Origin of the sequence: Streptosporangium sp. NPDC049046, from assembly GCF_040649155.1 — a bacterium.
In the GTDB taxonomy this organism is placed as follows: domain Bacteria; phylum Actinomycetota; class Actinomycetes; order Streptosporangiales; family Streptosporangiaceae; genus Streptosporangium.
Window position 1 is genome coordinate 1 of sequence record NZ_JBEZEZ010000026.1, and the last position, 54,440, is coordinate 54,440.

The window sequence follows — 54,440 nt, forward strand, 5'->3', positions numbered from 1 at the left end:
GTCATCAAGCCCGCGCCCGATGGTTCCACCGCCGTGCCCGACTGGCCACCGAATACACCCAGCTCAACTAACGAATGGCGGCTGCCGTACTAGGACGGCAATTCGGTACGCGACTGAGTCGCGGCGGTCGCGGTTTTCAACCAGTGCACTCGTTCCACTGGATCAGAGCCAGACCTACGAAGCCATTGAGCAAAGCTTTTTACATCCGGCGACCAGCCAAAACGCCTGCGGCGACGGCCTGATCACGCAGTGCCCTGAGCGAGAGCATCTCGCCGTCCTCGCGTGTGACGCACCACATTCCCATGCCGTCGCAGGTCCGTGTCTCGCGCACGAACGCTCCCGCCTCATCGATCTTGCTGTAAATGCCGCCTGTGCCCTCCAACGTGATCCGTCCCTCGTCATTGATCTGTGCCCAGTGGTTGAAGCCCAGATAGGTGAGGACGATGCGCGTACCCGGCTGGATGACACCTGCCGCGACCATACGGGCGACATCCGTTCGCAGACGTATCTTCCGTGGAGGGGGCGCGACCTCGTCGGCTTCGGGCTTGAGGAAGGGATCGGAGAGCTTCGCCTGGTCATCGGCGCTGAGTCCCATGTGATCGAAAGACCAGATCTTGGAACACAACCGGAGGTACAACTCCTGCCGCGTCTGAACGATGGTGGCCATGGGCGTCTTGGTCCCGAAAGAGCGCATGCAACTTTCCACCTTGTGCGCCTTGACGAACTCACGCAGCCCCGGAAACCGACGGTGGTATCTCTGGTCGAGCACTCCGACAAGGACGTTGTGACGTCCGTAGAGCTCGATCTTTTCGTCATACGGCATCGCACCTAGACTCGCGTTGTCCTTGTCAGGCAGCAGGACCAGCCCTCCGAGCTGGTTGCGCAGGGAGCGGAAGCGAAGAGCGTCCGGGATCTCGTCTCGATGCCGCTCCGGCTTGTTCGCGAACAGATGCTCTATCTGGTACGGGCGTGTGTCGCTGAGGTAGTCGGGAACCTCACCATGCTGCCCGCACCCTTGCTGTACGAAAGCGGTCAACCTCGCCAGCAGGTATTTCACCTGGCCACGGTTGGTGCCGCGGAGGCCGAACCCCTCCAAGACGGCATACTCGCGTTCTTCCCCTTGAAGCTGGGCGGCGAGCACAGCACTGACGTCATCGGTGGTTCGACACCGGCGAAGTCCCGGCAGGAGAGCGCTTATCGCCTCCATGAGATCTCGTTGCTGGACAGGGAGGTCACTCAGGATTCTCAGTACGTACCAGCGATCGATGTAGGCCGCGATGCGGCGAGCCTTGTCTTTTGCCTCTACCAAGATGTCATCCGCCCTGACCGCGGCGAAGATGGCGATCATCTGCGAGTCGAGACTGTTCTTAGCGTTGAAGTAGAGCGCCTCTAACCCGTCCTGGAGGGTTCGGCTGGCATGCAGGAAGGTGCGGTAGAAGGTCGCCAGGCGCAGGAGCTCCTCAACGAAGGCGTGGAAACGATCTGGACGTCCTCTCAGGCCAAGATGGTCCTCGTTCCTGCGCACCCACAGATTGAGGGCGCTTTCGATTCCCGCCATGTCGTCGTGCTCGTCGTCAAGGCGTGCGTATCGGGCCTGGAGCGCGGCCTTGAGGAAATGCCCCGGCGCGCTTCGGTCGTCGCGCACGGTGGTGAGCTCCGCGAGCATGTGCCGCCACTGGTGATTGAGCTTGTCCTCGTCCTCACCCACGTTGGCCAGCAGGTAGCTCTTCAGGAGGTCGACAGCGGTGAGTCGCGCGCCGCGATCGTTCATCGACTCGAAAATGCGGAAGGCGTTGTTGCTGTCGCTGGCGCGAATACCGACCATCACGACACGGTTGAGGAGCCACTCGATGAACCGCGTGTAGGACTCGGCCGGGACCTCGCGAAGCATCGGCTCGATGTCCTGGCTCCGGCGCCAGAGGTTTCGTACGGACAGGGAGTCGGCCTGTGTCCCCTCGTACTGCCGATCTTCATAGATGGCGTTCAGGACTTTGGTACGTTCCTCGTCGCCGATTCGGTAGCGGGGCTTGGATCGTTCGTCGAAGTTGCGGATCACCGAGGTGAGCATCTCGGTGTGCCCCTGGGCGTTGAGGCGGATGCTGATGGATCGCAAGGTCATGAAGATCAGGTGGAGTGTGGTGAAGCGTTGCTGTCCGTCGACGAGCGAGCGGACGTTGTCCCCGCGCTCGTAGTACACGAACGGCCCTAAAAAGTACTGCGGCATCGGCTCGGGCTTCCTACGGGTCCCGGCAGCATCGACTCCTTCGAGAAAGGCGTCACGAAGATCTGTGACGAGGGTCCGTACCTCCTCCTCGCCCCATGCGTACTCACGCTGGTAGAAGTCGATGGTGTAGAAGGACTCCTCGAACAGCTTCTTGAGCGACACGTTGCTGACCGAAATATCCTCTATCGTCACCTTCGACTGCTCCATTCCATGGTTACGGGGTCGTTCTTCATTCAACAATCGTTCATCGGGGTTGGTGACGTTTCATCCGATGCAAGCCTTGCTGGAACGAGATCCTTTCAAATCCAGGAACGCGATATGCGCATCGTGTCGTTGCAGCTCGCTGTCATCGACATCACGGCGGAGCTCAGTATGGACGGTGACCTGCCAAGGCGGACTCGTGAGCGCCGATTTGCCGCCTGAGGTGGTGGAGCTGCCACCTGCGACCAGGCGATCAAAGTGAACTTAAGCGACGGGCTCGCGGCCGGGTAGAGCACGGTCGCGAATCGGCCGCGCCGCGAGTGACCGCGAGGCCTGCACCTGACTGGCTGCCGATTACCTGCTTCCATGCCACCTCGAAGCGCAGCGGGTGCCGATGGACACCCTCGTACGAGCCTGGGTTTCGTGACCAGCGATCCTCGCGAAGGCTCGTCCCTTGCTCAATGCGATGGCATGGCGCGACCGTACCCGCACATAGGCAACATGCCTTCATTTGTTGGGTGAGGCGCTACGCGCGGCGAACAGTTCCTTGATCGAGATGTCGAGGGCGTCGGCGATCTGGAAGATGTTGTCCAGTCGAGGGCTGTACATGCCGTTCTCGATGCGGTTGATGGTCTTGCGGTCGACCTCTGCGAGTTCTCCGAGTCGTTCCTGGCTGAGTCCTTGACTTTCCCGCACGTCGCGCAGTCGCAGGCCGAACTGTCTGCGCAGCTCAGCGAGGCGTGGCGTGATCGGGGCGGGCACTTACCCAAGGTGGCGTGCATGATCCTCAAAGGTCTGTACCAAGTTTGGTACATATAACGGAGGGTGATCAGTCTCCACCCCCGCCCAGCCGGGAAGCTGACGGCGACCCCTTTGCTCACCTCGGCAAACCTGAAGAGGCAACAATGATCACAACGGAGTCGCGTCGCCCCGCCCGCACGGTCGCCGTACCGCGCCGCAACCACCACGGCGGCCATTCCCCCGCCTGGCTGCTGGTCCAAGCCGCCCAGCTGTCGTGGGAGATCAACTCCATCCTGTCCCTCATCCACGGCGCACGCCTCAACCTCACCGAAGAGTTGTCCATCCAGCACGAGGCGACCCAAGCGTTGATCAATGCCGCGCACGCCGGCGTCATCGTCGAAGCCCGCCTGCCTTTGGCCCCCTCCTGGAGCAGTGGGGTGCCGCGCCCGCGCTCGGTGTTCGCCCAAGCCCGCGAAGCCGGCAGCGACCCGCAGGCGGTCATCCCGGAGCTGTACGCCCCCGCCAAACCCGACATCCCCGCCGAACACCTGCAGGCGCTGAGCGAGGCCTCTCGCCCTGACCTCTTCCCGCACGCCCAGTGCTCCGGCGTCAACCTCAAAGGGGTGCGCTGCGCCAAGCGCATCTTCACCGGCATCGGCGCCGAGCATTGCCACGTGCATCTGACCACCGCCGAACAGCAGCGGCGCGAGCAGCTGCGCGCCGCCCGCGACAAGGTCCGCCAAGCCGAAGAAGACGCCCTCGAGTGCCAGCGGGTGACCCTGGCCCACGACTGGACCGACCGCTACGGCCGCCGCCCCCACCGGGTGGAACTGCCCACCCTGCCCTCGCGGCCGCACCAGATCACCCTCACCCACCCCGACCTCCCACGGCCGGCGGATACGCCTCATGCGGTCATCGGGGTGTACGAGACCGGCTGGCTGACGATCTGCCCCCGCGCCGGTGAGATCATCAGGGCCTTCCTCGACGCCCCGTGCGCCTCGGCGCAGGAAATCGCCGCACACGCCGCGGCCCAGACCCCTGGACGATGGGACGACGGTGAACAGTGGCTCACCTCCTGCGTCTGGGACGGCATCCAGCCGCCCCTGGACTGCATACCGGCTGCCGGTGAGATGCCCGAACTGGATGAATACCCCGGCATCCACACGTTGCGGCTGCAGATGATCGGTGATGAGCACAGCTGGGCCCGCTGGGACAGCGGATTCTCCGCACTGGTTCAAGCCTGCGGCCACCCGCAGGTGGAGACCATGGCGGATCTGCTGGCGTTCTGGCAGCACGTGGGCATCCTGACCCAAACCCAAAGCGCCGACACCAGCTCGTGCGCCGCACCTGAGCTGATGATCGGGACAACGGTGCGCTCGCCCTGGCGGGTCCTGCACGCGGCGGGGCGCCCCGAGTCTCCGTACGCGCTGATGGGTGCGGTGCGCTTCCTGACCGAGGTGGCCACCCCGTGGGATCGTGAAATCTCTCCGGGGGAGGTTTTGGAGTTGGCTCGCGTCGCCATTTAGAGGTGCACCGCGGGTACCGCCCTGGGCTCTGCGACTTCTGACGGGACGTAGTGGGAACTGGGACAGGTGGTAAGCCCATCGGCGCCGAGCGAAAACCGTCGCGGCTTCGTGATCATGGCTGGGGATGATTGGTCGTGAATGGTAGCCGCTTCAGACGCTCAGCAACGAAGCAGGCCAAAGGGCCGACGAACAGGTGGGACACCAGTGCGGAGAACTCCTCACGGACCGTGCTGTGCAGTGGCAATACCACGTGGGCGGTCTCGGCCAGGTCGCGGTCGCTATCGTCAGCCACGGCGATGACGGTGCGCCCGTAATTGCGGGCGCGGGTGGCCACCCGCAGGGCACGGTTGCGGCTGCGGCCCGGCGCGGCAATCACGATGGTCGGCATGTTGCGGGGGTGCGCCAGGACTTCGACGTGCTCCCACTCCTCCAGGTCCTGTCCGGCGGCGAACACACCGGCGGCTTCGATGAGTTTCGCGGCGGCGAACAGGGCACTGCCATACCCTGGGCCGCTGCCGAGCACCATCGTCACCGGCGCGTCAGCGATCTGGTCGGCGAGGTGCTCACACCGCGGCCGCAGCGCTGCGGTGGTGGCCTCGATGGCGTCGGCTGCGGCCAGCACCTCCCGATTGAGCACGTCGGCGTGCGCTGATTGGTGGCCGCGTTGTCGGCCCAACTCGATGGCGGTCAGCAGCAGGCCGAGCAGACTGGCCTGGTAGGTGCGGATCCCGGGACAAGGTCGCAGTCCTTCCAGGGGAAGGGTCACGGTGTGGTCGCTCACCCGGGTGAGCGGGCTGTGCGCGGTGGCGGTGATGGCCAGGGTACGGGCGCCGTGCTCACCAGCTCGCTCCAGCGCGCCGATGAGGCGCCGGTTACCGCCGGAAGCAGAGATCCCGATCACCAAGGTTCCCGCGGGCAGCGCGTCGTCGTGCTCCCAGGCGGCGCCGTACTCCAACATGCGCAGCGCACTCAACGGCTCACACGACACGCCCGCCAGTTGGTGGAAGGCCATCTGCGTGGCCAAGGCGGCGTGGTGGGAATCGCCGCTGCCCACCAGGTAGACCCGGGAAATCACCGACTGGTCCCCAACGAGGGGAAGGCCGCGAACCTGCTGTAGGGCCGGGCCGTACCCGGCGCGCAGGTCCTCAGCCAAAGCGTCAGCCTGGCGCAGCATCTCAGCCAGGGTGTAGGCGGGGGGACCAGGCGGCGATGGGGAGGTCATTGTGTTCCTCCTAGCTGTGTATCGCTCGCAACGCCAGGCACCGGGCTCACCGCGCTGCCCCGCGCACGATGTCCACGTACGCCTTGACCTTGTCGGCGACGATGGCGCTGCCCCAGCCCTCACCTTCCAGGCAGGTGCCGACGAACGCGCCGTCGGCGCCCTCGGCCGAGGCCAGCAGTCGGGCGGCGTTGCTGTGATTGGTGTGACCGGCCAGGATGATCGGCATACCCGGTACGGCGGCGCGCACCGAGGCGATCATCTCCAGCACGCGTCCCTCATCGGGATGGCACAGCGACACCGCGTCCGCGCCGACCTGCCGGGCCGCCCGGGCGACGTCGGCGACCGTCTTGCCGCCCCCGAACCACGTGTAATGCATCGACTCCACCTCAGCGATGATCTTCACGTTTTGGGCGTCGATCTTCTTGCGGTACTCCATCACCGCCAGCGGATCGGCTTCAACCATGCCGTGCGTGGTGAGCGTCGCCACAATCGCGCCCACGCGCACAAAAGCCCCACCGGCGACCTTGGCGATAGCCAGCGACACCTGCACACCGTTCCTCATCACCTGCACCCCCACCCGGAAGTCGGGGCCGACGGCGTCGGCGACAGCGCGGGTAATGAGACTGAGCGCGGCGATCCGCGCCGGATCACACTCCTCGCCGGGGGGATACACCCGATCCACCGTCTGAATGAGACCGCCGTCCGCGCCACCTTCATACAAAGCGCGCGCCGAGTCAACCGCCGTGCGCAGGATCTGCGGGAAGCTGCCCTCCTGATGAAACGGGGTGCCAGGTAGCGGCTGCAGATGGATCATCCCGAGTATCACCGGGCCGCGGCCCAGCCACGGCGCATCGTCTTTATCCAGCACACTGGCCTCCCCGATGCTGCACGCGACCGCCCTATTCAGCATCACCTGCGTCAAGATCAATACAGCGCTTTCCGTGCTCTCACCTTCTTACCGATCACAACAGAGCGCGGCTATGACGATGTCCGCAATCGGTCACCCGGAGCGGGCATTCTTGGCGGGGTGGTCAGGCTGTGAGGGCAGCCTCATGATCCAGGGAATGGCCTGATGCTCACCTGGAATAGTCTGTCTATGAATTACGCCACTCAATGCTGAAGTCGACGCGGTTAGGGCTACCTTCTATGGACCCGTCTTTGAAGAGAGTGACTCCACAGAGTCATAGCCGGCCCGACACCGAGGCAGGCTATGCTTTGCAGCAACGAGGCACTGTTGATGCGATCGCACCAACATGATGTACTGCGATGACGCAGATGTTGATCATGACTCCCTCTGATAATCATTGTTCTGTATGGTATAGATTTTGTGTTTCGGTAGGGCCTGCTTGGTGTGTAGCGCGGGTTTTTCCGGTCGGGTGCTCCCCGCCGCGCCGGAGGGCGAAGAATCGAAGCGGCTTCCCTTCCGGGTACGTCACGGCGCCTGGAGTCTCTTTCCGTGCATGATCACCCCGCTCTTGATCGTTTCGTCGGGCAAGATCCACAACCTGCTGGATCGCCCAGAACGATCAAGAGGTGGCAGGGCTCCGTCGATGCGCGCCGCCGGGATCACCCCGTCGGGAGTGTCCTGCTCGGTGGTCGCCCGGCGGATGCGACGGGGGCCGCGTCTCGGCCGGCTCGCTTTGTGGTCATGGTCATCTCGGGCGATCCGCCTGATGGGTGATTTGTCGCATTTGCCCTGTTTTGTTAGGCGTTCTGTTGGACGTTTTTCTTCGGCCGTTCGATGGCGGTGACCGGCGTCCACGAAATCGGTGTCCAGGCCGGCTCTCCCCTGTGTCGTCAGCGAAGACATTCGCTTCGGTGGATGGATGCGGACAGGTTGGCCCTGCGGATCGTTCTGGATCCCGCCACTCCCCCGGGTTCGGGGGTGCGGGCAGGGCCGCGGTGGGTGCCGGAGGCGGCTCGGCTCAGCCGATTTTCGGTGGTGTCCGCGGGGTTCGCTCTGAGAGCCACGCTTGTACGGCGATGCCGGTCAGGTCGGTGGAATAGGTCACCAGTTGTGCGGCGACGGTGGCGGTCCGGCCGTCGGAGAGGGCTATGTCCGCTGTGGTTTCCCTGCCTTGCGCCACCAGTCTCACAGCGACGTCTTCCAGGGCGATCCGGTCGCGATGGCACAGGTCTGAGGGTATGGATCCCGACGCGGTGTGTGTGGTGCCGCTTTCCTGTGCCGCGCTGAGGAATCTTTTCAGCAGGGCACGTTCGCGTTCGGCGCTGAATTCGAGCAGTCGTTGCTCGATGTCGTGGGCTGATCGCTGGGCCACGGCCGTCATCTGCGCGTTCGCCCGCTCGTCGAGGGCGGCGATGCACATGACTCCTTCCACGCGTCCGCTGAGGGGGTTGAGTATCGGTGTTCCGACGGCGGCGAATTTGTGGAATTTTTCCCACAGGTGCTCGTTGCCTGAGACCTGGTAGGTTCGCCGTTCCAGCAGTGTGGAGCCGATGGCGTTGGTGCCTATGTCGGACTCGGCGTAGCTGAAGCCCGGGATGACGCCGTTGGCGTCGGCTGCCGCTCGCATTGAGGTGTCGCCCAGGGCGCGGAGGAACAGTACTCCGGAGGAGTCGCTCAGGAAGACGCCTGATGAGGTGCCGGCGATGGTTGTTCGCAGTCGGTCGAGTACGGGGCGGGCCGCGCGTATCAGGGGGCTGTCGTAGTCCAGGTTGTCGAGCAGGCGTGTTTGGAAGCCGCCGGGGGGTAGTCCGGTGGCTTGACAGCGTCGCCATGAATTCAAGATCGGAGCGCGTATCTCGTTCTCTGTGAGTGTTCCGTCCAGGAGGCGCTCCATGATCTTGTCGGCGGGTTGTCGCTCGGTGTTCGAGACGCTCGCCGTTCGGCTCACGCCCACGATGTCCTCACGATGAACAAATCCTCTGTGTTCGGGTTTTCCTGTTGGGCCGGTGGATTGTTGCCGTTTTTTGTGGCCGGCTGTTTTGTGTACTTTTCGGGCGGGTCGGGGAGCCGGTCGTTTCACGAGGTGGTGGCTGGGAGGCGGAAGGTGAAGCGCGCTCCGTTCGGGCGGGCGTCCTCGACGTGGAGGGTGCCGTGGTGATCGTGGGCGATGGCGCGGGCGATGGCCAGGCCGAGTCCGGTGCCGCCGCGGTCGCGGCTGCGGGCGCTGTCCAGTCGTGTGAAGGGCTGGAAGATGTGTTCGTGTTCGGCCGGGGGCACTCCGGGGCCGTCGTCGGTGATGCTGAGTTCGGCGATGTGGTCGGCGTCGTCGACGCGGCGTACCTCTACTGTGACGTGGTGGGTGGCGTGCCGTTGGGCGTTGTCGAGCAGGTTGTTCAGCATCCGGCGGATTTGGATGGGGACGGCGTTGGCCAGCACGTCGGGGGTGAGGTCGAGCCGGGTCGGGTGATGGTCGCCGATCCGGTGTGTGACTTCGGTTTCGACGAGTTCGGCCAGGTCGACGGGCTCCGGGGCGGTGAGGGGGGTCGTTCCGGTCCGGGCCAGCGAGAGCAGGTCGGTGATGATGGCCTGCAGTCGGTCCACGTCGCTCAGTGTGTGGTTGAGGAGGTCGGTGAGGTCGGTCTGGCCGGGGTGGAGCCGGGCTTCTTCCAGTTGGGCCCGTAGTCCTGCGAGGGGGGTGCGTAGTTCGTGGGAGGCATCGGCGGTGAAGCGTCGTTGGTGGTCGAGTGTGTCTCGCAGTGACTCGGTGGTCTGCTTCAGCTCTGTGGAGATCATGCGCTCGCGGGTGTAGAGGCGGGCGTTGTCCACGCACAGCGCTGTGCGGTTGACCAGGTCTTCGGCCAGTGTGAGGTCGTCTTCCTCGAAGGTTTCCCTGGTCGTGCAGCGGTAGAAGCTGACCACTCCCAGGGTGATGTCGCGGGCTCGTATCGGCACCGCGACGAGGGAGTGGATGCCGTGTTCGCAGGCTTTCCGGCAGCGTTCTGGGTCTTGTGCCATCCAGCCGAGGTTGGTGGGCAGGTCCGGTTCGAGTACCGGTTGTCCGGCGGCCACGCCGCGGGCCTGGGGTGTGGATGCGAGCAGTTGGATGAGTGCGTTGACCGGGTGCAGGCAGGAGTTTTCGCCGATACCCATGAGGGCGACCCGGCGTAGTCCCTCGTCGAGGCCGGTGGGGTCGTGTCCGCGTAGCACGCAGTCGTACAGATCGACGCCGGCGTAGTCGGCGAACCGGGGGACGGCGATTTCGGTGAGTTCTTCGGCGGTCCGGGTCACGCTCAGTGAGGTGCCGATGTGGGAGCCGGCGTCGCACAGCAGGTTGAGTCGTTCGCGTGCCTGCAGGGCGAGTCGGCCGATGCCTGGTTCGCTCACGGCGAGCAGCCATCTGTCGGTCGCGGCGGCTGTGGTGTCCGGGGCGGGAGGTTTCGTGCCGGGGAGGGGTTGGGGGAACGCCTGGTGTGAGTGCTGTTGCAGCAGGTGTTGTCCGATGCCGCCGACGGCGGCCGTGAAGCACTCACCGGCGGTGGCGGCGTTGTCTTCGGCGGCCACCATTGACCATCTCTTCCTTACTTCGCTTTTTTCGGCCCGCCTTGATGTTGGCATACATCTTCTTAATATCGGCACATAGATCTTCCCGATTTATCCAAATTTATATTGATCTATAATAAATTAGGTCGTTTATTGGTGTTATTTGGTGGTATGTGAAAGGCGGTCGTCGACGGCGAGGCTGCGTTCGGGGCTCGGCGGACGGCCTTGTGTCCTGGTGTCGTCGGGTACGGGCCCTGTCTGCGGCACCCTGGCGGTACTCCCCGTCGAGGGTGGCGGGGCGAGAGTCCTGCCCCGGTGGTCTTGCGTGCGAACCGGTCTGTCAGTTCGTCAGGGTGAGCGGGTTGACCAGGTCGGCGTAGACGAGCAGGCATGTCATGATCATCATTGCCAGTGCGGCCGTGTACGTCAGTGGCAGCACCTTGGCCATGTCGACGGGGGCGGGGTTCGGCCGCCGCATGACCTTGGCGTAGCCCCGCTTGATCCCCTCCCAGAGGCCGCCCGCGATGTGTCCGCCGTCCAGTGGCAGCAGCGGGATCAGGTTGAACATGCCGATCGCCAGGTTGAAGCCCGCCAGCAGGCTGACGAAGGTGGCGATCTTCTGCTCTTCGGACAGGTCGGAGGTCAGGATCTCGCCGCCCAGGCGGCCCGCGCCGACCATGCCCACCGGGCCCTGGGGGTCGCGCTCTTTGTCGGAGAAGGCCGCGTGCCAGACGCCGACCATCTTTTCCGGCAGGTTGAGGATCGAGTTCGCCGCCCTGGCCGTCAGCCCGCCCATGTAGCCGATCACCTGGCCGAAGCTCTGCCGCTCCATCACCTCGGTGGGCCGTACGCCGAGGAAGCCGACGTTCTTGTCGATCTTCTCGGGGTCGTCGAGATTCGGCCGGTCTTGGGCGATGAGCGTGACGTCGACCGTCATCGGCCTGCCGTCACGTATGATGCCGAGCTTGACCGGGCCGGGGCCGTGGGAGCGGACCAGGTGGATGGCGTCGTCCCAGGAGCCGATCTTCTGGCCGTTCAGGAAGGCCATGCGGTCACCCGGTTTGAGGCCCGCCTGTGCGGCCGGGGTGAGCCGGTCACCGGGCCGGCAGGTGGCGCGCTGTTCGGAACCGGGGATTACGCACGTTTCGGTGGCGGGCGAGACGATCGGGGCCTGGGTGGGCAGGCCGATGCCGACCAGCAGGACGGTGAGGAAGACGAACGCCAGCACGAAGTTCATCAACGGCCCGCCGGACATGATGACGACCTTCTGCCACCACTTCTTGCGGTAGAAGACGCGGTTCTCCTCGCCTGGACGCACCTCTTCCAGCGCGGCCTGGCGGGTGGACTCGATCAGTCCTTGGAAGGGTCCTGTCGCCGTGCTCCTGACCTTGGTGGGGTCTTCTCCGGGGCGCGGCGGCAGCATTCCGATCATGCGGATGTAACCGCCGAACGGTATCCACTTGATGCCGTATTCGGTCTCGCCCTTGTGCCGGGACCAGGCTGTGGAGCCGAAGCCGACCATGTACTGGGTCACCTTGACGCCGAAAAGCTTGGCCGGCACCAGGTGGCCGAGCTCGTGCAGCGCGATGGAGATCATCAGTCCGAGGAGGAAGAGGATGATCCCCGCGACGTAGAGCCAGTTCATCTCAGGGTGCTCCTCGGCAGGCGGCAAGGAAAAATGTAAAGGATGGGATGAAAGGTGCGAGGCTCTAATGTAAATGCAGTCGAACTCGCCACACCACAGGGCCGGCTGCATTTCCCGGGCATTGACCGCTCGTGTGTTCGGCCCGCGACCTGCTCATCCGGCCGGAGAACATCTTCTCCCCCACCGCCCGGGTCCTCGGTGTCGGCTGTTCGGCGTTCGGTTCCCGAACTCGAAGTCGGGAGTCGCCGGGGCGCCCGCACTACAGTGGGCGGGAAGTCTGATCTGGGGGTGTCATGCGTTCGCTGACCCGTAAGGGGGCCGCGACGCGGCAGCGCATTCTCGAGGGCGCGGCCGCCTGCATTCGCGAGTACGGCGTGGTGGGTACCACCCTTGACGACATCCTGGCCAGGACGGCGACGAGCAAAAGCCAGCTGTTTCACTACTTTCCGGGCGGGCGGGAGGAGTTGCTGCTGGCCGTGGCCCGTTTCGAGGCCGATCGTGTGCTGGAGGACCAGCGGCCCCAGCTCGGTGACCTCACCTCTTGGCCGGCCTGGGGGCGCTGGCGTGACACGGTCGTCGCCCGCTATCGCAGGCAGGGACGCCTGTGCCCGCTCAACTCCGTCGTGTCGCAGCTGGGCGGGAGCACCCCCGGCGCTCAGGCCGTGGTCGGGGAGTTGATGAGCCGCTGGCAGGCCGAGATCGCCACCGGTGTGCGGTACATGCAGGGTGCCGGTGAGATCGATCCGGGCCTGGATCCCGACCGGGCGGCGGCCGCCCTGCTCGCCGGCATCCAGGGCGGGGTGGTGATCCAGATGTCCACCGGTCAGACCACGCATCTGGAGGCGGCCCTGGACATGGGGATCGCCTATCTTCGGGCCGGCGCGATCCCGCCGGTGTAGAGGGTTCGCGGCCCGGCGCCGCCGGGGGTGGCAACCGGTTCCGCGCTCCGGCGGATCCGTCTTTCGCCGCGCGACGGCGATCCGACGGCCGCCTGGCTGTGGCGTCGTGGTCGGGCGGGGGGCATGCCCTCGTTTTTTGGACTTGGAAGTCCATTTTTTTGCGTGCATGCTGAGCGGGCCGCGCGGTTCGGAACACGTGTGGCCTGTCGTCCCCGCCGGGCAGGCGCGTGGGCCCCTGCCGCTTCGAGGAGCCGTCAAGGGCCGGCTCTGCCCGGATTCTCTTTCGAACGGAGTGTCGTCCTGATGTCGCTGGATCACTACTATCTGCTCGGGCGCTCGGGGTTGCGCGTCAGCCGGCTGGCTCTGGGCACGATGAACTTCGGCACCGGCGGTTTCCACGCCGCGTACGGCAAGAGCGAGGATGAGGCCCGTCTCATCTTCCGCCGCTACCTTGAGGCGGGCGGCAACTTCGTCGACACCGCGGACTTCTACACCGCCGGTGAGAGCGAGACCATCCTCGGCGCTCTCGTCGCCGAGGCCAAGGTGCGCGACAAGATGGTGCTCACCACCAAGTTCACCAACAGTGTCGATCCTGGGGACCCGAACGCGGGGGGCAACGGCCGCAAGCACATGATCAGGGCGGTCGAGGCGTCGCTGCGCCGCCTGCGCACCGACTACATCGATCTGTTCATGCTGCACACCTGGGATCGGATCACTCCCGTCGAGGAGGTCATGCGGACCTTCGACGACCTCACCAGGGCCGGGAAGATCCGCTACGCAGGTCTGTCCGATGTGCCGAGCTGGTACGCGGCGCGGGCCCAGACCTACGCCGAGGCCCACTCCCTCGTGCCGGTGGTGGGCCTGCAGCTGCCCTACTCCCTCCTGGACCGGACGATTGAGACGGAGCACGTCCCGATGGGGGGTGCTCTGGGGCTCGGCATCACCGCGTGGAGCCCGCTCGGCGGGGGTTTCCTGACCGGCAAGTACCGCCACGGCGACCGGGGGCTGAGCGGGCAGGGGCGGTTGGGTGGCGCGGGCTCGCAGGGCCGCTCGTGGACGGAGCGGGATTGGCGGCTTGTGGCGGTGCTGGAGGAGGTCGCCGCCACGCTCGGGGTGACGATGGCGCAGGTCGCGGTCAACTGGGTCGCCACCCAGCCCGGGGTCGCCTCGGCGATCGTCGGGGCGAGCGGCGCCGACCAGCTCGACGCCACCATGACCGCTCTGGATTTCGAGCTGCCGGCCGAACTGCGCGCCCGGCTGGAGGAGGCGAGTGCCGTGCCGCCCTCGTCGGTCTACCGGATGTTCACGCCCGGTTATCAGGGCTGGCTGGTCAGTCCCGGTGTCAAGGTCGGGGACAAGCCGGCCGGGTACGTCCCGGCCGTACGGAACTGGGTGGCCGAAAGCGTCGGGTGACGGTCCTCGCGGGGCGCGCCGCCGGCACTGGTGGGTCGGTTCCTGTGCCGGGCGGGTGGTGGGGGTCAGGGCGGGGGTGCGGGTTTGAGTCTCCTGACGAAGCGGGCGGCGGTGCGGTGGCTCATGCCGGTTTCGCCGCGTACCAGGAAGACGGCCTGGTCGAACTGGCCGGCCGCCTTGAGTTCCAGGAGCCGTTCGATGAGCTCGGGGCCTACTCCCCCGCCGACCAGGGCGTTTCTGGGGCGCTGTGCGGCTCGTACCGCGAAGACGATCAGGGCGATGAGCGCCGCCACGATGACCGCCGTCAGGAGGAGGATGACGATCAGGTTCGACATGGGGTGAGCGTACCGCCGCGAGGTCCGCGTGTGTGAGGTGAGATCACCGGATTTGACGGTGATGGCGGCCTTGAGGGCGCCGAAGGTGCGGGAGTGCCCTGTCAGGTGTCGGGTCAGGTCTGTCGGGCCAGGCCGCGCAGCAGGAGCATGGCGTAGGCGGCGATCGAGTTGCTGTCGGTGATGGCGCCGTTCACGATCATCTGTTCCAGTTCGGTGCGGGGAACCCAGGCCTGGCGCATGTCCTGTTCGGTGTGCTCGCGCTCGTGGGCGCCGGCGGTCAGGCCCGTGGCGAGGAAGATGTCGTAGTTTTGGCCTGAGGTGCCGTGGGCGTTGTCCAGGCGTCCCAGATGGGTCATCGAGGTGGCTCGCAGGCCGGTTTCCTGGGTGAGTTCGGTGTGGGCGGTGACCAGGGGCGAGGGGCTGTCCTTGACTCCGCCCTGGGGGAAGTTCCAGGTGCGTCGTCTGACCGGGTAGCGGTATTCCTCCACGAGGTGGAAGCCGTCGTTCTCCATGGGGACGATGAGGGCGAAGTCGGGGATGTCCACGACGCCGTAGATGCCGTGGGAGCCGTCGGGGCGTTCGATACGGTCCTCGCGCACGCTGATCCACGGGTTGGTGTAGACGACCATGGAGTCGAGGGTGCGGATCGTCGGTCCGGATACGTCGGTCATGCAGGGACCCTACTGGCCGGGGCCGGGGCCGGGCGGGGTGTAGGGCAGGACGGAGGTCACCGCGCTGAGCGGGAGGGGGCCGTAGATGTGCGGGAAGGCCTCGGGGGTGTCGTCGGGGACCTCCATGCGGACGTCGAGTCCGGTGGGGTCGACGCTGAGCAGCACGAGGGGGTCGGTGACGTCGCGGTAGAAGCGTTCCGCGACGCCGAGTAGCTGTTCGTGACCGGCGCAGGCGTGGATGAAGCCGACGTCGTCGAGGGTGCGGCCGAGGGTGGAGACGCGGTACTCCCCCGCCTGGCGGGCGGCCTCCCAGTCGGAGGCCAGGGCGAGATGCAGGATGGTCACCGCAGACATGGTGCCGTGTGCGTCGCCGTCGTTCAACCGGTCGTTCGACCGGGGGCGGGCGGTGTCAGCGCTGGGGGTGCCACTCGCGGCGCAGGATGGCGTAGACGATCTCGCTGGTCCATTCGCCTTTGACGATCTCGTTGTCGAGGAAGTGGGCCTCGCGGCGCATGCCGATTTTCTCCAGCACTCGGGCCGAGGCCTCGTTGCGGGCGTCGAGGCGTCCGACGATGCGGTGCAGGTTCAGGTGCTCGAAGCCGAGTTCGAGCATGACCCGGGCGGCCTCGGTGGCGTAGCCCTTGCCGTGGTGGTCGGGGTGCAGGACGTAGCCGATCTCGCCGGCGCGTTGTGAGCGGCTGTGCCAGATGAGCAGGGCGTCGCCGAGGAGTTCGCCGGTGGCGGTCAGTTCCACCGCCAGGGTGAGGGATTGTCCTTCTTCCAGCAGCGCCGTCTCGCTGATCTTCTTTTCCAGTGCCTGGCGGGTCTGGTCGCGGTCGCGTGGTTCCCAGTACAGGTAGCGGGTGACCTGCGGCAGGCGGTGGATGGCGTGCAGGGCGTCGAGGTCGGCGGGGGTGTAGGCGCGCAGGGTGAGGCGGTCGGTCCGGATGGGCAGGGCGGGCTTCAGCATCCGGTCAGGGTAGGACAGCCGCCGAGGCGGGGGCGAGTCAATATTCGCGGGAGGGTGGGGGTGGTTCGCGGGAGGGTGGGGGTGGTGTGCGGGGGTCAGTGGGGGCTTCCGGCCAGGTTGAGGACCACGACGCCGCCGATGATCAGGGCGATTCCGGCGACCTTGGCGAGGTTGATCGTCTCGCCGAGGAAGAGGACGCCGATGGCGGCGATGGCGGCGGTGCCGGCTCCGGCCCAGACGGCGTAGGCGGTGCCGACCTCCATCTGGAGCTTGAGCGCCTGGGCCAGCAGGAGGAAGGCGGCGGCGTAGCCGGCGACGACGAGGACCGACCAGCCTTTGTGGGTGAATCCGTCGCTCAGTTTGAGGGCGGTGGTCGCCACGATCTCGGCGATGATCGCCCCGGCCAGGATTAGCCACGCCATTGTCACCACTCCCCCGTAAATCGGGCTAAACATACCATTTTTCGCTGATCGCAGAGGGTGTGCCCCCTGTGGGCAGAACCGTCCGGCGCCACGACCTGCCCGGCTTGCGAGCGGCGTCGAAAGCGTGTTCCACTGAGCCGTATGCGATGGGACGCGCCTCCCCTGCTCGCCGCGCCGCCCGACGCCAGGCCGCGGATCGAGCGTTCCGCGCTGACCAGGGTTCACGGGGCCCTGACCTGTTACGAGGTGCAGGCGCGCACCGCGCTGGACACCACGCCCGAGGGCTGGGCGGTCAGTCCGTATCGGGGGTGCGCGCAGGCGTGCCGTTACTGCTCGGCGCGCCGGGGGCACCGCTACCTGGGGCTGGACGCCGAAGGCGACTTCGACGCGCGGATCGTGGTGCGCACCAACATCGTGCGCCGGTTGCGTGCGGAGCTGAGGTCACGCTGGGACGGCGAGCACATCACCGTGGGGATGGCAGGCGACTGCTACCAGCAGGTGGAGGAGGTCTACCGGCTGATGCCGGGCCTGGTCACCGCGTTGCGTGAGGCCGGGGCGCCGTTCACCGTGCACACCAAGAGCCGGTTGATCCTGCGCGACGCCGACCTGCTAGCCGCCACACCGGGGGCCGGGGTGGTGGTCTCGATCGCGTTCGTCGACGACCGGATCCGCCGCACGGTGGAGCCCGGTGCTGTCGGCGCGCAAAAACGCCTGGAGTTGGTGGCGGAGCTGAACGAGCGCGGGGTGGCGTGCGGGGTGGCGATGGCGCCGATCCTGCCGCTGCTGACCGACTCCCCCGACCAGCTTTCGGCCACCGTGCGCCGTATCGCCGACGCCGGGGCCGTCAGCTGCGTCCCGCAGGTGCTGCGCCTGCCCCCCGGGGCGCGTGAGTGGTATCTGGCCTGGCTTCGAGAGCACCATCCTGCGCTTGAGCCCCGCTATGCCGAGCTGTACGGCCGCGGCGCCGACGCCGAACCCGGCTATGTGCGCCGCCTGACCGGCCAGATCCTGCAGCTGGCCGCCCGCTACGGGATGGGGCCGACCCGGCCTGAGCAGCCGCTGCCGCTGGCGTTGCCCCGGCAGGCCCAGCTCACCCTGCTGTAGGCCGGCCGACCGTCCCGGCAGGCCCCGGCGGGTCTCAGAAGTGCTCCAGCAGTTCGGAGAACCGCTCCAGCCGCAGCACCCGCTCGTCGCCGGGGTCCAGCTCGTCGTGCTCCAGCGCCCAGGTGTGGTCGTTGGGGATGAAGACGGCGTTCAGGCCCGCCTGCCGGGCGGGAAGGATGTCCGACTTCGGGGAGTTGCCGATCATCCAGGTCGTCGCGGGCGCCAGGGCGTGCTCGCGGGCCAGCCACCGATAGACGGCGACGTCTTTTTCGGCCACGATGTGCACGTCGCGAAAGTGGTGGGCCAGCTGTGAGGCCTCCAGTTTGCGCCGCTGCTCCTCCAGGTCGCCCTTGGTGAGCAGGAGCAGCTCGTGGCGCTCGCCGAGCGCGGTGAGCGTCTCGGTGACGCCCGCGACCAGCTCCACCCGGCGCTGCAGGAGGGCCAGGGCCAGCTCGTCGATGTGGCGGCGCTCGGCCGCGGTCGCCGGGCGCTCGCGCAGCCGCTCGAAGCACTCGCCGAGACTGCGCAGGAACATCGTGCTGCCATAGCCGTGGGTGACGGCGTTGGCCGCCTGGATGTCGTCGAGGACGGCGCGGATCTGGGCGCGCTCCAGGGTCGGGTGCGCCAGCCAGTCGAGGAAGTCCTCCACGACGCGCTCGAACAGCACGTTGTTCTCCCACAGCGTGTCGTCGGCGTCGAAGATGAGCACCTGCCCCTGGAGTCTCACCCGGTCCTCCCCCGAGAACGTCGTCATCGGCGGTCCTGGCCGCCTTCGGTGTGTCCGCCACCGTGCCTGGACGGTGCCCGGCGCACACGCTACCGCGCCCGCCGGGCCCGGCGCGTCCTGTTTTCGGCCCGCGAGGAGCAAGTCCGCGAGATCCGGCGGTAAGGGCCCTCGTCGTGGGCTGTTCAGGCGGCTCTGCGGTCATGTCGCCGTGATCGGCCAGGGGCTGCAGGGCTACGGCCGGTTCGGGTCGGCATCGAGGGTGTGCCCGACCCGAACACCTCCCCTGGATCGACCCCGGCCCATCCGGCCCGACCGGCGGTGCGGTGTCAGCGGCTTCACCGATCAGAAATCCTCCGCCGCATCGTCAGTTCTGGTAATCCCTTGTCACCCGCGGAAGGATTGACGACCATGACCGACGCCAGGCTGCTGGGCGACGACGAGGCCACGTTCATCGCGGCCATCCGCGCGGAGGATACCGCGCGGTTCGCGCTCGTGACCGAGCGCCACCGGCGTGAGCTGCAGGTGCACTGCTACCGGATGCTCGCGAACTACGAGGATGCCCAGGACATGACGCAGGAGACGTTCCTGCGAGCGTGGAACAAGCGGGAGTCGTTCAGGGGCCACGCGGCCCTGCGGACCTGGCTGTACCGGATCGCGACGAACGCCTGCCTCGACTTCCTGGACAAGCGCAACGACCGCACACCCGTGCCGTCCGAGCTGCCGGACCCCGGCTCCGAGGTGCGGTACCTGCAGCCGTACCCCGACCGGATGCTCCCCGAGGACCCGCAGGAGTCGGTGGTGGCCCGGGAGACGATCGAGCTGGCGTTCATCGTCGCCGTCCAGCACCTGCCGCCGCGGCAGCGGGCGGTGTTCATTCTGCGCGACGTCCTCGGCTGGCCGGCGTCGAAGGCCGCCGACGTCCTCGAGTTGACCGTCGCATCGGTGACCAGCGCACTGCAGCGGGCCCGTGTGACGATGCGCGAACAGCTGCCCGGCCGCCGCCTCGACTGGCGGAGCCCCGCCACCCACGAGTTGTCGGATGACGAGCGCGGCGTGGTGAAGTCGTACATCGACGCCCATGAGCGCAACGACCTCGACGCGCTGGTGTCCCTGCTGCGTGAGGACCTGCGCTTCGCGATGCTGCCCGAGCCGGTCACCTTGATCATGACGGCCGAGGACGCGGTGGACGGCTGGGTCTCCAATGGGCTCTTCCAGCGCGGCTACGACGACTGGCGCGGTATCACCACGACGGTCAACCGCATGCCTGCCGCTGCGCTGTACCTGCGCGCCCCCGGCGACCCGGGGTACCGGCCATTTGCCATCGCGGTCCTGCGCATCGTCGACGGGAAGATCGCCGAGCTCACCGGATTCGACGCCGCCGACAAGCCATGGCTGAGCCTGCCCCCGGCACTGTGATCAGACGAGTCCCCATCGTCGACGAGTCCGGCGCACGGGCCGCCGTCACCGAAGTCACCGCGAAACCAGCTGGACACCAACGCGAGCACCACCGCCCCGCCGGTGTTGCCGGCGGGGCATCTTCATGCCCGAAGATCATCGTCACGATCGAGGAGAACACCACCTTCGGCATGTCCCGCCAGCGGCGGGCGTACTCGATCTGCGCCGGTGTGGCGCCGGGCTGCTGGCCGGCGGTCGGCCAGTGGGAGCTCATCGTCTCCCACGGTCTGCGCCCGTACAGCGCCAGGCCGGTCGCCCCCACCCGGTCGGACCACCACTGGAACAGCTCGTCGCTCGGTACGCTCCAGCCGAGGTCGTCGCCGGGCGCGGCGATGTAGCCGTCCAGGCTCAGGTTCATGCCGAAGATCAGTTTCCGCATCGTGCAGCCTCCCGTGAGTCGATCTCACACCTACAGACGGGCGCGGGGCGGAAACCTAATCGGTGCGCGATGTGCGTCCGCGGGTGGTCCTCGCGTTCCGGACTCGGCCGGGCTCGGGCACCACCGGCCGGATCCGTGGCGAACGCCTGGTCACACGGGCACCTTCACCGCCGAACGCGCCGGGCAGCCGGTGAACTCATGCGGTCATCAGCCCTCCCGAGCCCTGAAGGGCTCGGGATGGCTCGGGATGGCTTCGAAGAGCGAGGGCTCTAGGCCAGGGCGCTGCCGCTGCGCCATTCCTTGAACGACAGTTGCCAAAAGCCCCAGCCGTTGTTCCACTCCATCTCGCGGTTGGTGCCCTTGATGGTGATCACGTCGCCGCGCTGGACCTGGTCGTAGAACCACTTGGCCTGGTCGGGGCGGGCGTTGATGCATCCGTGGCTGACGTTCTGGCGCCCCTGGGCCCAGACGTTGTTCAGCGCGTGCACGTACTCGCCGCTGTTGGAGAACCGCACCGCGTGGTTGATCATCAGGTCGTAGTAGCCGGGGTCGCCCTTCTTGCGGCCCGGGGAGATCATGCGTTCGGGGTTGGCCTTGCCCATCGTCAGGTGGACGCCGCTGGTGGTGGTGTACTCGCGGGTGCTGGCGTTGCCGGCGCTGATCAGCATGGTCTGCACGACCTTGCCGTCGCGTTTGACGATCATCTTGTGCTTGCGGGTGTCGATGGTGGAGATCTGGGCGGCGCCGATCTGGATGACCTTGGTCATGTCCTTGACGCCGTACATGTCCTTGCCGCCCTGTACGCCTTTGAGGCGGGCGGTGAAGGTCACCTTCTGGTGGGGTTGCCAGAACTTCGCGGTCCGGTAGATCACGGTGGTGTCGTTGATCCACCGCCATGCGCCCTGGGCCGGTTTTTGTGAGGTGACTTTCAGGGCTTTTTCCACCCCGGCCTTGTTGGCGATCTGCTGGTTGAAGGTGACGATGATCGGCGCCCCCACGCCGACCTTCTCCCCCTTGATCGCCGGGGTCACGTCCGCCACCTCGAGCTCATGCTTGGGCTTGAGCGTTCTGAAGGAGCCGGTGGCGGTGGTGCCGTCGACCGCCCGCGCCGACACGGTGTAGTCGCTGGCCGGTTCCATGGGTGTGGTGGAGACCCATCTGGTGCGTTCGGCGTTGAAGTCGCCTTCCAGCACCCGGTCGCCGCTTTGCACGGTGACCTCCTCCAGCGCGCCGCTGGAGGCGGCGACGACGACCTTCTTGTCGGGGCGTACGGTCTTGCTGCCCTGGGCGGGGCTGATCTTTATCTCGGTCGCGGCCGGAGCGGTGGCGGCCACGGCGCCCGATCCGGCGCCGGGACCGGCGGGATCCTTCGGGCCCGTCCCCGTGGAACAGGCGGTGACCAGCACCGTCGTGGTCGCCAGGGCCACGGTGGCCAGTGGCGTCCTGAGGCGTCGGTGTTGCATGGTCAGCACAATGTCTCTCCCCCACTACAGCAAACTGCTCTTAAAACACTAATAGGAGATGCATGGTGACTCGGCATGGTTGCGGTGGGTTTGGTAACGTTTCGGACTCTTCGTAAAGTCGGAAAAATGCCAACCGAGAGTCAGGGGACGGCGAAGTGCCCACGTCACCGGCCCCGACGTGAAAGCCCTGCTCCGGCGGGGTGGGCGGCCGCAGGCGCGGTTTCCCGCCGTAAACCGTCGCGCGCCGGCCGCATCAACGGCCCTGTGAGGGGCATGGGCAGCAAAGGACCCTCCGGCCTCACGCGCCGGTTCCCCGCCCCGTCCCGACGGCGCGGCGGGAAGATAGTCTGATCGATCCCTCTCAACACGGAAGCCCAGGGTGATGACAGGACCTCCCCCGCTGCGCGACCCCGGCCACGCGCTCACCGCCGCGGCCGGCCTCGACACCGGCACCGGTGAGCGCGATCTTTCGCGTCCACCGGGTGAAGAGGTGCTGCGCGCCATCGTGGAGGCCAGCGGCGAGGGGGTCGTGTTGTGCGGCATCGACGGTGTCGTGGTGATGCTGAACGCCGCCGCGGCCGAGATGGCGCCGGAGATCGTCGTGGGCCGCCCGCTGTGCCAGGGGTCGGCCGCGTCCCTGTTCGAAGGTGAGCACCCCGACGGCGAGAGCCGCGAGAGCGATCACGGGCGGCGCCGGATCCGGGTACGTCGCGAGGTCTTCGGCCTCAGCCACCGGGCCTGGTACCTGCGTGACGTCACCACCGATGCCGCCAGGACCGACGCGTTGCTGGCCGAGCGCCGGCGCGCCGACTTCCTCATCGAGGCGGGCCGCAGGCTGTCGGCCTCGCTCAACATGCGCCGCTGCGCCCGCACCGCGATCGAGCTGGCCACCCCGTTCCTGGCCGATGCCGCCATGGTCGTGCTGCCGCCCTCGGGGCGCCGCCACGCCGGCTGGCTCCGCCTGACCAGCACCGACCGGTCCCTGCAGGAGGGCAACGTCGCCGTCGCCGACACCGCGCAGGTGCCCGGCCTGGCCGAGGCGCTGGCGGGTTTCCCGCCCGTGCCCAGCCGCTGGCTGGATCCGGGGCAGGTGCCCGGCTGGCTGCTGCCCGACAGGTTCGGGGTGGCCGGGCATCTGCTGGTCACCCCGCTGCCCGGCAACGGGGTGCCCGCCGGAGCGCTCGTGCTCGCCCGTCACGAAGATGGGCCGCCCTTCGACGAGGACGCCGAGACCCTGGTGCGGATCTTCGCCGCCCGGGCCGGGGCCGCCATCTCCGCTGCCGCCCTCTACCAGGAGCAAAGCGCCACCAACGCGATCCTCAGCAGCGACCTGCTGCCCCCGCCGCTGCCGGCGCTGGCCGGGGCGGAGCTGGCCGGATCGCTGCGCGCCGCCCGCCAGGCCGGGCTCATCGGCGGCGATTTCTACGACGTCTACCTGCCCGAGCCCGGCGAGTCCGGCGAGTCCGGCGATCCGCTGGTGGTGCTGGGCGACGTCTGCGGCAAGGGCGCCCGCGCCGCCGTCCTGGCCGGGCACATCCGCCACTGCCTGCGCACCCTGCTGCTGCTGGAAGAGCGCCCCGAGCATCTGGTCGCCCTGCTCAACCGCTCCCTGCGGGGCTCGCCCACCCCCAACTCCTACGCCACCCTCGTGCTCGGCGCGCTCAGCGCCGCCCCGGGCGGGCACGTCCAGGTGAACCTGGCGGTCGCCGGGCACCCGGCGCCGCTGATCCTGCGCCTGGACGGCACCGTGCAGGAGTGCGTGGCCCACGGACCCATGCTCGGCGCGTTCGCCGAGGCCGACCTGGCCCCGGCCGGGGTCGACCTGGCCCCCGGCGAGGTGTGCCTGTTCTACAGCGACGGCATCACCGAGGCCTTCGGTGGCCCCACCGGCAGGGAGATGTACGGCGCCCAGCGGCTGAAGGCCGCCCTGGCCGGTTGCGCGGGCATGCCGGTCGCGGCACTGGTCGAGCGGCTGGAGCAGATCAGCACCGACTGGCTGGGCGGCGACGTCCAAGACGACCGGGCACTGCTGGCGGTGCAGGCGAGGCCGTCCCGATGAGCACCCTGAGCACCACGGATACGCCGGGCGCGACCGCACCGCGCGGGGCGGGCCCGCACGAGGCCCTCGGCCGGTACCTGGAGCACATCGGGCGCGCCGACGAGTTCGCCGCCATCGACCTGGTGCTCGACCTGCTGGAGCAGGGGGCGGACGCCGAGCGGCTGCTGCTCGATCTCATCGCCCCCGCCCAGCGGCGCGTCGGCGAGCTGTGGGCGGCCAACGAGTGGTCCATCGCCCGCGAGCACGGCGCCACCGCCGTCAGCGAGCGCGCCGTGGCCGCGATCGCCGCCCGCGTCCGGCCCGAGCCCACCCGCGGGCGCCTCACCGTCGCCTGCGCCGACGGCGAGTACCACGCGCTGCCCACCCGCCTGCTGGCCGAGGTCTTGCGCCTGCGCGGCTGGCGGGTCGACTTCCTGGGCGCCAGCGTGCCGGGCCCGCACCTGATCACCCACCTGCACCAGAGCGGGCCCGACGCGGTCGCGCTGGGCTGCGCATTGGCCACCCGGCTGCCCCGGGCGCACGCCACGCTCACCGCCTGCCAGGCCGTCGGTGTGCCGGTCATGGCCGGCGGGGCCGGCTTCGGCGCCGACGGCCGCTACGCCCGCCTGCTGGGCGCCGACGCCTGGGCGCCCAGCGCCGACGCCGCGGCCGACCTGCTGGAGCGCGGCGACCTGACCGGCCCGCCCCGCCAGGCCGCCGCACCGGCCCATCTGGCCGACGAGGAGTACACCCATCTGACGCGCCGGCGCGCCGAGCTGCTCACCTGCGCCCTGCAGGCCCTGGCCCGCGCCTACCCGCCGATGGCGGCCTACGACCTGCAGCAGGTCGACGCCACCGCCGCCGACCTGGGCCATCTGCTCGACTTTCTGGCCGCGTCCCTGTACGTCGACGACGCGCAGCTGTTCACCGGCTTCATCGGCTGGACCGGTTCCGTGCTCGCCGCACGTGGCGTCCCCGCCGAGGCCGTGACGGTGGGATTGCGCGTTTTCCACGACGAGCTGCGAGACTTCCCCCGTGCCCGTCACATGCTGGTCCAGGCAGCCGAGGCGGCACCTGTCCCCGGCCCCGATCAGGAGACCTGACGTTTGATGTTCGACAAGACCCCGTTGCGTACCGAGGTGCGCACCACCGCCGCGGACACCACCCTGCTCGTCCTCAGCGGTGACCTCGACTACGACACGGCCCCTGAGCTCTTCGGTTTCGCGCGAGAGCTGCTGTCGGGACAGATGCGCAACCTCGATCTGGACCTGTCGGGTCTGGAGTTCATCGACTCCTCGGGGGTGGCGGCGCTGATCAACGTCTACAACTCCGCGGGCGAGCACGACATCGCCATGCGCATCGTCGCCCTCACCCCCTACCTGCGCCATCTGCTGCGGGTCACCGCCTTGGACCGGGTCTTCCGGCTTCCCCAGGAGCAGGAGTGAGCGCCGGCGACCGCCACTAGAGCGCCGAGGGCCGCCGAGGGCCGCCGAGGGCCTTGGAGAAGGCTTCGGCCGGCGCCGAAGCGGTGCCGGCCGATGATGGGGACATGACACCTGCCATGACGCCGGGCGGGCCGGTGCCGCTGGCCGCGCTGGCCGCCCTGCTCGCCGACGCCACCCGTGCCACGTTCTGCCTGGCCCTGCTGGACGGGCGCGCCTGGAGCGCCGGGGAGCTGGCCGCTCACGCCGGGGTCGCCGCCTCCACCGCCAGCGAGCACCTGTCGCGGCTCGTCGCCGGTGGGCTGCTGGCCGAACAGCGCCGGGGACGCCGGCGCTACGTGCGCCTGGCCGGGCCGCGGGTGGCCCAGCTCATCGAGGATCTGGCCTCCCACGCGGCCCACACCGGCCCCGGGGGCGGGCCCCGGCCCGCGACGCTGCGCGCTGTGAGCGCGGCCCGCGCGCTGGCTGAGGCCCGCACCTGTTATGACCACCTGGCCGGGCGGCTCGGCGTGACGATCACCGACGCGCTCACCGCGCGCGGCCTGCTGCGCCAGGACGCCGGGTTCGCGCTCAGCGACGAGGGATTGTCGTGGTTCGCCGTCGAGCTGGGGGCGCCGCTGCCCGGCGGCGGGCGCCGCCCCCAGGCCCGGCCCTGCCTGGACTGGACCGAACGCCGCCCCCATCTGGCCGGCAGCGCCGGGGCCGTGCTGTGTACGACCATGCTGGAGCGCGGCTGGGTCGTCCGCATCGGCTCAGGGCGCGCCGTGGCCGTCACCGGCGCCGGGGGCGAGGCCCTGGAACGCCTGCTGGGCCTCACCGCCTGGGCGAGCGCCGCGGCGCCGCGGCCGCAGGAGGTGCTCAGCGCACGCGCAGGCGGTGGGTGAGGCTGGTGTGGCGGCGCCCGGCGCCCCGGGTGCGTACCGCCTGGGCGAGCGCGCGGCGCGAGCCGACGATGACGACGAGCCTCTTGGCCCGGGTGATCGCGGTGTAGAGGAGGTTGCGCTGCAGCATCATCCACGCGCTGGTCGACAACGGGATGACCACCGCCGGGTACTCGCTGCCCTGGGATCGGTGGATCGACACCGCGTAGGCGTGGGTCAGCTCGTCCAGTTCGTCGAAGGCGTACTCGACGTTCTCGTCCTCGTCGGTCAGCACGGTCAGCTTGTGCTCGTCGGGCCTGATGTCGACCACCGTGCCCACGGTGCCGTTGAACACCCCCGCCGCGCCTTTCTCGTAGTTGTTGCGCAGCTGGGTGACCTTGTCGCCGACCCGGAAGACCCGCCCGCCGTAGCGGCGCTCGGGCATGCCCTCCCGGAAGGGGGTGAGCGCCTCCTGTAGCGCGTTGTTGAGGTTGCCGGCGCCGGCCGGGCCCCGGTGCATCGGCGACAGGACCTGTACGTCGCGGCGCGGGTTGAGGCCGAACCGGCGCGGGATGCGGTTGGCGACCACGTCGACGGTCAGCGCCGCGATCTCCTCGGGCTCCTCGCAGGCAAACAGGAAGAAGTCGTTCATGCCCTCCAGCGCCGGGGGCAGGCCGGTGTTGATGCGGTGGGCGTTGACGACCACCCCCGACTCCTGGGCCTGGCGGAAGATGTGGGTCAGCCGCACCCGGGGGATCTCCTGCTCGGCGGCGAGCAGGTCGCGCAGCACCTCACCGGCGCCGACCGAGGGCAGCTGGTCGACGTCTCCGACGAAGAGCAGGTGCGTGCCCGGGGCCACGGCCTTGACCAGCTTGTTGGCCAGCAGCAGGTCCAGCATCGAGGCCTCGTCGACCACGACCAGGTCGGCGTCCAGGGGGTTGTCGCGGTCGAAGGTGGCCTCCCCGCCGGGACGCAGCTGCAGCAGCCGGTGCACGGTGGTGGCCTCGTGGCCGGTCAGCTCCGCCAGGCGCTTGGCCGCCCTGCCGGTGGGCGCGGCCAAGATGACCTTGGCCTTCTTGGCGCGGGCCAGGGTGACGATGGAGCGCACGGTGAAGCTCTTGCCGCAGCCGGGGCCGCCGGTCAGCACCGCGACCTTCTCGGTCAGCGCCAGCCGTACCGCCTGGGCCTGCTCCTCGGCGAGGTCGGCGCCGGTCTTGGTCCGCAGCCACCTCAGCGCCGCGTCCCAGTCGACGCCGGCGAAGGCGCCCAGCCGATCGTGCTCGCAGGCCAGCAGGGAACGCAGCGCGCCGGCCAGGGACAGCTCGGCGCGGTGGAAGGGCACCAGGTAGACCGCGGGGACGCCGGCGTCGCCGACCGGGATCTCCTCGCGGACCACGCCCTCCTCGGCGATGAGCTCCTCCAGGCAGCGGGCGGTGAGCTCGGCGGGAACCTCCAAGATCTTCACCGCGTCGCCGACGAGGTTGGGTGTCGGCAGGTAGCAGTGGCCGTCGTCGGCGGCCTGCGACAGGGTGTAGCGCAGGCCCGCCTTGACGCGCTCGGGGCTGTCGTGCGGGATGCCCACGGCCTGGGCGATGGTGTCGGCGGTCTTGAAACCGATGCCCCACACGTCGTCGGCCAGCCGGTAGGGCTCGCTCTTGACGACGGTGATGGACTTGTCGCCGTACTGCTTGAAGATGCGGACCGCGATGGAGGTGGACACGCCGACCCCCTGCAGGAAGATCATCACCTCTTTGATGATCTTCTGTTCCTCCCAGGCGACGCCGATCATCTTGGTCCGCTTGGGGCCGAGCCCGGGAACCTCCACCAGCCGCTCGGGGGTGGTCTCGATGACCTCCAGGGTGTCGACGCCGAAGTGGTCGACGATCCGCTCGGCCATCTTCGGCCCGATGCCCTTGATCAGCCCGGAGCCCAGATAGCGGCGGATGCCCTGGATGGTGGCGGGCAGCACGGTGGCGTAGGACCACACCTCGAACTGCTTGCCGTACTTGGGGTGGGAGGCCCAGCGCCCGGTCAGCCGCAGCGACTCGCCGGGCTGGGCGCCCAGCAGCGGCCCGACCACGGTCAGCAGATCGGCGCCGGAGCGGTCGGTGGCCACCCGGGCGATGGTGTAGCCCGTCTCCTCGTTGGCGTAGGTGATGCGCTCGAGCACGGCCGAGATCGACACGCCCGCGACTGCCCGTTGCTCCGGCTGCACGCCACCTCCTTCGCGCTGGATCGGCTGGATCCGCTCGCGCAAGTGTAGGACAGCCTTCACGGCCGGAAGACGCGTGTTTCCCCGTCCCGACCGCCCCCGCGCCGGGCCCGCCGGGAGGAAGCGGTCAGGGGCCCGCCGGATCGATGGGAGAGGCCGGTGGGGCGCGGGGCGGGGTTTCGCGGGTTTCGGCAGGCTCCGTCCGGGGGTGGGCGAGGTGGCTTGCCCGCCGATCCCCGACACGCCGGTGGCCGGCCGCGCCTTTCACGTGCGCGTCGTCGCGGTGTGTGATGAAGTCTTCGCGATCTGCGACGACCTGGTCGCCGAACAGGCCGGTGCTCCGGTAGCCGGTCGCGAAGGAGAGGCACATGCGAAGGACACTCCTGGCCGCCGTGGTGGCGCTGAGCACGATGGCGGGCCCTGCGACAGGAGCCGCGACAGGCCCTGTCGCAGGCCGGGCGGCAGACACTGCGGCAGACACCACGGCGGGCGCTGTGAGCGGCGGTGCGCCGGGGACGGCCAGGCGCGGCCTCGACGTCATCGGGCTGACCGCCGACCGGCGCCTGGTGGGGTTCGAGATCCGCTCCCCCGGCCGTACCCGCGACCTCGGCAGGGTCCGCGGGCTCGCCGGTGACACCACCCTGGTCGGCATCGACTACCGGGTGCGCGACGGCAGGCTGTACGGCGTCGGCGACCAGGGCGGCGTCTACACGCTCAGCGGGCGCTCCAGGGCGGTCAAGGTCTCGCAGCTGAGCGTGCCGCTGAGCGGCGCCGGCTTCGGCGTCGACTTCGACCCCGCCACCGACCGGCTGCGGGTGATCAGTGACACCGGGCAGAATCTGCGCCACAACCTCGACGATCCGCGGGGCGCTCCGGCGGCGGGACAGAGCGTGGCCGACGATCCGCTGACCCGCCCGCGGCCCGGACCCGGGACCGACGCGCTCACCGCTTCGCAGGCCGGCTCCCCCGGCGGCCCGTCCCTGCCGCCGGCCGTCGCCGCGGTGGCCGCGACCGGTGTCACGGGCGCCGGGTACACCAACAACGACCTCAGCCCGGCCACCGCCACGACACTCTTCGTCGTGGACACCACGGCCGCCCGGGTGTTGCTGCAGTCCCCGGCCGACACGGGCGTGCTGGTGGCGATCGGCAACCTGCGGGTGGCCGCGACCGGCGCGGCGGGCCTGGACGTGCACAGCTCCCTGCGCAACGGCGTCACCGTCTCCAACAGCGCCTTCGCCGCGCTGAGGGTCGGCGGGCGCTACGGGTTCTACGGCATCAACCTGCTCACCGGCGCCGTCAACTACAACTACGGCCTCTTTCCCGCCGACCGGCAGGTGTTCGACGTCGCCATCCGGCCCGACCGTGGCTGACCAGCGCGCTGGGAGGCGCTGAAAGGTGCTCGTCTGACGGCCCATCGGCCCCGGCCGTCGGCGAGCGTTACGGTCCGGGCTGCGGGGCGCGCCTGAGCACCCCGATCCGCAGGTCCGCGAGCTCATTCGCCGCGGTCAGGGCGCGCCGGGCGGGGAAGGGTTCGCCGCGGCGTCCGCGAAAGGCGAGCAGCCGGACGCGAAGACGGCGGTGACCGCGGCCGGCCCGGCCTCGGGGATGGCCGGCGCTTTGAGCGGGCAGTTCGATCACCGGAGCCGCCCGCACCGCTGTGACCAGTGGATATCTCCCTCGGCGACCCCTTCTGCCGTGTTCGATTGTCACCCGTTGTACGGTCATCTGTGACCTCATATCCCCTTTCCTCCCGTCGGCGAGGCTGATGCCCTCCCTCGACGTCGTCCAGTGGGTGGTCCTGCTGGCCGCCCTGTTCCTGGTGGGCTTCTCCAAGACCGGTGTCTCCGGTACCGGGATGGTGGCGATCGCCCTGTTCGCGCTCGTGCTGCCGACCAAGCAGTCGACGGGCACCCTGTTGCCGCTGCTGCTCGTCGGCGACCTGGTCGCCGTGGCCTCCTACCGGCGGCACGCCGACTGGCCGAGGCTGATCAGGTTGTTCCCATGGGTCGCCCTGGGCGTGGTCGCCGGGGCGGTGGTGGTGCGCTGGGTCGACGACACGCAGATGAGACGGCTCATCGGGGCGATCCTGCTGGTGATCATCGCGGTGCACCTGTGGAACCGGCGCCAGGCGCCGCAGGACTCACTCGCCCACCGCCGCCCGGTGGCCGCCCTGGCTGGCGTCTTCGCGGGTTTCGCCACCATGACGGCGAACGCGGCCGGCCCCATCATGGCCGTCTACCTTCTGGCGGCGGGCCTGCCGATGCTGGGCTTCCTGGGCACCAGCGCCTGGTTCTTCCTGACGATCAACGCCTTCAAGGTGCCCTTCAGCGTCGCGCTGGGCCTCATCACCCCCTCCGGCCTCGTCTTCGCCGCGCTGGGCACCCCGGCGGTCCTGGCCGGGGCCGCGGTCGGGCGCGCGGTCATCAGCCGCATCGACCGCACCCTGTTCGAGTGGCTCACGCTGGGGCTCACGCTGCTGGCCGCGGTACGCCTACTGCTGTGAGGCCTGCTGTGAGACGGTGTCGGCTTCGAGCCGGGCGAGGAAGTGGCCGAAGCCGTCCGGCGCCCGCGGGTCGCGGCGTGCCGAGGTCACCACGCTCACCCCGGTGGTGCGCAGGACCCGCCGGCCGGCCGACTCCAGGGCACCGACCAGGGCCCGGTCCTCACCGGCCGCCACCGGGCCGAACCCGCCGACGGCCAGGTAGGCGGCGGCGGTGACGCCGAGGTTGGCGCCGTGCACGTGCGGATGCCACCGCGCGCCGTCGCCTCTCCTGGCGGCGGCGTTCCCGCCGCTCGCCGGCGTCGCGGCGTAGCTCTGGGCGTAGGCCAGGTGGAGGGGCGGCGGGTAGCCGGACCAGTCGGTGACCGTCACGGTGCCGACGACGGCCTCCCAGCCCTGGGCGGCGTGCCTGAGCTGGCGGCTGAGCCAGCAGGGCGGGACCAGGGTGTCGGCGTCGGTGGTGGCGACCCAGACGGTGGCCGGGTCCAGGGCGCGGGTCTGCCGCAACAGCACCCGGGTGCCCGCCAGCCGCGCCCGCCCGACGTTGGTCATGGCGCCCTCGACGACGGTCGCACCGGCCCGCGCGGCCAGGAGCGCCGTACGGTCGGTGCAGGTGTCGGCGACGACGATCAGGTGGAACGCCACGCCGGGAACCATGCACCCGGCCAGCTTCACCGAGGCCAGGCAGGCGGGCAGCAGTTTCTCCTCGTCGCGGGCGGGCACCACGACTCCGACGGCCTGGATCACACAAGTCCCTCGGCCTCGGCCACCGAGCAGGCCCCGGGGCCGGACAGGTAGACCTCGGCGAGGAAATCCGGTTCACGATGGTCGACAAGACGCCTCAGCCCCGCCCGCCCGGCAAGGGCCGCCAGGGCGCGGTGCGCGTCTTCGCCGCCGCGCGGATACTCCGCGACGGGATGCCTCCAGTGCACCGCGAGCAGGGTGCCCCCGGGGCTCAGCACGCCGACCGCCAGGTCGAGCACCCGCTCCAGGTCCGCGTCGCCGAAGTAGTAGAGCACCTCCGACAGCACGACGAGGTCGAACCTCCCCTCGTCGGTGGGCCACTCCTCGGGCAGGACGCGCCGCTGCACCCGCGTCCCCGGGTGGGCGGCGGTGCGCCGCGAGGCCGCCTCGACCGCGGCGAAGGACAGGTCGCAGGCGAGCAGCCGCTCACAGCGCGGGGCGAGCAGGGCGGTGAACACCCCGATGGAGCAGCCGGCCTCGAAGGCGTCGCGGTAGCGGCGCGCGGGCAGCAGCGCGGCACTGATGGCGTACTTGCGCTCCTCGTACCAGCGGGAGGTGAATCCCCACGGGTCGGGTGAGGCCGAGTACATCTCCTCGAAGTACTGCGGCCCGAGCGTCCTTGGACGAGGCGTCATCGGACACCTCCGGCGTGGGGTCCGGTGGACTGCGGCGGTGGAAGGGATGTCAACGAAAGAGCACCTCGTACTCGCGGGTGAAGTGGGCGACGATGCCGGGGGGCAGCACCGCCTCCAGGCCGGCGGCGCGGGGTTCCAGCTGGCTGGTGAAACAGCCGATGGCCTCCCGCTTGCGAGCCAGGACCGCCGGCGGCAGGCAGATCCGCGACGCCCGCTCCCAGGGCAGCCGCCCGTCGCCGGGCCTGGCCCAGTGCCAGGCCCAGATCGGGTAGAAGTAGGGGCGCAGCCCCGCGGCGGCCGCGGCCCTGCCGGCGGCCTCGTGGTCGGAGTGCGCGTCCGCCTCCCACGGGGCCAGGCACACCTGGAAGCCGGCCGAGGCCTCCTTCAGCGCCTGGGTGAGCTCGCCCTCGCGGGCCGCGAGAGCGGTGTCCGGCATGCCCAGCCGCACGATCTCGACGTCGCCGGCTCCCAGGGCCTCCAGCGCGGCCCCGGTCTCCCGCACCCGCCGCGCCGCCAGCGCCGCCGCGTCGGCGATGTCCGGATGGGAGGCCTCGCCGTCGGTGACGGCGACCAGGCGCAGCCGCACGCCCGAGGCCGCCAGCAGCGACAGCAGCCCGCCCACGCCCAGCACCTCGTCGTCGGGGTGGGCGGCGACCACCACCGCGCTGCGCCAGTTGTCGTGGGCGAGCGCCGAAAGCGCGCCGAGTCCCGGCCAGGCGCGCCAGTCGGACTCGCGGGTGCCCGGGGCGTCGATGGGATTGGGGGGAAGGTCGTCCCCGGCGTCCCGCTCGGCGCGGTCGGCTCGTTCGGCGCTCACCATCGGGCTCCCTGCTCGGCGACGATCGCTCCCAGCGCGGCGAGGTCGCGTTCGGCGTGATGCTGGCGCAGATAGACCGTGAGGTCGGCGACCCGGCGCCCGTGCGCGGCGTCGTGGCCGAGCGGCCCGGCGCCCAGCGCCCTGCCCACCCGCCCCATGACGTCGGTGGCCACGGCCTCCACCAGCGCCTTGAGCCGCAGGGAACGCGTTCTTCCCGCGTTCTTGAGGTCGCGGGGGTCGGCGTCGATCTCGTCGGCCGCCTCCTCCAAGGCGGCCTTCGCGGTCCGCAGCGCCACGTCGACCGCGCCCAGGTGGGCCAGGGCGTGCGGGCCGACCTCCCGCTCGCCCGCTGCGGCGAGCAACGCCTCGGCCACGCCTTTGGCCCCTCCGTACCAGCACGCGGCCACACCCGCGCCGCCCTGGTGGAAACCGGGCCTTCTCACATACCCCTCCACCGGCCCCACCGGCTCGCCCGCGACATCGTCGAAGCGGACGTCCAGGGTGTCACTGGCGGCCATTCCCGTCGCCGGCCAGCTGCCCTCCACCGGCCGCAGGTCCTCGACCGCCACGGCGAACAGCCGGTGGCCGTCCGGCGTCTCGGCGGTCACCAGGGCGTGGGTGCACACCCGCGCTCCCGAGCAGTACCGTTTGGTCCCGCTCAGCCGCCATCCGGTGGCCACCGGACGCGCTGACAGGGACGGGCCGGGAGGCTGCGCGGCCCACACGCCCCACCGGCTGCCGGCCGCCGGTGCGGGCCCGGCGAGTTCGGCGAGGATCGCGACGGCGTCGGTGTGCCCCTCGCACAGCCGCGCCAGCGACAGGTCCCGCCGGGCCAGCGCGGCCAGGGCCTCCCAGCGCAGCCTGGTCCGCCCGGCACCGGGCAGCGGAAGCTCCAGCCGTCCCGACTCCACCTCGGCGACGAACCCTCTTTCCACCTCGGCGCGCCAGGCAGCGCCGTCCTGCCGTTCCCCGTCCATGAATCCGGCCCTACCCTGCCGAAAGCGTTCATATCATTCCTGGTGAAAGGGGGTGTTCCGCCTCGGCGCCGGATCGCCGTATCGGGGCAGTGGTCGCTGGGCGCCCAGCGACCGGGTGAGGAGGAGCGTCCCATCACCCGGGATCGGCGTGGGCCCGCACGACGGCCGCCGTTGGCCGGAAATCATGACTCGGGATCGTGCGCGAGCACCGACCGGCCGCCGTCGACGGGCACGGTCGCGCCGGTGATGAAGCCGGCGTCGTCCGAGAGCAGGTAGACGATCGCGGCCGCGACCTCCGCGGAGCGCGCCACCCGGCCCAGCGGGTGCAACAGCGCCATCTGGCGCTGGATGCGGGCGGCCGCCGCGGGCTGCTGGGAGCCGAGGAAGTGCGCGTAGCGCTCGGTGTCCACCGAACCCGGCGCCACGACGTTGACGCGGATGCCGGACGGCCCGTACTCGACCGCGAGCGCACGGGTCATCCCCTCGACGGCCGCCTTGGCCGTCACGTACGGCAGGCAGCCGGGGACCGCCCGGCGCGCCTGGTGTGAGGAGAGGTTGACGATCGCCCCCGGTGTGCGGGCCGCGAGGAAGCGCCGGATCGCGGTGGCACAGCCGACGACGGCGGCGTCGAGGTTGGCCGCGATGAGCTCCAGCACGCGTGCGGTCGTGGCCGAGTGCAGGGAGGCGTCCCCGAACACGGCGGCGTTGTTGACCCAACCGGCGAGGGTGCCCGCGGCCTGCGCGGCGTCGGCGGCTCGCCGCGCCACGGTCTCGTCGGCCGCGTCGCCGACCACGCCGGCCAGGCGTGCGCCGGCGGAATGGCCCTGCGTCCAGGTCAGGGCCGCCGGATCGCGCTCGACGGCGACCACGACGGCGCCCTCGCCGAGCAGGCGCTCGACGACGGCCCTGCCGATGCCTCGGCCCCCTCCCGTCACCACGTACGAACGGCTCATGCCCTCTCCTTTGGTCGTCGATGCGCGCAGGTCGCCAAGACCATCGACATGACGCGGTCCTGCCCTGTGCCACCCGGGCACCGGCCGCGCAGCCGTTTCCTCACCATGAGACGGGGTCTCCGGCGAAAATGTCAAATGCTTCTATCGAAGCACTTCGATCCTTTCCGGCACTTGATACGATTCCTGCCGACGGCGAGAGCACGTCTCGCGGGAGGAGGGGCACGTGGCGGCCAGGACGACCATCTACGACGTCGCCACCGCGGCGGGCGTCAGCATCTCCACCGTCTCGCTCGCCCTCAACTCCCCGGCCCGGGTCAGTCAGGAGACCAGGCGCAAGGTCCTCCAGGCCGCGGACGCGCTCGGCTTCGTGCCCAAGCAGGACGCGATCGCCAAGGCGCGGCGAGGTGTGGGGCGCGTCGGCGTCATCGCGCCGTTCACCTCCTATCCGTCGGTCGCCCGGCGCCTGAACGGCATCCTGCGGGCCGTGGGCCACCGTCCCCTGGAAATCGTCCTGTTCGACCAGGAGTCGGCCGCGCAGAGCGCCTCCCCCCTGCTCGCCAGCCTGCCCATCACCGGACGCCTGGACGGGCTCGTCGTCATCAGTCTCACCCTGGACGAGGCGGTGGCCGACCGCCTGAGCGGCATGCGGCTGCCGACGGTGCTGATCGACGTCCGCCACCCCCGCTTCGACTCCGTGCACACCGACGACGCCGTCGGCGGCCGGCTGGTGGCCGAACACCTGATCAGCCGTGGTCACCGCCGGTTCGGCTTTCTCGGCGAGACGCAGAGATCCGGCCTGTACCTCTCGCCCTCCCAGCAGCGCCTCGCCGGCTACCGCTCGGCCCTGGCCGAAGCGGGCCACCTTCTCCTCGACGGCGACGTGCGGCTGGCCGGACACGGCGTCGCACCGGCCCGCGCCGTCGCCAGGGAGCTGTTGTCGGCGCCGGATCGCCCCTCGGCCGTCTTCGCCGCCGACGACACCCTCGCGGCGGGAACACTGAGGGCCGCCCGCGACCTCGGCCTCACCGTCCCCGAGGACCTGGCGGTGGTCGGCTTCGACGACAGCGACCTGGCCGAGGCCCTGGAACTCACCACCGTGCGCCAGCCCTTGGAGGAGTCCGGCCGTGCCGCGATGGAACTTCTCATCCAACGCCTCGACCAGCCCGGCGCCGTCCGCGAGATGGCGTTGGGGCTGCAGCTGATCCCCCGTGACACGAGCTGACTCTCAAAGCCGCCGTCAGGCCTCGAGGGCCCGCAGGTAGGCGTCCAGGTCGGCGGCGCCCTTGAGCATGGCGCGGCCCCGGGCCGACAGGCGGGCGCGCCAGTCGCGCAACGTCGCCTCCAGCGGGGCGACGCCTCCGGCGGAGCGGACCTGGGCGATCAGCGGGGCGATCTGCTCCAGAAGGTAGCCGCCCCGCCGCAGCTGGTGGACCAGCCGGACGTCGCGCACGTCGGCCGGGCTGTAGACCCGGTAGCCCGTCCGCGGGTCGCGGCGCGGCTTGACCAGGCCTGCACCCTCCCATTTACGCAAGGTGGCGGGGCGGATGCCGAGCCTCCTGGCCAGGGGGCCGATGAAGGTGTCGCCGCGCTCCGGCGGCACCGGCGCCAGGTCACCCAGCGCGGCCTCGACGGCCTGCAGGGTGCGGCGGTCCTCCAGGAGCTGGCCGTGGCTGTCGTCGATGAACCGCAGCGCCTCCTCGGTGGCACCCCGGTTGGCCGCCCGCATGATCGACGTGGCCCGCTGGTGGCCGTGCCCGGGCACCAGGGCGAGGAACGCGCGCAGGGCCTGGGCGTGCAACGGCGTGTAGCTGCGATAGCCGTGGACGCTGCGTCCGGCGGCGGGCAGGATGCCGGCCTCCTCGTAGTTTCTGATCGCCTGGGTGGACAGACCATGCTCGCGCGCCAGGTCCACCGGCCTCATGAATACACCATTGTTTGAAGGTCCATCGCGACAACAGCGGGTAATTCCCGCAAAAGTTTACACCGTGTGTTCAACGATACCGTTTAAGGCATGGATATCAAGGACACGGCCCGGCCGCTCGACGGCATGGGCGTCTCGGCGTTCCTGCGCTCGCTCGCCGCCCGGCCCCTGCTCCTCGGCCTGGGCGAGGCCAGGCACTTCGTGGGGGAGCTGGGCGAGCTGCGCAACGAGATCTTCCGGCATCTGGCCGAGCACGAGGGATATCGGTCGTTCGCCATCGAGAGCGACTGCCTCAAGGGCCTGGTGGTGGACGACTACGTCACCACGGGCGCGGGCACGCTCGACGACGTCATGGAACGTGGCTTCAGCCACAACTTCGGCGCCTTCGCGGCCAACCGCGAACTCGTGCGCTGGATGCGCGCCCACAACGAGCAGCACGAGGAAAAGCTTCGGTTCTTCGGCTTCGACGGCCCGCTGGAGTACTGGGCCGAGAGCCCGCGCCAGGCGCTCACCGCCCTGTACGCCCTCCTGGAGGGCCCGCTGCCCTGCACCGTGGAAACCCTGGAGGCGCTGCTGGGCCCGGACCGGCGGTGGACGAACGAGGCCACGGTGATGGATCCGTCCCAGTCGATAGGCCAGTCCGCCGACGCCCGGCGGCTGCGGCTGATCGCCGACGACCTGGTGGCGCTGCTCGACATCCAGGCACCCGGGCTGAGCCGGCCCGACAGGGAGCGGGCGGCGCTGTACGGGCGCACCGCCGTCGGCCTGCTGCGCTACCACCACTGGATGGCCGACACCTCCCCGGCCCGGATGGCCAGGCTGTCGGGTCTGCGGGACGCGATGATGGCCGCCAACCTGCGCGCCGTCGCCGAGAGTGGCCCGGCCCTGGTCTTCGCCCACAACCTTCACCTGCATCGCGACAAGAGCCTCATGTCGCTCGGCGACCATCAGCTGGAGTGGTGGAGCGCGGGAGCGATCACCGAGGCGCACCTGGGCGACCGGTACGCCTTCCTGGCCTCGGCCTTCGGCACGTTCGGCGACGACACCCCGCCTCCGGACACCGTCGAGGGCCTGTTGTCCACCATCCCGTGGGAGCACTCTCTCGTCGACGCCCGCCGCCTGGCCGAGACCCTCACGAAGCCCGTCCCGCGCGTCTCCCACGACTTCGCCTATTTCCCGCTGGACCCGGCCCGGCTCGGCAGGGTCGACGGCGTCGTCTTCCTCAAGCAGACCGTCACGCCGGACGACAGGGAGTGGAAGCGCTGACCCGGCCGCGCCTGATACGCACCCTCCGTGCCCGGGTGCGGTTCACACCGCCGTCACCGGCCACTGTCGTAGATACGGCGGGAGGGTTCGGTGGCCTCGGTGTCGGTGACCTCGGTGACTTTGACGACTGACGCGCCACCGGGGCAGGCCCGGCCGCCCCTTGCCTCACGCGAGGCAAGTGGGTGACCGGCGTACGCACCATGCTCGCCGAGCCCGCGCTGCAGGGCGAGCGACTGCGCGCGGTCGCGATCGCCGAGGCCGAGCTGGCCGCCGCGGTCGCCGAGCGCACCGGCACCGACCTCGCCACCGACATGTATCCGAGGCTCGTCGCGGCCGCGGCCAGCGCCGCCGTCGCCGTCGCCGTGCGGCACTATCTCGACAGCGCCGACCCGCCCACCCCGATCGAGCGCCTCATCACCGACGCCTTCACCCAGGTCGCCGCCGGCCTCCCGGCGTCGCCCCGCTGAAGCTCTCACTCCTCGCCCAAGACACCGCCTCACCCACCCTTGCAGCCGCGTCACACCCCACGGCGGGCCGGCCGCGTGCCGCGCCCGCCGTGGCGATGACGCACGCCCAGCAAAGGAACACGATCATGATTGATGTCCTCATCGCCGGAGCCGGGCCCAACGGCCTCATGCTCGCCTGCGAACTGGCCCTCGCCGGCGTCCACCCCGTCGTCCTCGAACGCCACGCCGCGCCCACCGGCGAGTCCCGCGCCAACGGCCTGGTCGGGCAGGTCGTCCGCCTGCTCGACCGGCGCGGCCTCTACACGCGGCTCAGCGGCGAGGGCACTCCGCCCTCCCCCCAGCCGGCCTTCACCTTCGGCGCGTTCCCGCTGGACCTCACGATGCTCGCGGACAACCCGCACTACGTGCTCGGTGTGCCGCAAGCCCGGCTCGAGGCCGCCCTCGCCGCCCGGGCCGCCGAGCTCGGAGTCGACCTGCGCCGCGGCCACGAGGTCGTCGACGTGTGCCAACACCCCGAAGCGGTCGAGGTCCGCCTGGCCGACGGCAGGCGGCTCACCTGCCGTTTCCTCGTCGGCGCCGACGGCGGCCGCAGCACGGTGCGCCGCCTGGCCGGCATCGACTTCCCCGGCGTCACCAACGACCGGTCGATCTCCCGCATCGCCACCGTGACCGTCCCGGACTCCTTCCTCGACCCCGGGACCGGCGGCCTGCGGGTCCCCGGCTACGGCGTCGTCCCGCCGTTCCAGCACACCCGCACCGCGCGCGGCCTCATCGCCTGGGCCCCGTTCCCCGGCCGCCCGGCGATCCTGATCACGCATGAGCGGGAACTCTTCGCCGAACTGCTGCGCAAGCCCGAGGTGACCGGGCACATCGCGGCGCTGATGTCCGGCGCGGACACCCGCTACCCCGCCGACCCCGCCGATCCGCTGGCCGGCCGCTGCGCCCCCGACGTGGTCGTGCACGGTGAGCACGGCCCGAAACGCCTCGCCGAACTGACCCGCGCCGCCCGGCCGCTGCTGCTGGACTCCAGGGGCGCCTACGCCGAGGTCACCGCGCCATGGCGAGACCGGGTCGACGTGGTCACCGGCCCACTGCAGGGCACCACCGCGACCGCGTTACTCGTGCGCCCCGACTGCTTCGTCGCCTGGTCCGCCTGGTCCGCCGGGGACATCGGGGACACCGGGGACACCGCCACGCTGCGCGCTGCGCTCACCCACCACTTCGGCCTTCCACAATGACCGGAAAGCGCCATCCATCAGGATGAACACGCAGGACACCCACGTTTGCCGCCCTCACCGGTCCTGTTGAGCCGCCACGGCGCCACGGCCACCTCCCAGGTGCGGTACTTTCGCCTTTACCGTCCCTGAGGAGAGCTTTTTCGACCATGGGTGCCAACCACTCGCACGGCCCGGCCGCCCCCAGCTCCCGTGGCACGGTGTGGGCGACGCTGGCCGTCATCGTCCCCCTGGCGCTGGCCACGCTGATCGCCCTGATCTGGATGTGGCCCGCGAAGCTCACCTCCAGCGGGCAGCAACCTGCCGGCCTGCAACGGGTGACCGGGACGATCACCGCCATCACCCTCACCCCGTGCCCGCAGGAGCCGCCCGCCGACGGGCAACCCCCCGGCGAGCAGCGGCCGGCCGACCCCGCCACCTGCGGCGACGCCAAGGTCGAGCTGACCAGCGGGCCCGAGGCCGGTCACTTCGTCACCAGCGGCCTTCCCAGCGGGCCCGGCTCGCAGAGGTTCGCCGCGGGCGACGACGTGATCCTGGTCCACACCCCCGGCGGTGACGGTGAGCTGGACGGTGAGCTGGAGGTGCCGCCGTACCAGATCTCCGACCACGACCGCTCCTCGCCGCTGTGGCTGGCCGGTGCCGCGTTCGCCGCGGCGGTGATCGCTTTTGGCCGCTGGCGCGGGGTGATGGCGCTGATCGGGCTGGCCGTCACCTTCGTACTGCTCCTGCTGTTCGTCATCCCGGCGATCCTGACCGGGCAGCAGCCGCTGCTGGTCGCCATCGTCGGCGCCGCGGCGATCATGCTCGCGGTGCTCTATCTCACCCACGGCTTCACCGTCCCCACCTCGATGGCCGTGGTCGGCACTCTGGTCAGCCTCAGCCTGACCGGCGTGCTGTCGTACGCGGCCATCGGCCTCGCCCAGCTCAACGGGATCACCGACGAGAGCTCGTTCTACCTGGACGTCAGCTACCGGATCAACACCGAGGGCCTGCTGCTGGCCAGCATCATCATCGGCTCGCTCGGTGTCCTGGACGACGTCACCGTCACCCAGGCCGCCACCGTCACCGAGCTCGCGCACGCCAACCCCGGCTACACCTTCGCCCAGCTGTACCGGGCCGCCGCCCGGGTCGGCCGCGCCCACATCGCCTCGGTGATCAACACGATCATCCTCGCCTACGCCGGAGCCTCCCTGCCGCTGCTGTTGCTGGTCAGCGTCGGCGACCAGCCCATCGGCGAGGTGGTGACCAACCCGGTCATCGCCACCGAGATCGTCCGCAGCGTGGTGGGCACCCTGGGACTCATCGCGGCCGTCCCGATCACCACGGCCCTGGCCGCGCTGGCCAGCGCCCGCAAGGCCGCCCCCGAGCACCGGCCGCCCCCGGCGGCGCGCCACCGCCGCCGGACGGAGGATCCCCTCACCGGCTCGATCCCCCACCCTTAGGCGACCCGGTCACCGCAGCCGCCCCTTGCGCGCCGGCCGCCTCGAGGCGGCCGGCGCGCAAGGAACAACCGGCAGGGCGGGCGGCGTGGAGCCGGACGTCCCCGAAGCCACACGCGTGTCACGGACGAAGACGCCGGCGCGCTAGCGCACCCGCTCCGCCAGGAACTCCTCCCAGGTCCGCCTGCCCACATCGGCCCCGTCCAGCGACAGGTTCTCCCCGGCCCGGTAGGCCTTGCCGGCCTTTCCCGGCATCCGCACCGGCATCATCATCCGGCGCTTGCCGCGCGCCCGCAGGTAGCCGCCGACCAGTTCCCCCATCCCGTACACCGCAGGTCCCGCGAGGTCGGGGACCAGGCCGGCCGGCCGCCCCAGCGTCAGCTGCACCAGCCGGGCCGCCACCTCACGCGAGTCGACCGGCTGGAAGCGCAGCCCGCCCGGGACCGGGACCACCGGCATCCTGCCCATCATCTCCGCGATCTTCAGGACGAGGTCGTGGAACTGGGCCGCGCGCAGCATCGTCCACGGAATACCGGAGTCCGTCACCGCCCGCTCCGCCTCCAGCTGGGTCTTGAACCAGCTCAGCGGCATCGTGTTCGCCCCGATCACCGAGATGTACACGATGTGCCGCACACCGGCCTTCGAGGCGGCGCCCACCAGGTTCCACGTCGCCTTGTCGTCGCCCTTGCTGCCGCCCGCCAGGTGCAGGACGGTCTCGACGCCCTTCACCGCGGGCTCGATCCCCTCGCCCTTGAGCAGGTCGGCGGAGAAGTGCTCGACGCCGTCGCCGGGCCCGTGATCACGGCGGCTCAGGGTCCGTACCTCGCGACCGGCCTCCCGCAAAAGGGGGACGACGTGGCCGCCGAGCGTGCCCGTGCCTCCGGTGACCAGGATGGGTGCCGTCATGGCTTCTCCAGTGTTCGTTCGGCCGGGAGTCGACCTCCCGGTACTTTCGGCTGGTGTTTTTCGGATTTACTGCTATGACCCCCGGCGGCGAAGGAATGTGACACGGTGGACGAACGCGAATGGCTGGCAGGGCGTTTCGAGGAGCATCGGCCTCGTCTGCGGTCGGTGGGCTACCGGATGCTCGGCTCGCTCAGCGAGGCCGACGACGCCGTGCAGGAGGCCTGGCTGCGTGTCAGCCGCGCGGGAGCCGGCGACGTGGACAACCTCGGCGGGTGGCTGACCACGGTGGTGGCGAGGGTGTGCCTGAACATGCTGCGTGCGCGCGAGCATCGGCGTGAGGACCCCATCGACGCGCAGGTGACCGGCACGCTCATCGGCCGGCAGGAGGCCGGGACCGACCCCGAACGGGAGGTGCTGATGGCCGACTCGGTCGGGGTGGCGCTGCTGGTGGTGCTCGACACGCTGGCACCGGCCGAACGCCTCGCCTTCGTGCTGCACGACATGTTCGCCGTGCCGTTCGAGGAGATCGCCCCGATGCTCGAGCGGTCGCCGGCCGCGACCAGGCAGCTCGCGAGCCGCGCCCGCCGCCGGGTCAAAGGGGCGCCCGCGGCCCTCGACGCCGACCTGACCCGCCGGCGCCGGGTCGTCGACGCCTTTCTGGCCGCCACGCGCGCAGGGGACTTCGAGGCGCTGGTCGCCCTGCTCCATCCCGACGTGGTGCTCCGGGCCGACGCAGCGGTCATCCCCACCCCCGAGCCCTTCGTGGTCCGCGGCTCCCGTTCCGTGGCCGAGGGCGCGATGGCCGCGATGGAACGGGCCTGGTTCACCGGACCCGCCCTGCTCGACGGGGCGATCGGGCTCGCGATGGCCCCCTACGGTCACCTGCGCCTGGTGCTCGGCTTCACGATCACCGAGGACGGGATCACCGAGATCGACGTGATCGCGGAGCCGGACCGCCTTCGCCGGATCGACCTCGCCGTACCCGGGCCCGACGCCTGACCTTCGCCGGCCTGCGCGCCGGACACGGCCGGGGTGCGGGGGATCCCCCGCACCCCGGCCGGACAGGGCGGGCGATCAGGGTGTTGACAGGATGACGAGCCGCTGTGTCGCCCGGGTCATCGCGACATAGCGGTCGACCGCTCCTTCGACACCCGTGCCGAACGTCTCCGGATCGACGAGGACGACCAGGTCGAACTCCAGCCCCTTGGACAACTCCGGGGTCAGCGACCGAACCCGAGAGGTCGCCTGGAACGTGGGGTCACCGATGACACAGGCGATGCCCTCGGCATGCTCGGCGAGCCAGGTCTCAAGGACCGAGCCCAGCTCCGAGACCAATCCGTGGACGACGGGGACGGCACCGCCGCGGATGGAGGTCGGCACGTTGGCGTCCGGGAGCACGGCCCGGATGACCGGCTCGGCCTCCGCCATGATCTCCTTCGGCGTCCGGTAGTTGATGCTCAGGGAGGCCAGGGTGATCCGGTCGAGCCCGACACGCTCAAGCCGTTCGCTCCACGACTCGGTGAACCCGCCCCTGGACTGGGCACGGTCCCCGACGATGGTGAAGCTCCGCGACGGGCAGCGCAGCAGCAACATCTGCCACTGCGCGTCGGTGAGTTCCTGGGCCTCGTCCACGACGATGTGCGCGAACGGGCCGGCGAGCAGGTCCGGTTCGAAGGTGGGCAGCTCGGACTCGTCGATCAGATTTCGCTGCAGGTCCGCGCGGCGCAACTGCGTCACGAGCCCTTCACCGTCGTCGTCGGCCTCGATCAGGTTGTCGACGACCTGGGCCATCCGCTCGCGCTGGGCGGCGAGAGCGGCTTCCTGCCGGCGCCTGCGTCGTGACGTCTCCGGGTCGCCGAGACGTTGCCGCGCCGCGTCCAGGAACGGCAGGTCCGACACCGTCCAGGCCTGGGCGTCGGCGCGTTGCAGTCGCCGGACGTCCTCAGGGTCGAGCCAGGGAGCGCACATCCGCAGGTAGGCCGGCACCGACCACAGGTCTCCGACGAGGTCGGCCGCCTCCAGCAGCGGCCACGCGCGGTTGAAGGTGGTGAGCAGTTCCTCGTCTCGCAGCAGCGATCTGCGCAGCAGGTCGGCCGAGACCTCGTCGTCGTGCTTGTCGATCAGGATCCTGAGCAGTTCCTCCCAGATCTGGTCGCGTGCCTCGTTGTGCGAGGTGCCGGGTTCGGCCGCCCCGAACGCCTCGGCCCAATCGTCGGGGCCCAGCCAGATGTCGGACCAGTGGGTCGTGACCGTCATCCCCTTGGCGGGCGGGTTCTCGTAGAACCTGACGGCCGGCTCGATCGCCTTCAGCAGGTCCGCCGACGCCTTCAGGCGGGCCACCCGCGGGTCGGTCTCGACCGTCGCGCCGGCTCCCTCGGCGACGAGGTCTCGCAGGGTGCAGGTGCGCACGCCCTCCTCTCCGAGGCTGGGCAGGACGTCGGCGACGTAGGCCAGATAGGGCTGGTGCGGGCCGACGAACAGTACGCCGCCCCGGTGGTGGCCGAGACGGGGATCGGAGTAGAGCAGGTAGGCGGAGCGGTGCAGGGCGACGACGGTCTTGCCCGTCCCCGGACCGCCGTCGACGACGAGAGCCCCGCGAGATCCCGCGCGGATGATGGCGTCCTGGTCGGCCTGGATGGTGCCGAGCACGTCTCGCATCCGGGCCGACCGGTCACCGCCCAGGCTGGCGATGAAGGCGGACTGGTCGTCAAGGGCCGCGTGGTGTCCTTCGAATCCCTCCGGGGTGAACACCTCGTCCCAGTAGTCGCTGATCCGGCCGCGACTCCAGCGGTACCTGCGGCGGCTCGCGAGCCCCATCGGGTTGGCGTGGGTCGCTCCGAAGAACGGCTCGGCCGCCGGAGAGCGCCAGTCGAGCAGCAGGCGGCGGCCCGCGCTGTCGGTGAGGCCGAGCCGTCCGATGTACACGGGCTCGGAATCGTCCGCGCCGACCATGTGCCCAAGACACAGGTCCAGGCCGAAGCGACGCAGCGTGCGCAGGCGAGCCGACAGCCGGTGGACCTCCAGGTCCCGGTCCAGCGCCTGCCGGCCTTTGCCGCCGGGCGCCCTGCGTTCGGCGTCGAGGCGGCCGGACAGGTCGGCGATCGTGTGCTCAAGGCTTTGCGCGATGGCCACGAAGTGCCGTTCGTCGCCGGCGATCAGCGCCGGGTCGGCCTTGGCGGCGAGATGGGCGGGAAGGTCGAACGCGCTGCTGGTCAGCGGATTCGTCACCGGGTTCACGTCCTCGGCTCCGATCCGAGGTGGACGAGGGGCCTTCCCGGCCCCCTCATACGTCGGCGGCAACACACTCACTTCGCATCCCCCGTTTCCGCAACTTCCGGCTTCGGCCGACGATTCTGCGGCATGACCCGGGTCTTGTGGCAAGCCCCCCGGTGCGCTATACGTTAAGAGTGGAAAGGTGTGGATACTTCCCTTTCCCCGTCGTCCGCCGTGGACGGACGAGACCCTCTCGAAGCGGCGCTCCGCCTCCCCCCTCACCGTCGTCCCCGCAGCGGCGATGTTCCAACGCGGAATCACCCAGGTTGGCGAGATAGAGGGTTTCCCGGACGCTTCCTCGGAGGCGGCGCCCCGGTGCGCAGGCCGAAAGTTCGGCACGCGTATCCGCTCGGACCGCCCGCTCGGCGTGCGCCGCCTTCTCGGCCGGCCACACCGCCGGCTTCGTCGCATTCGCCGTCGTACGGAGGCGAAAGCCCAGATGCTGTGGAGCAGCTGATCGCCCGTCGCGCCGAGCCGTCGACGATGCCCTCCCGGTTCGGGCGGCACTAACCTGGGGGCACTTTTTCGCGTTGGGTTTCGTGTCGGGTGAGGAGCCATCTGATGTCGCCGGTTCTGGAGAGTACGGCTCGCGCGCTGCTGCGCAGGATCGCGGTCGAGCAGTCCCAGGGACGCCTGCCCTCGCTGACCGCCGCCGTGGTGCGTGACGGGGAGCTCGCCTGGTTCGGCGCGCGCGGCCGGGTGGATGGGGCCGCCCCCACCCCGGGCACCCAGTACCGAATCGGCTCGATCACCAAGAGCCTGGTCGCCGTCGTGGTGATGCGCCTGCGCGACGAGGGGAAGGTCGGCCTGCTCGACCCGGTCACCAAGCACCTTCCCGACCTGCGGGTCGGTGAGATGACCGTCGCCCAGCTGCTGTCGCACACCTCGGGGCTGAGCGCCGAGTCCCCCGGCCAGTGGTGGGAGCGGACCGAGGGCGTGCCGGCCGCCGACCTCGTCGCCGCGCTCGGGCCCGAGGCGGCCAGGCACCGGCCGGGACGCCGCTACCACTACTCCAACGTGGGCTTCGCCCTGCTGGGCGAGCTGGTGGCCCGCCACCGCGGCGTGAACTGGGCACAGGCCGTGCACGAGGAGATCCTGCTGCCCCTGGGCATGCGCGACACCACGCCCCGGCCACGCGCACCCCACGCCACCGGCTACGCCGTGCACCCCTGGGCGGACGTCCTGCTGCCGGAACCCGAACACGACGCGGTCGCCATGGCCCCGGCCGGGCAGCTGTGGTCCACCCCCGCCGACCTCGCCCGGTGGGCGGCGTTCGTCGCCGGAGACACCGGGGACGTGCTCGCCCCGGACACCGTGGCGGAGATGCGCGAGCCGGCGATCGTCGACGACGGCGACGCCTGGACGGGCGGATACGGCCTGGGCCTGCAGCTGGCCCGGGCAGGCGGCCGCCGCCTGGCCGGTCACACCGGCTCCATGCCGGGCTTTTTGGCCACGGTGTGGGCCGACCCCGCCGACAAGGTCGGCGTGCTGTTCACCGCCAACTCCACTGCGGGCGTCGGCCGCACCCTGCTGAGCGACCTGCTGGCCATCCTCGACCAGCACGAGCCGCGCCTGCCCGACGAATGGCAGCCCGTCGCCGACACCGCGGGTCTGCTGGAGCTCACCGGCCCGTGGTACTGGGGGCCCAGCGCGTACGCGCTGCGGCTGTTGCCCGAGGGCGGCCTCTCCCTCAACCCGATCGGCGGTGCGGGACGGGCCTCGCGGTTCACCGCCCAGGACGACGGGACCTGGCTCGGGCTGGACGGCTACTACGCGGGCGAGACACTCCGCGTGGTCCGCAGGCCCGACGGCTCCCTCAGCCACCTGGACCTCAACACCTTCGTCTTCACCCGTACCCCCTACGACCCGCAGGCGGAGGTGCCCGGCGGGGTGGACGAGGGCGGCTGGCGCGGCTGAGCGGCGAGCGCCGTGGCCGGGACCACGACCTCGGTGTGTGCGGCCTCCACACAGCAGCCGCCCCCGGTCATCGCCGACTTCGCCTCGGGTGAGTGGACGCGGACGAGTGGACGCGGACGAGTGGACGCGGACGAGTGGACGCGGACGAGTGGACGCGGACGTTTCGGCGAGTGCCGAAACGTCCGGCGTCTAACCTTCTGAAGATCACCGAGTCCCGCGCCTTCTCCTTCGCCCACCGACCGAGAGGGGAGGCGCCCACTCAAGGAGAACCGATGACGTCCGACCCGCTGGTCGTGAGCCGTCCCGCCGAGATACGGGCCGTGCTGGCCGACTCCCGTTTCACCGTCGACCCCGTACCGCGCCCGCCGTTCGCGTTGACCGTGGCGTGGCTGCGCGGAGCGGTCGGCCGCTTCACCGAGGGGTCCATGCACGCCGAGCGCCGGGCCGCGGGGGTGGCGGTACTGGCCGAGCTGGACTCGGGCGCGTTGCGCGCCGAGGCGTTCCGGCTGGCCTCGCGGGACATCGCCCCTGCCCCCTGTCCTCCGGAACAGGTTCCGGTGCTGGTCCTCGCCATCGCGCTGGGCGTACGCGCCGAGGACGGGCCGAGTGCCGTGCGGGCCGTCGCGGCGATCGCCCCGGCCTACCTGCCCGGCGTCGGGGCCGGGCCTGGCGAGGAGGAGAGCAGGGACGTGGCCGACAAAGGGCTGGTGGAGCTCTCGCGCCTGCTGGGTGATCCGCCTCCTGAGCGGCTGGCCGTGCTGGCGGGACTGCTCGCCCAGGCATACGCTCCCACCGTCGCCCTGGTCCGCGGAGCCCTGGCCGCCGCAGCGACACGGTTTCCGGCGGGAGGGGGAACCACTCCCGCGAAGTCGCGCCCGGCCGAGGCGTGGTCGGTGGAGGAACTGCTGGACGAGACACTGCGCCACGATCCTCCGGTCCGGACGCTGCGCCGCAGGACGCCCGGCGACGGGAGGATCGTGGTGCTCGACGTCACGGCGGCCGGCCGGGATCCGCAGGCACTCCCTGACCGGGACCTCGCGCGCGCGGGAGGCGAAGCGGAGTACCTGACGTTCGGGGCGGGGTCGCGTGCCTGCCCGGGCAGGCACGTCGCGCTGGCCCTGGCGGCCGGGACGATCGAGGCGGCGACCCGATGACGTTCGCGCGCTTCAGGGCGCTGCACCACGCGGACGAGCCGCTGCTGCTTCCCTGCGCGTGGGACCACGCCTCCGCGGCGGCCCTGGCACAGGCGGGGTTCGCCGCGATCGGGACGACGAGCCTGGGGGTGGCCGCCGCGGCGGGCAAGCCTGACGCCGGGCGGGCGACGCGGGAGGAGACACTGCGGCTGGCACGGACGATAACGAGACTGGGCGTCCCGGTGACGGTGGACATCGAGGCGGGCTTCGCCGAGGCGCCCGAGCGGGTCGCCGACCTGGTGGCGGAGTTGGCCGGACTGGGAGTGGCGGGGATCAACCTCGAAGACGGGCGCGGTGACCGCCTGGCCGACCTTTCGGCGCAGGCCGAACTGGTCGCGGTGGTCAAGAGCCGGGTTCCCGAGGTGTTCCTCAACGCCCGTACCGACGCGTTCTGGCTGAACCTGCCCGATGCCCTGGCTCTGGCGCTGGAAAGGACCCGCGCCTACCGCGAGGCGGGGGCCGACGGGGTCTTCGTACCGGGCGCGAGTGCCGGGCGGGACATCGAGGCGCTGGTGGCCGGGGCCGGGGTACCGCTGAACGTGCTCGTCTCCCCCGGCGTGCCGATGCGACGGCTCGCCGAACTGGGGGTGGCCCGCGTCAGCTACGGGTCGCTGCTGTTTCGTGCGGCTTTGGGCGCGGCCGTCACCACGGCGCTGGCGGTGGCCCGGGGCGAACCGGTCACCGGCGAGGTGCCGTCCTACGAGCAGGTCGAGGCGCTGCACCGGTACGGCCCGCGCACCGGCGACGGCACGCGCGCGACGAGCGATCGCGAAGGTCAGGAGTCGCGTGGGACCACCAGGCCCGATTCGTAGGCGAGGACCACGAGTTGGGCGCGGTCGCGGGCATGAAGCTTGGTCATGGCCCGGTTGATGTGGGTTTTCGCGGTCAACGAGCTGATCACCATGCGGTCGGCGATCTCGTTGTTGGACAGACCCCGCGCGACCAGGGCGACGGCCTCGCGTTCACGGTTGGTGAGCTCTTTCAGACCGGTGCCGGCGCCGGGCCGGGGCGGCTGGGCGATGTACCGGTTGATGAGCCTGCGGGTGATCGAGGGGGCGAGCAGCGCGTCGCCCCGGGCGGCGACGCGCACCGCGTGCAGGAAGTCCTCGGGCACGATGTCCTTGACGAGGAATCCGGCCGCGCCGGCGCGCAGCGCGTCGAAGACGTGTTCGTCCAGGCCGTAGTTGGTCAGGATGACGACATGCACCCCGGCCAGGGCCGGGTCCGCGGCGATGAGCCGGGTCGCTTCGATGCCGTCGACGACCGGCATCTGGATGTCGACGAGAGCGACGTCGGGCAGGTGCTCCCTGGCCAGGGCAAGCCCCTGCCTGCCGTCAGCGGCCTCGGCCACCACCTCGATGTCGTCCTCGAGGTCGAGGAGCGCGCGAAATCCGCTGCGGACGAGCGGCTGGTCGTCGACGAGCAGGACCCGGATCACGACGTCCGCTCCACGGGAAGTTCGGCCTGGACGGTGAACCCGCCCTCCTCGCGCGGTGCCGCCCGCAGGTGCCCGCCGAGGGCGGTGACCCGTTCGCGCATCCCGAGCAGACCGACACCGGGCACCGGGGCCGCGTCCGACCTGGCCTTGCCGTCGTCGTCGACGCGTATCGCGAGGGTGTCGGGACGGTAGTCGATCCGGACCGACGCCGTCGCGGCGGCGGCGTGACGTGCGATGTTGGTCAACGACTCCTGAACGATCCGGTAGACGGTCCGCTCCACCGCGGCCGGCACGTCGTGTCGCCGCCCCTCGATCGTCAGCGTCGCCTCCAAACCGCCCGTCCGGGCCCGTTCCACCAGTTCGGCGACATGGTCGAGGCCGCGCGGCGGGGTCGGATCCTCCTCGCGCAGCGCCTCCAGGGTCGCCCGCAGTTCCCGGGTCGCCTCACGACCGGCCTCCCGGATCGCCAGCAGGGCCTCCGGCACCTGCTCACCACGCTTGCGGGCCACATGGACGGCGACCTCGGCCTGCACCTTGATGATCGAGATCTGGTGGGTGAGCGAATCGTGCAACTCCCGCGCGATGTGCAGCCGCTCCTCGTCGGCGCGGCGCCGCGCGGTCTCCTCCCGGGTGCGCTCGGCCTCGTCCGCCCGCCGCTCGGCCTGCCGCAGCGCCTCCCCCGCGGCGCCGGCCGCGATCAGCCAGGCCAGTTCAAGGGCGCCTCGGGCCTGCGCGAACGCCTCACCCGTGTCGTGCGACCCCGCGGCCAGGGCGGCGAGCGGAAGAAGGGCCAGCATGATCACGCTCGCCGCCACCGTGAAGGCGCGGTGCCCCGCCCGCACGGCCGCGTACACCGCGAACAGGTACGCGACGGCGGGCACGTCGAAACCGGCCGCCTGGTAACCCACCGCGCACAGCCCGGTGACGGCCAGGACGACGAGTGGAGCACGACGGCGCGCGACCAGCACCAGGCCGCCGGCCGCCAGCAGCGCGTAGCCGAGCAGCTCCAGGTGGGGGGTGGAGTGCCGCCCGGAGAGTCCGGTGACCAGCAGTGTCGACGCCACGCCGACGGCGATCACCCAGTCTGTGGCATTCGCCCGCACGCCGGACCGTCCTGTCCCCATGGGGGGACCTTAGCCGGATGTCCCCGCGGGCGACTCCTGCGCGCGGACCAGTCTCCGGCTACCGCATCCGCGGTATCTTTCGCGGCTCCTGCGGCGTTCACGGCAACCGGGTGCGCGTCGGTGGCAGCGCGAAGTGCCCGCCCGTGCGGGACGACCGGCGACGGGTCCGGCGGACATGATCGGGCGACATCCGGTTCGCCGGAGAAGACACAGAAAAGGAGCGCCCCATGTCCGTCCGTCACCTGCTCGCCGTCGCGGCCGCCCCGATCGCGGTCCTCGCACTCGCCGCACCGGCGGCCGCGCACGCCTCGGCCCAACTGGACCCCGTCGGCGCCTACACCATGACCGCCGGGCGTCTGTGGTCCCTGATCGCCGCGCTGCTGGGGGTGGCCGGCGTGGTCGTCGGCGGGCTCGCCCTGGCACGCTCCGCGGGGCGTATCGGCTCCGGCTCCGGGAGAAGGGGGGCCGTCATGGCTCTGGTGGCGGGGGCGGTCGGCGCGGTCGTCGGCGGGCTGGTCGTGGCCGCCGCAGACGGTGGCCCTGGCACCGGTTACGGAATAGTCGGGGGCTTCATGGCCCTGGCGGTGGGGCTGATCGCCATGGCACTCGGCGGGCTGGCCCTGTCCCGTTCCCGCCGCGCCGTCTGACGTCGATACGGCGGTGACGTTCGCCCGCGGCCCATCAGGCGGAGTTGGTCGCGCGCCTGCGGGAGTTGGGTGCGACGCCCGCGGACGTGGGCCGGGGCGACGTCTCGTGGATCGTCCTCACCGGCTCGGCGGGCGACGAGTTCTGCGTCATCACCCCGGGCTGACGCGAAGCCGTGGACACCGGCGACGGCTACCGGCCCCCTGGACGGCCTTCGTCGGAGAGGGGCCGGTAGCACCGACGAAGTCTCGGCCGGAAAACCGTTTGGGTCTTCTTTCCGCGTTCCCGTAGGTTGCCTCCCAGCCCCGCCGTAGTGAGGACAGAGGACAAAACCGCGTGACCCCGCCTGCTTTCCAGACCTGACACCTTCTTTCGCTCACCTGTAGCCGACGTTCCCGTCGGTCCTGCCGGGCTGCCCGTGTGCGCCCGCTCCTACAGCGTTTGAGGTCGCGCGCAATCGGCCTCGTGTCAGGTCTAGAGAGATCATGTCTTCACAACCTCATATCGTGCTGCCCTGGGTCGTTCGCCGGACCAGGCTTCCTCTGCTGTCGCTGCGGTGCGTGGACTGCCGGTCGGAGTCGGCCACCCCCGGCGAGGGCAGGTTCCGCGTCAACGCCAACGGCAAACTGCTGGACGTGTGGCTGCTGGTGCGCTGCGTGTCCTGCGATCGGACGAGCAAGCTCACCGTGCACGAGCGAGCGCCGGTCAGATCCTTCGATCCGGCCGAACTTCACGGCTACCGCGTCAACGATCCGGAACTGGTGGCGTCCAGGCTGCTGGATCCGCTGCTCGCCAGGCGCAACCGCTTCGTCCTGGACTGGACAGGGGCCTGGCGGCTGGACATCCGTTCGGCATGGTCCGACGAGGCGTGGCCGGTGCGGGTGGAGGTCGTCTTCGAGGATCCGGTGCCGGTGCGTCCGGAACGGCTCCTCGCCCAGGGGCTGGGCCTCAGCAGGAACGAGGTGCTGCGCCGGATCAAGTGCGACATTCCGCTGCGCCGTACGACGAGCACCGGATTCACCTTCACCGTGATGGCCGAGGACTAGGAACTGTTCAAAGTTCGGATCTTGGTGAGGGCCGGTGGCGGGCTGGTCGTGGCTGGTAGAACTCGGGCTGGAGGTGGTCAGCGTGGACTCCACGATCGTGTGGGCGCATCAGGAGTCGGCCGGGCCGGCGGTGGCCGGACAGACCCTGGATGCGCTGGAACAGGAACTGACCGAGGAAAAGAGGGCTCCGCTGGCCAAGCAGCCGCCGGTGCTGCGGGTGATGCGCCGCTGAACCGCGCTGGTCCAGCTCGCGGTGGGCCTGCGGCGCCCGCGCCGCAGGCCGTACACGGTGGTTGCGGGGCTGTCGGGGTTGCTCCTCACCGGGCTGACGGCCGACGCGCTGTACGGGGTGATCGCGGAGAACGAGACAGTGCTGGGAGTGGGCGTCCCCTCGGCCCTGCCCTGGTACGGCCTGCTCGCCTGGCTCGGCCTCGCCGCCACTGCTGTCGCGGCGGCCCGCCGACCGCGCGCGGGAGACGAAGGGCTCGCCGTGGGAGGTTTCCGGAAACCGCCGGGAGCCCACCTGGTGGCGAAAGTCGTCTACCTGGGATTCCTCACGTGGTGGTACGTCTATCTCTTGTGACCCGCGGCCGCCGGAGGCCGGCGGGCGAGGTCAGCGTCTTTTCCATCTCGAAGAAGTGCTTATCAGCGGCTTGCCCGGCCATGCCGGCGCCATTGCTTCGGGGTTGAGGAGCCTGCGTGCCGTCCACGACATCGCGGGCCGGGCCGCCGTCGTGCCAACTGTCACGAGATTGGAGGACACGACGGCCGCGACGTGCGCTTCACCAATCGGAAAGCTCATCTTCCTCCCCTCCTTTCCCGGCATATGAACGTTGAGGCCCAGGCCGGCGGCCTCCGACTCGCCAGGATTGTGCAGCCGCAGCCCACACGCTCCGCATGTAAGACTCTCCGCTTGAAGAAATCTCCAGCCCCCGTCGACGTAGGACTCGCAACCACCTTCACCGTCGGGTTCGACATCGACAGAGACCTCGAAGTCCTCACGACCGAAGCAGGACGCCTCATCGTCCCCACACGTCGGGCACGTGGCGTTGGCATAGTCTGCGTCATCAACAAGGTTGATCCAGGAGTGCGCCCGGCGAGCCCCTATAACCGCCGCGTGCTGTTCCTCGGGAATCTTCGACATCAGGTCGTCGAAATGGCGTTTGGCCTGCGCCATTCGACGCGGACGTCCTTCTCGACCTCGTTGAGTGTTTCGGAGACCGGGGACTCCACCAGGTTCTGGTGGTCGCCCCACCGGTCGGCTGTGAGGACCCCGAGGTCAGCGCGGGCCTGACCGAGGACTTCCCGCCCGAGGAGATGGCCGACTTCATCTCCTCGGGTCACCGCCCGGCCTGGCCGGCCCTAATGGCCAAGAACCGCGACCAGACCCCGCCCCCGGCGAGACCTGACAGGAGGCCGGCCATGTACACCGTCGCCGACCTGAAATGGCTCGCCATGGAGATCACCGCCTCTCGCCGGATGGAGGACATCGCGGTCCTGACGGGCCCGGAGCGGGCCGCTGAACTGGAGGAGATGGTCGCCCGCTGG

General features: G+C 70.2%; 53 protein-coding genes (1 of these 53 running past the window's edge). 25 read left to right on the top strand and 28 right to left on the bottom strand.

Annotated elements, in window-relative coordinates; genetic code table 11:
* Nucleotides 1-199: 199 nt before the first annotated feature.
* A complete protein-coding gene (locus AB0B96_RS30520; protein ID WP_362904180.1) occupies nucleotides 200-2,416 on the bottom strand; it encodes a DUF262 domain-containing protein in 2,217 nt (738 codons plus the stop codon).
* Between the two features lie 516 nt (nucleotides 2,417-2,932).
* Nucleotides 2,933-3,187: a helix-turn-helix transcriptional regulator gene (locus tag AB0B96_RS30525; protein ID WP_362904182.1), complete on the bottom strand. Its 255-nt coding sequence runs from the start codon at nucleotides 3,185-3,187 to the stop codon at nucleotides 2,933-2,935.
* Between the two features lie 143 nt (nucleotides 3,188-3,330).
* Between AB0B96_RS30525 and AB0B96_RS30530 the strand changes: the two genes are divergently transcribed.
* Complete coding sequence (locus tag AB0B96_RS30530; protein ID WP_362904184.1) at nucleotides 3,331-4,692, top strand: hypothetical protein; 1,362 nt, start codon at nucleotides 3,331-3,333, stop codon at nucleotides 4,690-4,692.
* A 112-nt stretch (nucleotides 4,693-4,804) separates the two neighbouring features.
* Here AB0B96_RS30530 and AB0B96_RS30535 read toward each other — a convergent pair whose 3' ends face one another.
* From AB0B96_RS30535 to AB0B96_RS30555, 5 genes are all read right to left on the bottom strand, one after another.
* Complete coding sequence (locus AB0B96_RS30535) at nucleotides 4,805-5,866, bottom strand: SIS domain-containing protein (protein ID WP_362904186.1); 1,062 nt, start codon at nucleotides 5,864-5,866, stop codon at nucleotides 4,805-4,807.
* A gap of 94 nt (nucleotides 5,867-5,960) precedes the next feature.
* Nucleotides 5,961-6,782, bottom strand: a complete 822-nt coding sequence (locus tag AB0B96_RS30540; RefSeq protein WP_362904188.1) for a BtpA/SgcQ family protein — start codon at nucleotides 6,780-6,782, stop codon at nucleotides 5,961-5,963.
* A 1,057-nt stretch (nucleotides 6,783-7,839) separates the two neighbouring features.
* Nucleotides 7,840-8,769 carry a GAF domain-containing protein gene (locus tag AB0B96_RS30545; RefSeq protein ID WP_362904190.1) on the bottom strand — a complete coding sequence of 310 codons (930 nt, stop codon included), beginning with the start codon at nucleotides 8,767-8,769 and terminating at the stop codon, nucleotides 7,840-7,842.
* A gap of 128 nt (nucleotides 8,770-8,897) precedes the next feature.
* Nucleotides 8,898-10,385 (bottom strand): GAF domain-containing sensor histidine kinase, encoded by a 1,488-nt coding sequence (locus AB0B96_RS30550; protein WP_362904192.1) that lies wholly within the window; start codon nucleotides 10,383-10,385, stop codon nucleotides 8,898-8,900.
* A 316-nt stretch (nucleotides 10,386-10,701) separates the two neighbouring features.
* On the bottom strand, nucleotides 10,702-12,006 hold the full coding sequence (locus AB0B96_RS30555) for a site-2 protease family protein (protein ID WP_362904194.1): 1,305 nt from the start codon (nucleotides 12,004-12,006) through the stop codon (nucleotides 10,702-10,704).
* 293 nt (nucleotides 12,007-12,299) lie between these two features.
* Here AB0B96_RS30555 and AB0B96_RS30560 point away from each other — a divergent pair, with 293 nt between their 5' ends.
* The gene (locus tag AB0B96_RS30560) at nucleotides 12,300-12,905 is read left to right on the top strand and encodes a TetR/AcrR family transcriptional regulator (protein ID WP_362904196.1); all 606 of its coding nucleotides are present in this window, start codon (nucleotides 12,300-12,302) and stop codon (nucleotides 12,903-12,905) included.
* A gap of 303 nt (nucleotides 12,906-13,208) precedes the next feature.
* Complete coding sequence (locus AB0B96_RS30565) at nucleotides 13,209-14,318, top strand: aldo/keto reductase (protein ID WP_362904197.1); 1,110 nt, start codon at nucleotides 13,209-13,211, stop codon at nucleotides 14,316-14,318.
* Nucleotides 14,319-14,383: 65 nt separating this feature from the next.
* Here AB0B96_RS30565 and AB0B96_RS30570 read toward each other — a convergent pair whose 3' ends face one another.
* From AB0B96_RS30570 to AB0B96_RS30590, 5 genes are all read right to left on the bottom strand, one after another.
* Nucleotides 14,384-14,653 (bottom strand): hypothetical protein, encoded by a 270-nt coding sequence (locus AB0B96_RS30570; protein ID WP_350949716.1) that lies wholly within the window; start codon nucleotides 14,651-14,653, stop codon nucleotides 14,384-14,386.
* A 113-nt stretch (nucleotides 14,654-14,766) separates the two neighbouring features.
* Nucleotides 14,767-15,324, bottom strand: coding sequence for an NUDIX hydrolase (locus AB0B96_RS30575; RefSeq protein WP_362904199.1), 558 nt, complete (start codon nucleotides 15,322-15,324; stop codon nucleotides 14,767-14,769).
* Between the two features lie 9 nt (nucleotides 15,325-15,333).
* Nucleotides 15,334-15,678 (bottom strand): DUF952 domain-containing protein, encoded by a 345-nt coding sequence (locus AB0B96_RS30580; protein WP_350949740.1) that lies wholly within the window; start codon nucleotides 15,676-15,678, stop codon nucleotides 15,334-15,336.
* Between the two features lie 55 nt (nucleotides 15,679-15,733).
* Nucleotides 15,734-16,294 carry a GNAT family N-acetyltransferase gene (locus tag AB0B96_RS30585; protein WP_362904201.1) on the bottom strand — a complete coding sequence of 187 codons (561 nt, stop codon included), beginning with the start codon at nucleotides 16,292-16,294 and terminating at the stop codon, nucleotides 15,734-15,736.
* Nucleotides 16,295-16,389: 95 nt separating this feature from the next.
* Entirely contained in the window at nucleotides 16,390-16,716 is a 327-nt protein-coding gene (locus AB0B96_RS30590; RefSeq protein ID WP_362904203.1) for an SMR family transporter, read from the bottom strand.
* A 141-nt stretch (nucleotides 16,717-16,857) separates the two neighbouring features.
* Here AB0B96_RS30590 and AB0B96_RS30595 point away from each other — a divergent pair, with 141 nt between their 5' ends.
* Nucleotides 16,858-17,820 carry a radical SAM protein gene (locus AB0B96_RS30595; RefSeq protein WP_350949713.1) on the top strand — a complete coding sequence of 321 codons (963 nt, stop codon included), beginning with the start codon at nucleotides 16,858-16,860 and terminating at the stop codon, nucleotides 17,818-17,820.
* A gap of 34 nt (nucleotides 17,821-17,854) precedes the next feature.
* Here AB0B96_RS30595 and AB0B96_RS30600 read toward each other — a convergent pair whose 3' ends face one another.
* Entirely contained in the window at nucleotides 17,855-18,574 is a 720-nt protein-coding gene (locus tag AB0B96_RS30600) for an HAD family hydrolase (RefSeq protein ID WP_350949712.1), read from the bottom strand.
* 381 nt (nucleotides 18,575-18,955) lie between these two features.
* Here AB0B96_RS30600 and AB0B96_RS30605 point away from each other — a divergent pair, with 381 nt between their 5' ends.
* Nucleotides 18,956-19,963: an RNA polymerase subunit sigma-70 gene (locus AB0B96_RS30605; RefSeq protein WP_362904206.1), complete on the top strand. Its 1,008-nt coding sequence runs from the start codon at nucleotides 18,956-18,958 to the stop codon at nucleotides 19,961-19,963.
* Here AB0B96_RS30605 and AB0B96_RS30610 read toward each other — a convergent pair.
* Nucleotides 19,908-20,381: a dihydrofolate reductase gene (locus AB0B96_RS30610; protein WP_362904208.1), complete on the bottom strand. Its 474-nt coding sequence runs from the start codon at nucleotides 20,379-20,381 to the stop codon at nucleotides 19,908-19,910. The two genes, AB0B96_RS30605 and AB0B96_RS30610, sit on opposite strands and share 56 nt — an antisense overlap.
* A 269-nt stretch (nucleotides 20,382-20,650) precedes the next feature.
* Nucleotides 20,651-21,844 carry an Ig-like domain-containing protein gene (locus AB0B96_RS30615; protein ID WP_362904210.1) on the bottom strand — a complete coding sequence of 398 codons (1,194 nt, stop codon included), beginning with the start codon at nucleotides 21,842-21,844 and terminating at the stop codon, nucleotides 20,651-20,653.
* 382 nt (nucleotides 21,845-22,226) lie between these two features.
* On the opposite strand from AB0B96_RS30615, the gene AB0B96_RS30620 reads away from it, so the two are divergent.
* From AB0B96_RS30620 to AB0B96_RS30635, 4 genes are all read left to right on the top strand, one after another.
* Nucleotides 22,227-23,903 (top strand): SpoIIE family protein phosphatase, encoded by a 1,677-nt coding sequence (locus AB0B96_RS30620; protein WP_362904212.1) that lies wholly within the window; start codon nucleotides 22,227-22,229, stop codon nucleotides 23,901-23,903.
* Nucleotides 23,900-24,985, top strand: a complete 1,086-nt coding sequence (locus AB0B96_RS30625; RefSeq protein ID WP_362904214.1) for a cobalamin B12-binding domain-containing protein — start codon at nucleotides 23,900-23,902, stop codon at nucleotides 24,983-24,985. The genes AB0B96_RS30620 and AB0B96_RS30625 overlap by 4 nt, the downstream gene beginning before the upstream one ends.
* A 6-nt stretch (nucleotides 24,986-24,991) precedes the next feature.
* A complete protein-coding gene (locus tag AB0B96_RS30630; protein WP_350949706.1) occupies nucleotides 24,992-25,327 on the top strand; it encodes an STAS domain-containing protein in 336 nt (111 codons plus the stop codon).
* A gap of 104 nt (nucleotides 25,328-25,431) precedes the next feature.
* A complete protein-coding gene (locus tag AB0B96_RS30635; RefSeq protein WP_362904216.1) occupies nucleotides 25,432-26,208 on the top strand; it encodes a winged helix-turn-helix domain-containing protein in 777 nt (258 codons plus the stop codon).
* Here AB0B96_RS30635 and AB0B96_RS30640 read toward each other — a convergent pair.
* Nucleotides 26,183-28,399 carry an ATP-dependent RecD-like DNA helicase gene (locus AB0B96_RS30640; protein ID WP_362904218.1) on the bottom strand — a complete coding sequence of 739 codons (2,217 nt, stop codon included), beginning with the start codon at nucleotides 28,397-28,399 and terminating at the stop codon, nucleotides 26,183-26,185. The genes AB0B96_RS30635 and AB0B96_RS30640 overlap by 26 nt on opposite strands.
* 365 nt (nucleotides 28,400-28,764) lie before the next feature.
* Between AB0B96_RS30640 and AB0B96_RS30645 the strand changes: the two genes are divergently transcribed.
* Both AB0B96_RS30645 and AB0B96_RS30650 read left to right on the top strand, forming a co-directional pair.
* Nucleotides 28,765-29,766, top strand: a complete 1,002-nt coding sequence (locus AB0B96_RS30645; RefSeq protein WP_362904220.1) for a DUF4394 domain-containing protein — start codon at nucleotides 28,765-28,767, stop codon at nucleotides 29,764-29,766.
* 395 nt (nucleotides 29,767-30,161) lie between these two features.
* On the top strand, nucleotides 30,162-30,899 hold the full coding sequence (locus tag AB0B96_RS30650) for a sulfite exporter TauE/SafE family protein (RefSeq protein WP_362904222.1): 738 nt from the start codon (nucleotides 30,162-30,164) through the stop codon (nucleotides 30,897-30,899).
* Here AB0B96_RS30650 and AB0B96_RS30655 read toward each other — a convergent pair.
* From AB0B96_RS30655 to AB0B96_RS30675, 5 genes are all read right to left on the bottom strand, one after another.
* Nucleotides 30,888-31,643, bottom strand: coding sequence for a glycosyltransferase (locus AB0B96_RS30655; RefSeq protein ID WP_362904224.1), 756 nt, complete (start codon nucleotides 31,641-31,643; stop codon nucleotides 30,888-30,890). The two genes, AB0B96_RS30650 and AB0B96_RS30655, sit on opposite strands and share 12 nt — an antisense overlap.
* Complete coding sequence (locus AB0B96_RS30660; RefSeq protein ID WP_362904226.1) at nucleotides 31,640-32,275, bottom strand: class I SAM-dependent methyltransferase; 636 nt, start codon at nucleotides 32,273-32,275, stop codon at nucleotides 31,640-31,642. Before AB0B96_RS30660 ends, AB0B96_RS30655 begins: the two co-directional genes overlap by 4 nt.
* 49 nt (nucleotides 32,276-32,324) lie before the next feature.
* Nucleotides 32,325-33,092: a PIG-L family deacetylase gene (locus tag AB0B96_RS30665; RefSeq protein ID WP_362904228.1), complete on the bottom strand. Its 768-nt coding sequence runs from the start codon at nucleotides 33,090-33,092 to the stop codon at nucleotides 32,325-32,327.
* Entirely contained in the window at nucleotides 33,089-34,069 is a 981-nt protein-coding gene (locus AB0B96_RS30670; protein ID WP_362904230.1) for an acyl-CoA dehydrogenase, read from the bottom strand. The genes AB0B96_RS30665 and AB0B96_RS30670 overlap by 4 nt, the downstream gene beginning before the upstream one ends.
* A gap of 182 nt (nucleotides 34,070-34,251) precedes the next feature.
* The gene (locus tag AB0B96_RS30675; protein WP_362904232.1) at nucleotides 34,252-35,022 is read right to left on the bottom strand and encodes an SDR family oxidoreductase; all 771 of its coding nucleotides are present in this window, start codon (nucleotides 35,020-35,022) and stop codon (nucleotides 34,252-34,254) included.
* Nucleotides 35,023-35,245: 223 nt separating this feature from the next.
* Between AB0B96_RS30675 and AB0B96_RS30680 the strand changes: the two genes are divergently transcribed.
* Entirely contained in the window at nucleotides 35,246-36,244 is a 999-nt protein-coding gene (locus AB0B96_RS30680; RefSeq protein ID WP_362904234.1) for a LacI family DNA-binding transcriptional regulator, read from the top strand.
* A gap of 15 nt (nucleotides 36,245-36,259) precedes the next feature.
* On the opposite strand, the gene AB0B96_RS30685 is transcribed toward AB0B96_RS30680, so the two are convergent.
* A complete protein-coding gene (locus AB0B96_RS30685) occupies nucleotides 36,260-36,943 on the bottom strand; it encodes a TioE family transcriptional regulator (protein WP_362904236.1) in 684 nt (227 codons plus the stop codon).
* Between the two features lie 90 nt (nucleotides 36,944-37,033).
* Between AB0B96_RS30685 and AB0B96_RS30690 the strand changes: the two genes are divergently transcribed.
* From AB0B96_RS30690 to AB0B96_RS30705, 4 genes are all read left to right on the top strand, one after another.
* Nucleotides 37,034-38,209, top strand: coding sequence for an erythromycin esterase family protein (locus AB0B96_RS30690; protein ID WP_362904238.1), 1,176 nt, complete (start codon nucleotides 37,034-37,036; stop codon nucleotides 38,207-38,209).
* A gap of 182 nt (nucleotides 38,210-38,391) precedes the next feature.
* Entirely contained in the window at nucleotides 38,392-38,676 is a 285-nt protein-coding gene (locus AB0B96_RS30695; protein WP_362904240.1) for a hypothetical protein, read from the top strand.
* 125 nt (nucleotides 38,677-38,801) lie between these two features.
* Entirely contained in the window at nucleotides 38,802-39,914 is a 1,113-nt protein-coding gene (locus tag AB0B96_RS30700) for an FAD-dependent monooxygenase (protein WP_362904242.1), read from the top strand.
* 146 nt (nucleotides 39,915-40,060) lie between these two features.
* Nucleotides 40,061-41,353 (top strand): YibE/F family protein, encoded by a 1,293-nt coding sequence (locus AB0B96_RS30705; protein ID WP_362904244.1) that lies wholly within the window; start codon nucleotides 40,061-40,063, stop codon nucleotides 41,351-41,353.
* Between the two features lie 141 nt (nucleotides 41,354-41,494).
* Here AB0B96_RS30705 and AB0B96_RS30710 read toward each other — a convergent pair whose 3' ends face one another.
* Entirely contained in the window at nucleotides 41,495-42,256 is a 762-nt protein-coding gene (locus tag AB0B96_RS30710) for an NAD(P)H-binding protein (RefSeq protein ID WP_362904246.1), read from the bottom strand.
* Nucleotides 42,257-42,361: 105 nt separating this feature from the next.
* Between AB0B96_RS30710 and AB0B96_RS30715 the strand changes: the two genes are divergently transcribed.
* Entirely contained in the window at nucleotides 42,362-43,255 is an 894-nt protein-coding gene (locus AB0B96_RS30715; RefSeq protein WP_362904248.1) for a sigma-70 family RNA polymerase sigma factor, read from the top strand.
* Between the two features lie 75 nt (nucleotides 43,256-43,330).
* Here the strand turns inward: AB0B96_RS30715 and helR are convergent, their stop codons facing one another.
* Nucleotides 43,331-45,484 (bottom strand): RNA polymerase recycling motor ATPase HelR, encoded by a 2,154-nt coding sequence (gene helR / locus AB0B96_RS30720; RefSeq protein WP_362904250.1) that lies wholly within the window; start codon nucleotides 45,482-45,484, stop codon nucleotides 43,331-43,333.
* 606 nt (nucleotides 45,485-46,090) lie between these two features.
* Here helR and AB0B96_RS30725 point away from each other — a divergent pair.
* The 3 genes from AB0B96_RS30725 to AB0B96_RS30735 all read left to right on the top strand — a co-directional run bounded on the left by AB0B96_RS30725 (nucleotide 46,091) and on the right by AB0B96_RS30735 (nucleotide 49,451).
* Entirely contained in the window at nucleotides 46,091-47,446 is a 1,356-nt protein-coding gene (locus tag AB0B96_RS30725) for a serine hydrolase domain-containing protein (RefSeq protein WP_362904252.1), read from the top strand.
* 272 nt (nucleotides 47,447-47,718) lie between these two features.
* Entirely contained in the window at nucleotides 47,719-48,600 is an 882-nt protein-coding gene (locus AB0B96_RS30730) for a hypothetical protein (protein ID WP_362904254.1), read from the top strand.
* Nucleotides 48,597-49,451 carry an isocitrate lyase/phosphoenolpyruvate mutase family protein gene (locus tag AB0B96_RS30735; RefSeq protein WP_362904256.1) on the top strand — a complete coding sequence of 285 codons (855 nt, stop codon included), beginning with the start codon at nucleotides 48,597-48,599 and terminating at the stop codon, nucleotides 49,449-49,451. The genes AB0B96_RS30730 and AB0B96_RS30735 overlap by 4 nt, the downstream gene beginning before the upstream one ends.
* Here AB0B96_RS30735 and AB0B96_RS30740 read toward each other — a convergent pair.
* A complete protein-coding gene (locus tag AB0B96_RS30740; RefSeq protein WP_362904258.1) occupies nucleotides 49,415-50,077 on the bottom strand; it encodes a response regulator transcription factor in 663 nt (220 codons plus the stop codon). The two genes, AB0B96_RS30735 and AB0B96_RS30740, sit on opposite strands and share 37 nt — an antisense overlap.
* Complete coding sequence (locus AB0B96_RS30745; protein ID WP_362904260.1) at nucleotides 50,074-51,201, bottom strand: histidine kinase; 1,128 nt, start codon at nucleotides 51,199-51,201, stop codon at nucleotides 50,074-50,076. Before AB0B96_RS30745 ends, AB0B96_RS30740 begins: the two co-directional genes overlap by 4 nt.
* Nucleotides 51,202-51,428: 227 nt before the next feature.
* Here AB0B96_RS30745 and AB0B96_RS30750 point away from each other — a divergent pair, with 227 nt between their 5' ends.
* From AB0B96_RS30750 to AB0B96_RS30770, 5 genes are all read left to right on the top strand, one after another.
* A complete protein-coding gene (locus tag AB0B96_RS30750) occupies nucleotides 51,429-51,848 on the top strand; it encodes a DUF6223 family protein (protein ID WP_362904262.1) in 420 nt (139 codons plus the stop codon).
* A 44-nt stretch (nucleotides 51,849-51,892) separates the two neighbouring features.
* Complete coding sequence (locus AB0B96_RS30755) at nucleotides 51,893-52,012, top strand: VOC family protein (protein ID WP_362904264.1); 120 nt, start codon at nucleotides 51,893-51,895, stop codon at nucleotides 52,010-52,012.
* 340 nt (nucleotides 52,013-52,352) lie between these two features.
* Nucleotides 52,353-52,892, top strand: a complete 540-nt coding sequence (locus tag AB0B96_RS30760; protein WP_362904266.1) for a DUF1062 domain-containing protein — start codon at nucleotides 52,353-52,355, stop codon at nucleotides 52,890-52,892.
* 82 nt (nucleotides 52,893-52,974) lie between these two features.
* Nucleotides 52,975-53,124, top strand: a complete 150-nt coding sequence (locus AB0B96_RS30765; protein WP_362904268.1) for a hypothetical protein — start codon at nucleotides 52,975-52,977, stop codon at nucleotides 53,122-53,124.
* Nucleotides 53,125-53,181: 57 nt separating this feature from the next.
* Nucleotides 53,182-53,475: a hypothetical protein gene (locus tag AB0B96_RS30770; protein WP_362904270.1), complete on the top strand. Its 294-nt coding sequence runs from the start codon at nucleotides 53,182-53,184 to the stop codon at nucleotides 53,473-53,475.
* 30 nt (nucleotides 53,476-53,505) lie between these two features.
* Here the strand turns inward: AB0B96_RS30770 and AB0B96_RS30775 are convergent, their stop codons facing one another.
* Both AB0B96_RS30775 and AB0B96_RS30780 read right to left on the bottom strand, forming a co-directional pair.
* Nucleotides 53,506-54,069 carry a hypothetical protein gene (locus tag AB0B96_RS30775; RefSeq protein WP_362904272.1) on the bottom strand — a complete coding sequence of 188 codons (564 nt, stop codon included), beginning with the start codon at nucleotides 54,067-54,069 and terminating at the stop codon, nucleotides 53,506-53,508.
* 163 nt (nucleotides 54,070-54,232) lie between these two features.
* Nucleotides 54,233-54,440: the 3' portion of a hypothetical protein gene (locus tag AB0B96_RS30780; RefSeq protein ID WP_362904274.1), read on the bottom strand. Its footprint extends 14 nt past the window's final position; only the last 208 of its 222 coding nucleotides appear in the window; its start codon lies beyond the right edge, outside the window — the gene reads right to left on this strand; it ends in the stop codon at nucleotides 54,233-54,235.

Excerpts from the sequence above, each read along its gene's own strand:
- AB0B96_RS30530 (WP_362904184.1), top strand. The coding sequence starts at position 3,331 with ATGATCACAACGGAGTCGCGTCGCCCCGCCCGCACGGTCGCCGTACCG.
- AB0B96_RS30535 (WP_362904186.1), bottom strand. The coding sequence starts at position 5,866 with ATGCTGCGCCAGGCTGACGCTTTGGCTGAGGACCTGCGCGCCGGGTAC.
- AB0B96_RS30550 (WP_362904192.1), bottom strand. The coding sequence starts at position 10,385 with ATGGTGGCCGCCGAAGACAACGCCGCCACCGCCGGTGAGTGCTTCACG.
- AB0B96_RS30555 (WP_362904194.1), bottom strand. The coding sequence starts at position 12,006 with ATGAACTGGCTCTACGTCGCGGGGATCATCCTCTTCCTCCTCGGACTG.
- AB0B96_RS30560 (WP_362904196.1), top strand. The coding sequence starts at position 12,300 with ATGCGTTCGCTGACCCGTAAGGGGGCCGCGACGCGGCAGCGCATTCTC.
- AB0B96_RS30565 (WP_362904197.1), top strand. The coding sequence starts at position 13,209 with ATGTCGCTGGATCACTACTATCTGCTCGGGCGCTCGGGGTTGCGCGTC.
- AB0B96_RS30570 (WP_350949716.1), bottom strand. The coding sequence starts at position 14,653 with ATGTCGAACCTGATCGTCATCCTCCTCCTGACGGCGGTCATCGTGGCG.
- AB0B96_RS30575 (WP_362904199.1), bottom strand. The coding sequence starts at position 15,324 with ATGACCGACGTATCCGGACCGACGATCCGCACCCTCGACTCCATGGTC.
- AB0B96_RS30580 (WP_350949740.1), bottom strand. The coding sequence starts at position 15,678 with ATGTCTGCGGTGACCATCCTGCATCTCGCCCTGGCCTCCGACTGGGAG.
- AB0B96_RS30585 (WP_362904201.1), bottom strand. The coding sequence starts at position 16,294 with ATGCTGAAGCCCGCCCTGCCCATCCGGACCGACCGCCTCACCCTGCGC.
- AB0B96_RS30590 (WP_362904203.1), bottom strand. The coding sequence starts at position 16,716 with ATGGCGTGGCTAATCCTGGCCGGGGCGATCATCGCCGAGATCGTGGCG.
- AB0B96_RS30595 (WP_350949713.1), top strand. The coding sequence starts at position 16,858 with ATGCGATGGGACGCGCCTCCCCTGCTCGCCGCGCCGCCCGACGCCAGG.
- AB0B96_RS30600 (WP_350949712.1), bottom strand. The coding sequence starts at position 18,574 with ATGACGACGTTCTCGGGGGAGGACCGGGTGAGACTCCAGGGGCAGGTG.
- AB0B96_RS30605 (WP_362904206.1), top strand. The coding sequence starts at position 18,956 with ATGACCGACGCCAGGCTGCTGGGCGACGACGAGGCCACGTTCATCGCG.
- AB0B96_RS30610 (WP_362904208.1), bottom strand. The coding sequence starts at position 20,381 with ATGCGGAAACTGATCTTCGGCATGAACCTGAGCCTGGACGGCTACATC.
- AB0B96_RS30615 (WP_362904210.1), bottom strand. The coding sequence starts at position 21,844 with ATGCAACACCGACGCCTCAGGACGCCACTGGCCACCGTGGCCCTGGCG.
- AB0B96_RS30620 (WP_362904212.1), top strand. The coding sequence starts at position 22,227 with ATGACAGGACCTCCCCCGCTGCGCGACCCCGGCCACGCGCTCACCGCC.
- AB0B96_RS30625 (WP_362904214.1), top strand. The coding sequence starts at position 23,900 with ATGAGCACCCTGAGCACCACGGATACGCCGGGCGCGACCGCACCGCGC.
- AB0B96_RS30630 (WP_350949706.1), top strand. The coding sequence starts at position 24,992 with ATGTTCGACAAGACCCCGTTGCGTACCGAGGTGCGCACCACCGCCGCG.
- AB0B96_RS30635 (WP_362904216.1), top strand. The coding sequence starts at position 25,432 with ATGACACCTGCCATGACGCCGGGCGGGCCGGTGCCGCTGGCCGCGCTG.
- AB0B96_RS30645 (WP_362904220.1), top strand. The coding sequence starts at position 28,765 with ATGCGAAGGACACTCCTGGCCGCCGTGGTGGCGCTGAGCACGATGGCG.
- AB0B96_RS30650 (WP_362904222.1), top strand. The coding sequence starts at position 30,162 with ATGCCCTCCCTCGACGTCGTCCAGTGGGTGGTCCTGCTGGCCGCCCTG.
- AB0B96_RS30660 (WP_362904226.1), bottom strand. The coding sequence starts at position 32,275 with ATGACGCCTCGTCCAAGGACGCTCGGGCCGCAGTACTTCGAGGAGATG.
- AB0B96_RS30670 (WP_362904230.1), bottom strand. The coding sequence starts at position 34,069 with ATGGACGGGGAACGGCAGGACGGCGCTGCCTGGCGCGCCGAGGTGGAA.
- AB0B96_RS30675 (WP_362904232.1), bottom strand. The coding sequence starts at position 35,022 with ATGAGCCGTTCGTACGTGGTGACGGGAGGGGGCCGAGGCATCGGCAGG.
- AB0B96_RS30685 (WP_362904236.1), bottom strand. The coding sequence starts at position 36,943 with ATGAGGCCGGTGGACCTGGCGCGCGAGCATGGTCTGTCCACCCAGGCG.
- AB0B96_RS30690 (WP_362904238.1), top strand. The coding sequence starts at position 37,034 with ATGGATATCAAGGACACGGCCCGGCCGCTCGACGGCATGGGCGTCTCG.
- AB0B96_RS30700 (WP_362904242.1), top strand. The coding sequence starts at position 38,802 with ATGATTGATGTCCTCATCGCCGGAGCCGGGCCCAACGGCCTCATGCTC.
- AB0B96_RS30705 (WP_362904244.1), top strand. The coding sequence starts at position 40,061 with ATGGGTGCCAACCACTCGCACGGCCCGGCCGCCCCCAGCTCCCGTGGC.
- AB0B96_RS30710 (WP_362904246.1), bottom strand. The coding sequence starts at position 42,256 with ATGACGGCACCCATCCTGGTCACCGGAGGCACGGGCACGCTCGGCGGC.
- AB0B96_RS30725 (WP_362904252.1), top strand. The coding sequence starts at position 46,091 with ATGTCGCCGGTTCTGGAGAGTACGGCTCGCGCGCTGCTGCGCAGGATC.
- AB0B96_RS30730 (WP_362904254.1), top strand. The coding sequence starts at position 47,719 with ATGACGTCCGACCCGCTGGTCGTGAGCCGTCCCGCCGAGATACGGGCC.
- AB0B96_RS30735 (WP_362904256.1), top strand. The coding sequence starts at position 48,597 with ATGACGTTCGCGCGCTTCAGGGCGCTGCACCACGCGGACGAGCCGCTG.
- AB0B96_RS30745 (WP_362904260.1), bottom strand. The coding sequence starts at position 51,201 with ATGGGGACAGGACGGTCCGGCGTGCGGGCGAATGCCACAGACTGGGTG.
- AB0B96_RS30750 (WP_362904262.1), top strand. The coding sequence starts at position 51,429 with ATGTCCGTCCGTCACCTGCTCGCCGTCGCGGCCGCCCCGATCGCGGTC.
- AB0B96_RS30775 (WP_362904272.1), bottom strand. The coding sequence starts at position 54,069 with ATGGCGCAGGCCAAACGCCATTTCGACGACCTGATGTCGAAGATTCCC.